Source organism: Dialister hominis (genome assembly GCF_007164725.1).
Lineage (GTDB): Bacteria > Bacillota > Negativicutes > Veillonellales > Dialisteraceae > Dialister > Dialister hominis.
Map to the genome: position 1 here is coordinate 1,566,721 of NZ_AP019697.1, position 57,671 is coordinate 1,624,391.

Here is a 57,671-nt window from a genome sequence, read left to right on the forward strand (position 1 = left end):
CCTGTCAGAACATGCAGTCAGGATAAAACAGATGGAAGCCTCGTTCCCCATTTGTCTTCCCTTAAAAGCATTAATTTCAAGGCAAAATCACATATCAATGATTCATTCCATGAAAACGATCATGAGCCGAATATGGAATATACTGACATACTTCCCATGATACTTGTCCAAAGGATTGAATACTTGCATCATCTCCGAATCCTGCTGCGATGTTCCTGTTCATGCTTTTCCACATCTTCAATGCCAAATCCCCCTTGAAAACCGAATAAGAGACATAGAAAAAGAGCATAAGATGCTCCATTCTTAGAATCACCACAAAACCAGGAAAGGAATGCAATCTACATGCTCTCTTGGTCAACTATATCAAATCTCTACTAAAATATAAAGTACCAATTTGCCTTTCATGAATCTGCCGTTCCTGATGTCCGTGATACGGAATGAATGGGTACGGAAGTGATGAGTACTCCTTGCACTGATCAAGTATTTATCCTCTCCATTAGTACGCGGTAATGGCAGTCGATTCATAAAAGGGGGATGAGTCACAAAAGAGGGGCTGGCATCAAAATGCCATTCCCCAAAAACGTGAAAACCCAAATTAAAATGTCAATGAAACCAGGTAAACACGGGCCTCATCGGCTATAAAACCAACACGAAATGTCCTATAAGCCTATAATCCGCAATTGCGCGCAAAAAAAGAGCAGTGCCGAAGCACTGCCCTTTTAGATTAAGCGATGTTCATTAAGCTAATATTAGCCAACAGTGAACAGCGGATCGCCGCCCTGTACGGACTGGCCTTCCTGAGCCTGCATGGAGGTGATCTTGCCATCGCATGGAGCCATGATCGGGTTGCCCATCTTCATAGCTTCGAGTACGAGGACTTCGTCGCCTGCTGCTACTGCGTCACCAACATGTTTGTTGATGCGGATGACTTTACCAGGCATTGGAGCTTCAACTGCTTCGCCTGCACCTGCAGGAGCTGCTGCCGGAGCCGGAGCTGGAGCTGGAGCTGCTGCTGGAGCCGGAGCTGCTGCCGGAGCTGGAGCTGCTGCCGGAGCCGGAGCTGCTGCCGGAGCTGGAGCTGCTGCCGGAGCCGGAGCTGCTGCTGCAGCGCCGCCGTCTTTAACTACTACATCGTAATCCTGGCCGTTAACTGTTACAGTAAATTTTCTCATTGTCTTTCCTCCTAAATGATTGTACTTTCAACTTTCAATTAGAACTGCTGGTTGCCGGAAACGCCCGCAATGCGAGCTGCGGAAGTCCAGCCAGGTCTAGCTGCCGGGCGGATGGAGACGATTTCGCCGCCACCCATAGCAACGATAGCAGCAGCGATAGCTGCTACGACTGCACCATTGTTAGCTGCTGCAGGAGCTGCTGCTCTTGCTGCTGGAGCTGCTGCCTTTTTAGGAGCTGGTGCCGGTGCTGCGGACTGATTGAGAGATGAACGTACCTGCCAGATCATGATCAGGGCAATTACTGCAACGATAGCAGCAAAAACCGCGATATACATAACTGTACTGTTATCCATCTGTACCCATCCTTTCAATATAGAGATTTAAGCGGCAAATATTAGAGCGGAATGTTTCCGTGTTTCTTTGCCGGATGTACTTCGTGCTTGGAAGCAAGCATCTTCAGTGCATTGATGATTGTCGGGCGGGTATTTCTTGGATCGATTACTGCATCTACATAGCCACGTTCTGCAGCTTTGTAAGGAGTAGCGAATTCCTCGACATATTCCTTTGTGCGTTCTTCTTTGTTCGGGTCTTTCTTGAAGATGATGTTAGCTGCGCCTGCAGGTCCCATAACTGCGATTTCAGCGGTTGGCCAAGCGAATACCTGGTCAGCGCCCTGTTCACGGGAGCACATAGCGATGTAGGAGCCGCCGTAAGCTTTACGCAGAATCATGGTGATCTTCGGAACTGTAGCTTCGCAGTATGCGAACAGCATCTTAGCGCCGTGACGAATTACGCCAGCATATTCCTGCTGTTTGCCAGGCAGGAAGCCAGGAACGTCGACAACGTTCAGAACCGGAATGTTGAAGCAGTCGCAGAAACGAATGAAGCGAGCTGCTTTATCGGATGCGTTGTAGTCAAGGCAGCCTGCCATGAATGCTGGCTGGTTAGCAATGATACCAACAGTCTGTCCGTCCATACGAGCGAAGCAGGTGATGATGTTCTTTGCGAATTCCTTAGCTACATCGTAGTATTCGCCATTATCAACAATGGATTTCAGTACATCATACATATTGTACGGTGCATTGGAGCTTTCCGGCATAATGGTGTCCAGAGCTGGATCAGTTCTGGTCGGATCGTCTCCGGTTTCTACGATCGGAGCGTCTTCCATGTTGTTGCTCGGGAGGAAGCTGAGCAGGTAACGAATCTGTTTAATGCAGTCTTCGTCGTTTTCAGCTGCGAACTGAGCTACGCCGGATGTACGGTTATGGGTCATAGCGCCGCCGAGAGCTTCAGCGGTGATCTTTTCGCCGGTGACGGATTCAACGACAGCCGGGCCGGTCAGGAACATCTGGGATGTTTTCTTAACCATGTAAATGAAGTCGGTCAGAGCCGGGGAGTAAACAGCGCCGCCTGCGGACGGTCCCATGATTGCAGAAATCTGCGGGATTACGCCGGAAGCGATGGTGTTGCACCAGAAAATCTTGCCGTAGCCGGAGAGGGCATCGACAGCTTCCTGAATACGAGCTCCGCCGGAATCGTTCAGGCCTACGCAAGGTGCACCGACTTTGAGAGCCAGTTCATTTACGTGAACGATCTTTGCAGCGTGCATTTCACCAAGGGAGCCGCCTTCAACGGTGAAGTCCTGAGCGAATGCAAATACCAATCTTCCATCAACAGTGCCGTAACCTGTTACAACGCCTTCGCCCGGGAGATCTTTCTTTTCCTGGCCGAAGTTGTGGCAGCGGGATTTTACGAGGGCATTGACTTCAACGAAAGTGCCTTCATCAAACAGAAGAGCGAGTCTTTCACGAGCAGTCAGTTTGCCTTTTGCATGCTGTTTTTCAATATGTTTTTCGCCACCCATAGCCTCAACATGAGCGAGTTTCTTATGGAGAAGTTCAATTCTTTCTTCAACAGTTGCCATTCTTACACCTCCAAAAATATTAGGGTCCCCCGCAAGGGGGATGATCCGCCCAGAATGGGCGAATCATTTGCCATCATTCAACTTATTTATTGAAGGACGGGCCGCCAGGGCGTTCTGTCAGTTCAAGCAGAAGGCCGGTAGCCTTTGGATGCAAGAATGCGATATGACAGCCGCCTGCACCGACACGCCATTTCTTGTCGATGAGCGGAACTTCTTTAGCCTGCAGATCTGCGAGGCATGCTTCGATGTCGTCAACACGAAGAGCAACATGCTGGAAGCCGTTCTTGCCGCCGTTAGATTTTTCAATGAAACGAGCGATCGGGCCATCCGGAGTTGTGGAACCCAAGAATTCGAGTTCGCAAGCTTCGGTCTGCGGGGATGGTTTGAAGAAGCTTGTTGTTACATGCTGATCTTCAACGGTTTCATCCGGCAGGGATGGATCCAGTCCCAGAATGTCTTTCATCTGCTGTTTAATAAGAGCCAGGTCTTTAACAGCTACGCCTACATGATCGACACACAAAACTTTGAATGCCATAATAACTCCTCCTTTATAAATTATTTGAATATTTTGCCCACGATGGAATCGACGACAGTGAATGGATCAGTTTTCCTTTCAAATACGTCTTCCACGTAGCCATTGAATTCACCCGTCTTGGAGAGGTTTTCTTCAATATGACGGGAAATGCGGTCGTGAATCATTTCGAGCATCTCGCTGCGTGCGCGTTCACGTCTGCGTTCTTCCAGCAAGCCGGATTCTTCGAGATACTTTCTATGATCACCCAGAGCTGTTACTACATCTTCTACACCCTGGTCTTTATTCGCGATCGTTCTTTCGATCGGCGGACGCCAGTTCTGAGCTTCGCCCAGATCGAGCATCATTTCGATCTCAACATTCAAACGATCTGCGCCGTCGCGATCACATTTATTGATGACAAATACGTCACCGATTTCAAGGATACCAGCCTTGATTGCCTGAATATCGTCGCCAAGTCCGGGTACGAGCACAACAAGTGTGGTATCCGCATTCTTAACGATATCGACTTCGGACTGTCCTACGCCTACTGTTTCGATGAAAATTACATCGAGACCGAAAGCATCCATCAGTTTAACCGCATCTGCGGTCTTGCGGGACAAACCCCCGAGACTGCCGCGTGTACCCATACTACGGATATAAACACCCTTATCCAACGTCAGGTCGTTCATACGAATACGGTCACCAAGAATGGCGCCGCCGGAGAACGGACTGGTAGGATCGACAGCGACGATGCCTACTGTTTTACCCTGTTTGCGAAACTGCTTTATGAGGGCATCAGACAGTGTGCTCTTACCCGCACCAGGCGCACCAGTGATACCGATGACCTGAGCACGACCGGTATGGTGATAGATATCTTTCATGATATCTTCATAACCATCACGTTCGTTTTCAACGATGGTAATTGCTCTCGCTAAGGCGCGTCTATTTCCATTCCAAAAATCCTTCATAGAAAATTCCATGGATACACCGCCTTTTCGAGGAGTAAATCAAGAGAAATAAATAGTTGTAAAGGGCTGAGAGTGCACCCAGCCCTTTAACAGCTAAATTACACTAATAAACCGCCAAGTGGTAGTCTAAAAGCTAATTATTTTACATTTGCCTGGATGAAGTCAATAACTTCTTTGGTTGGTGTGCCAGGTGTGAAGATAGCCTTTACGCCTGCTTTTTCCAGACCTGGGATATCAGCAGCCGGAATTACGCCGCCGCCGATTACGAGTACATCGCCCATGCCTTTAGCTTCAAGAGCTTTGACAACTTCCGGGAACAGTGTGTTGTGAGCGCCGGACAGCAGGGACAGTGCTACTACATCAACGTCTTCTGCGTCAGCTGCTTCGACGATCTGTTCAACGGTCTGGCGAAGACCTGTGTAAATAACTTCCATGCCTGCATCACGGAGTGCACGGGCAATAACCTTTGCGCCGCGATCATGTCCATCAAGACCCGGTTTAGCTACGAGTACTCTGATACGTTTATCTGCCATTGTTAATTACCTCCAGAACTATTTCCGATTATCGAATTAAAGTGTGTTGTGCGGTTTGTATTCGCCGAATACCTTACGGAGTACTCCGCAGATTTCGCCGAGGGAGCAATAAGCACGTACGCAGTCGAGAATAACTGGCATCAGGTTTACTTCTTCATCAGCAGCTGCAACTTCCAGCTTCTTCAGTTCTTCCTGAACCTTAGCGTTATCACGTTCTGCTTTAACTTTAGCCAGTTTGTTCTTCTGGAATTCACCAGCGGAGGAGTCAACCTTCAGCAGGCCTTCAACCGGTGGTTCTTCCATTGTGAACTTGTTGACGCCAACGATTGTCTTTTCGCCGGATTCAACAGCCATTTGCCAAGCATAAGCGGAGTCCTGAATTTCCTTCTGGATATAGCCTTTATCAATAGCTTCTACAGCGCCGCCCATTTCATCGATCTTTCTGATGTATTCTTTAGCTTCAGCTTCGATAGCGTTGGTCATAGCTTCAACATAGTAGGAGCCGCCGAGCGGATCAACTACGTCAGCCAGGCCGGATTCATAAGCAACGATCTGCTGTGTACGCAGAGCGATGGTTACGGATTCAGTGGTTGGCAGAGCCAGAGCTTCATCGCGGGAGTTGGTGTGCAGGGACTGGGTTCCGCCCATAACAGCTGCTGCTGTCTGCAGAGCAACACGAACGATGTTGTTGTTTGGCTGCTGAGCTGTCAGCATGGAGCCTGCGGTCTGGGTGTGGAAACGCAGTTTCATGGATTTTTCGTCTTCAGCGTGGAATCTTTCTTTCAGAATTGTAGCCCACAGACGACGGGAAGCGCGGAATTTAGCGACTTCTTCGAGTACGTTGTTGTGTGCATTCCAGAAGAAGGACAGACGTGGAGCGAATTCATCGATGTGCATGCCAGCTTTCAGAGCTGCTTCGATGTAAGCGATACCATCAGCAATGGTGAATGCGATTTCCTGAGCAGCGGTGGAACCAGCTTCACGGATGTGGTAACCGGAAATGGAGATGGTGTTCCACTTCGGAACGTTCTTGGAGCAGTATTCGAAAATGTTGGTGATTAAACGCATGGATGGTTTAACCGGGAAAATGTAGGTGCCGCGAGCGGAGTATTCCTTCAGAATATCGTTCTGAATGGTGCCGCGGAGTGCGGAAGCAGGAACGCCCTGTTTTTCAGCAACTGCAATGTACATAGCGAGCAGAACGGATGCCGGTGCGTTGATGGTCATGGATGTGGAAACTTTGCCCAGGTCGATCTGATCGAACAGGATTTCCATATCTTTCAGGGTATCAATAGCAACGCCTACTTTACCAATTTCGCCTTCAGCCATCTTATCATCGGAGTCATAACCGATCTGGGTTGGAAGGTCGAATGCTACGGACAGACCAGATCCGCCGTTAGCAATCAGGTAACGATAACGTTTGTTGGATTCTTCAGCGGTTGCGAAGCCTGCATACATACGCATGGTCCAGAGACGGCCACGATACATGGTCGGCTGTACGCCACGGGTGTATGGATATTCGCCCGGGAAACCGAGGTCTCTTTCATAATCAAAACCTTCGAGATCGAGAGGTGTGTACAGGTTCTTGTATTTAAGACCAACTCTTTCCGGATGTTTTGCCGTCTGTTTTGCATATTCTGCATTGTAGGCATCAAGTTTAGCTTTCAGGGATTCGTTAGACATGAGTTCATCTTCCTCCTAAAAAAGTAAGTAAGTAACTTCTGGGAAAAAACTTCCCATCATTTATCAGCGGCGGCGTCTTTATGCTCTTCTCACTGTTTTCTAAGGGAACTTCTTTCCGGTCCAGGGCCCGCAACGCCTTCCCCGCTGCAGCGCTTTTTCAAGTCTTCTTGCAGCGGTTTCAGGACACTTGCGAAACCCATGTGTATGACACTGTCAATGGGCAGTCATCATCATAGATTATTATACAGTACTGAGTTTATTTGTAAAGCATTAAAAATTTTAATACAGCACTAAATTATTTCTTGAAGTGCATATCGCCGGTTTCTGCCAGGCTTTCATGGAATTTGAAAGCTTCCGGAAGAATGTGCGGGGTCTGGCTGTGGCCGCATGCGGCAACTGCTCTTTCATAGTAGTCCATGAGCTGATCTCTGTAGGACGGATGAGCAACGTTGTTGATGATAACCTTTGCTCTTTCCTTCGGGCTCAGGCCGCGAACATCTGCGACACCCTGTTCAGAGATGAATACATGGGTATCGTGTTCGGTGTGGTCAACATGGGAGCACATCGGAACAACTGCGGAGATCTTGCCGCCCTTAGCGGAGCTGTGGCAGAAGAAGCAGGACAGGAATGCGTTACGAGCGAAGTCGCCGGAACCGCCGATACCGTTCATCAGCTTGGTGCCTGTTACATGTGTGGAGTTTACGTGGCCGTAAATATCCATTTCAAGAGCCGTGTTCATGCCGATAACGCCGATACGACGAACAACTTCACCGTTGTTGGAGATTTCCTGCGGACGCAGAACGATCTTCTTGTTGTATTTTTCGATGTTGTCGTAGAAACGTTTCAGGCCTTCCGGAGATGGAGACAGGGAAGTACCGGAAATCATGTCGATCTTGTCTTTGTCGATCAGCTCGAACATGCCGTCCTGGATAACTTCGGTGTATACGGACAGGTTCTTGAACCGGGATTCAACGAGGCCATGGATAACTGCATTAGCAACGTTGCCTACGCCAGACTGCAGCGGGAGCAGGTTTTCCGGAAGTCTGCCATGTTTAACTTCGTTGGTCAGGAATTCTACAAGGTTGTTGCCCATTGCTTCAGCGTCGTCATCGAGCGGAGCCAGTGCACGGGTTACGTCTGGCATATCGCATGGAACGATAGCTACGATCTTGGACGGATCGCATTTGATGTACGGTTTGCCGATACGGTCGCCAGCGTGGAGAATCGGAATCGGTTCGCAGTGCGGCGGGTTCTTACGCATGTAAATATCAGCCATGCCTACGAGGCCGAGTGGCTGAGTGGTGTTAACTTCGACAATGACTTTCTTAGCGGTGTCTACGTATACCGGAGAGTTGCCGATAGCGGTTGTCGGGTAGATTTCGCCGTTCGGTCCGATCTTGCATGCTTCAACGACTGCGAAGTCCGGGCCGGTTACGCGTTCGCCTTTAACGTTGGTGAAGAAGCCAGCACGAACCTGCTGTGCTACATGAGACAGATGCAGGTCATAGTAGCTTACCTGGCCATTGTTGATGGCTTTCCTCAGGTTAGCGTTTGTCTGGTAAGGCATACGAACTCTGACGCCGTTTACAGCAACCAGTTCGGTATCGATCTGGGAACCGGTGGAAGCGCCTGTCCAGATATCTACCTGGAACGGGGTCTGTTTCATGCGTTCTGCGAGTTCATGCATTGTAATTTTCGGATAGCCGCATGGCGTAAATCCGGAAATACCGATGATGTCCCCTGCATTGATCATAGCTGCAGCTGCTGCGCCTGGCATGACCTTGGAGAGAAGGCTCTTGTCCTCAATCCTGCTAAGGAATTCACTATCATTGGTGTCGATCATTACTATCATCCTCCCAAAAATAAAATAATATATAAAAGTCCACAGCTTGATTTACCTGCTTTTGCTGCAGATCTTTTTACCTCAGTAAAAAACACAGTCTATACGAGACGGGAATGTTTTCTTCTCTTTATCGAAAATGTTCGGTAAACATTTACTTCAAAAAATCCATTTCCTAATCTAATTCATCATACTGACTGCATTTTTATTTACCTTATCACCTTTATCATTATACCACATTTTCTGAGATTGTATCCCCTAAAATAGGTTCTCTGTTTCTTAATTTCTATTATGGGTCATATAAATAATTCCTATTAGACAAATTATGATTTACATGTTGTATAACATGTAATTTACAGAAAACCATAATCATATATTTCTATTTTTCGTTTGCATGACTTATGCATGAAGCCCACAAACCCGCCAGACTCCAGAAACAAAATGATACGGAACGGCTAAAAAGTACATGGTCTCCGAAGCTGATAATGGCAATCAAGATGACGGCAAGCATGCCGCCTAGGCCCATGGCACGGTCAAAGGCAGTCTCTCCCCCTTTGAAAATCCTGTAGGCGATGATACCCTGCGCAAAGAAAGCAGCCAGGAATGCAAGGCCACCCGGGATCCCTACTTCGGCCAGCATGTTCAGGTACATGTTGTGTGCATGGAAAATCAGTACATTGTCATTCTGTATAAAGAAATTGTAATCCGGGTATGCGAGGAGATACGATCCCCAGCCGATGCCCAGAAGAGGATGTTCTTCAATCATGGCTCTCGTGCTTTCCCAGAGAGCGAAGCGAAGATCGACGGACGTGTCATCCCCTCTGAAAAGGGAAAGGAAACGTTCGGCAATCTGTCCGTGATAAAAGAGAAGGCCAATCGGAACGAGCAGGAATAAAAGACCGAATCTCTTATCATGGAAAATGGCAAGGCCTGCCACGATGCCGCCGGCTGCCACCCACGCGCCTCTGGAATAGGTAAGCGCCAGGCAGGTAAGGAGCACCAGCAGGACGATTCCGAAAATGTACTTTCTTCTCCCCTTCTTCTCATAGAGGAAGAAAGAGGAAAGCGCACTGATGATCATCAGAAGGTAAGCGCCCAGAAGGTTCGGATTCTCCAGCGTCGAATACATGCGGCGGCGGAGAAGCGGGAAACGCTCCGGATCGACCCAGCTCTGCGCGGTAAGATCCTTTGCCATGTCATGGGCATCCGCATACTGGAAGAAACCGTAAGCGGCTACACAGAGAGCACCTGCCAGGAAGGCATAGAGCGCCTTTTCCTTTTCCCTGACCGTACGGATCGTGGAAAAGACCATGAGATAGACAGCCGCATAAAGAAGCGGCTGGAGCGACCAGTTGAAAATCGAGAAGAAGCTGTCCTTGGATACGGCCGTGGACAGAAGCGAACACGCTAAAAAGACGGCTCCTGCTCCCCAGTATGGAGGGACGCGGAGGGACACTTCCTTTGATGTACGCCAGTTGACCAGCCACAGGATGAGGGCCGGGATGAGGGGCGCATAGAAAAGGAATGGATTCAGCGGAATCAGGAACAGCGTCAAATATAAAAGATAGAGGACATGCTCGCGCGAGCATGCTTTATGCATCAGGCCAAAAAGACCCATTTCCACCTCCGGCTAATAAATTCTATAAAAGGAACCACTTTGTTCCGTATCTCATTATAATAGACTGATTCTTTTAGGGCAACGGCACGCCCTTTCGTCCTTTTCTTTTTTAAAGCGCTTTTTCTTCACTTTTTCTCTCTTTTACTTTCGTATTCTCAAAATAACAATTTTAAAATTTTCTTGACGCTTTCATGACGAAATGCTATAGTATGTCCAACTTGATACAAGCGATGAAGAGAAGAGTACGCGGAAAGAAAGCCAAAGAGAGTCCCGAATGGTGAGAAGGGACGCCGGACATCCGCCGAACATGGCCTTGGAGCATGCGCCGCCGAATGATGAAGTGGCCCGGGAGTTCCCGTTACAGGACAGGAGTGCCTTGCACTTCACAAGGTCTTTCCGGCGACGGAAAGGCGAACATGGGTGGTACCACGAAACAGAATCCTTCGTCCCGTCGGGAAGAGGGATTTTTTTGTACCCGGAATCGTTATTTCCACGAAATCATAAGGAGGACTTACTATGAACTACCGCAAAACTCTCGCCGTTTCCCTCGCTGCTCTTGCTGCCGCTGGTCTCATCGCCGGCTGCGGCGGAGAAAAACCGGCTGCTTCCAAGGCTGCAGGCTCCGCTTCCAAAACAACGACCATCAAAGTCGGCGTCTCCCCCGTTCCGCATGAACAGATCGTCAATGCAGTGAAGGATCAGCTTGCCAAGAAAGGCATCAATGTAGAAATCGTCGAATTCACTGACTATGTCCAGCCGAACCTGGCCCTGAACGACAAGAGCCTTGACGCAAACTTCTTCCAGCACAAACCATATCTGGATGAATTCTGCAAATCCAGAGGCCTGAAGCTTGCTTCCGTCGGTGCTGTTCATCTTGAACCAATGTCCGTTTTCTCCAATAAGTACAAATCCCTCGCTGAACTGCCGGACGGCGCATCCATTGCCATTCCGAACGATCCGACCAATGGCGGCCGTGCTCTCCTCGTCCTCCAGTCTGCCGGCCTGATCAAACTCCGTGACGGTGCTCCTGTCACTGCTACCCCGCAGGATATTGCTGAAAACCCGCACAACCTGAAGTTCTCCGAACTCGAAGCTCCGCAGCTCCCAAGATCCCTGGCTGACGTCGATGCTGCTGTCATCAACATAAACTTCGCTCTGGAAGCCAAGCTGAATCCGAAGGATGCCATCTACACAGAAAGCAAGGACTCCCCGTACGCTAACATCGTAGCTGTAAGAGCTGGCGATGAAAACCGTCCGGAAATCCAGGAACTGATGAAAGCGCTCACCAGCCCTGAATCCAAGAAATTCATCGAAGACACCTACAAAGGCGCTGTCATTCCTGCATTCTGATCAACTAATTAAGGAAATAGAAAAAGACCGTGGATCTGATTTCCATGGTCTTTTTTACTGGCACTATACTATAGCCGCCCGCAAAAAAGAGGCCCCGGGATTTCCGGAGAGCCTCTTCTTTTATTATATATATACTATATATATGTATTTTTGCTATAAGCCCTTATTTCAGGACTGTTCCGTCCGCGAGGGTAATGGTGTGGCCGTTGAAGTTGATGGTGCCAAGGTTGTTGACGGTGGTTGCCTGGCTGTCAGCGGTGAGGTTCCATACAGAGCCTGCTCCGATGAAGATGTCGGCATTGGTCTTGTACTTTTCGCCGCCCTGTGCGTTCGGGATGATGGTGATGGCGCCTGTCCATACGGAGTTGTTTCTAAGGGTCAGGTTGACGTCGGAAATCGTATCGACGACAATATCGCCATTCAGTGTTTCTTCATCAGCAATCAGTTCGACATGGCCGCCGTTAGCGCCCGGGGTGCCCCAGCCGTAAGCGCCGTCATTGCCAAGGGCTGAGAGGATCGGAAGGCCCGGATCCTGCTGGAGGGTTGTCTTCTTCAGCGTGATGCGGTTATGTGTACCGGTGACAAGGAACATGCCGCCGTGATGGGAAATCAGGGTGGAGCCTGTTGCATTGAACTGCTGTACACCCATGGTTCCGATAGCGGAAGGATCAGCGTAGAGAACGATGTTGTACGGTACGGACCCTGTTTCATTGCCTTCGAGCGTGGAGTTTTCAAGGGAAAGCGTATTGTTGTTGCGGACAACGGCTGCCTTGGTGTTCTGTGCGTTCACGCTGCTGTTTGTCAGTGTGACGTCGCCATTGACGTATACGCCGTGGGAGTCCTTGCCAGTCGTGGTGAAATGGCTGCTTTCAGCAAGAATCATGCCGCCGTTCTGGGATACCTTCATAGCCGGGGATGCATAGCCGGATGTGGAAACGGTCGTGTTAACGACTTTCATCATGGCTCTTTCTGCTGTTTCAAGGGCAGGAGAATTATTTCCTGTCGTTGTAACGGTGGAATCGGTCAGGTTGAGGTAGGTTCCCTTGCCGTATCCGAATGCGCCCGGTGCGCCGAGAGCAGAGGATGTGATGGATGCCTTGGTGAATGCGCCGTGGCCGCCATGGGTGACAAGGAGTGCTGCGTTCATGCCGTACTGATTGGAGCTTTCTGTATTCGTAGCATCGCCGGTCTTTGTGAATGTGTCGCCTGCTGCGCTCATGTAAGCGTAGGAAACGCGAAGTGCATTCTGGTCAGCGGTTGTAGACGTATAAGTCTGAGCATCATAAGTGCCGTCTGTTTCAATCGTTGCTGCGCTTGTTCCCTGATCAGCCGTGTACTTGGCAGTCTGCGCCGGTGTCGGTGCGGGCTCGGGTTCCGGCTCCGGTTCAGGAGCTGGTGTGGGCTCAGGTTCAGGAATGGGTTCCGGGGCAGGAGCCGGTTCTGGTTCAGCCGGTTTCGGCGCTTCCGGAGAAAGGTTCTTGAATGTGCCGGCTTCTACGGCTTTTTCAACATCCGGCAGTGTCAGGGACATGCCTTTCAGAAGTGCTTCAGTGTAGTTGACTTCCGGCTGAGCAGCCTCGGCCGGAGTGCCTGCGGCAGCTGTCGTTTCCTGTGCCTTGGCCGGCTGTGCAGCTGTAGCTGCAGCCGCTGCCGGTGCTGCATCCGCTGCAAAAGCGGACATAGAGCCGGCGCCTGTCATGACCAGGGCGCAGAGTAAAGCGGTCAGTTTGCTGTGTTTCATATATTTCCTCTTTTCTGAATAAAGATGATTCATACTCTGGATTCATTTGCTTGATTTATAGATACTAACACTGTTATTTTACATCAAATCAGCCTCGTTGTCACCCGTTCTGCGTTTTATACCGTTTATCACCCCTCATAAATTTTTTATCCTTGCAAAATGTTCTGTAGTATAGTAAAATTCGTTTGGTTCTAAGTTTTAGCGTTGACTAATCCTCAACATATAGTATAATGAAGATAAAGATAGGACAAATTCTATCTTTGATCACGCTAAAGGAGGACCACATGGAGGAAAAGCAATTTATTCGCCATTTACCCAGAGCATCCGTGCTCACTTTGAAGGATCAGATCTCCTATCAGGAAGGTCAGATCGCAAGCAAGACGCTGGCGCAAAACAAAAACGTCAGCCTAACCCTCTTTGCCTTTGATAAAGACGAAGAGATCAGCTCTCATCAGTCCACGGGCGATGCCATGATCCAGGTACTGGAAGGAAAAGCTCGCATCATGGTCGGCAAGGAATTCTTCGAGGTTTCCGAAGGAGAATCCATACTGATGCCTCATGACGTAGACCATGCAGTCTATGCGCTGGAACCAATGAAAATGTGTTTGACCGTTGTATTCCCTTATGAAAGATGAAGGGATTTAACGGACCGGAACTCCGTCCCCCCGGCGGCTCCGGGTTAAAAAGAGAGACTTCCCCCGAGTCTCTCTTTTCTTTTGCCCGAAATCCTCTCGAGGAGCATAGAGTTGTAAATAAAAAAACGGAACCGCTTTGCGTGGTCCCGTTTTTTATTGTATTACTTGGTTCCGAAGATACGGTCGCCGGCATCGCCGAGACCTGGGAGGATGTAGTTATGATCATCGAGCTGACGATCGAGGGCAGCTGTGTAGATCGGCACATCAGGATGAGCCTGGTTGACGACTTCAACGCCTTCCGGTGCGGATACGAGGCACATGAACTTAATGTTCTTTACGCCTTTTTCCTTCATCATGTTGATGGCTGCGACAGCGCTTCCGCCGGTTGCGAGCATCGGGTCGACGATGATGAAATCGCGGTTGTCCACATCCGGCAGCTTGCAGTAGTATTCGATCGGCTTGGATGTTTCCGGATCGCGGTAGAGGCCGATAACGCCGACTCTTGCAGACGGCATCAGTTCAAGAAGGCCGTCCACCATGCCGAAGCCTGCGCGGAGGATCGGAACGATGCCGACTTTCTTGCCGGCTACGCGGCGGCCGCGCATCTTTTCGAGCGGGGTCTCCACTTCGACGTCTTCGAGCGGAAGATCACGGGTGATTTCATAACCCATGAGGAGTGTAATTTCCTGGAGCAGGCGGCGGAACTCGCTGGAGCTTGTTTCCTTGGACCGCATGATCGTGAGTTTGTGTTGAATGAGCGGGTGATCAATAATATGAATCTGCATGATTGCCTCCCTGTAATTTAGACTATTCTGTAATTCGCCTTAACCATTTTAGCACAATAAGTGAAAAAGTGTAGGAAAATTTCAAAAGAATCAGCCCATTTCACCCACCACGCGGTCAGCCCATGCGCGGTCGATGACAAAAATGCCTCTGGAATAGAAGTCAAGCCTGGATTCAGCCGCATTCTTCACTACCTTGTACAGGTCCATGTCAAATTCCATGGATGCGATCATCTTGTCCTTGCTTCTGAAAAGGAATCCATGCTCGCCGTCGTCATTCATAGCAAAGAGGATTTCATCGATGCCCTTGTCGGCATACGTTTCCTCGACATTGTGCCAGACGCTGCTCTTGATGATTTCCACGACGCGGTCGTCAAGGCCTGCATCAAGGATCATCAGCTTTTCACGGAAATCGTTGTAGGAGCGGACGATTCTCATCGTGTAGTCTGGAAGATCCTTCTGCCGGGCAGAGAGGATGGACATCATCTGGTTCCATGCATCGCCTTCGACGGATACGAAGACCATGTACTTGTCTTCCATCTGATGATACAGGAAATTGTAATTCAAGAGAGCAGTCGCGCCGCAGTCGGGGCAGGTATAGCGGAAAGCATCCCCCGTCCTGACGGCTTCCTTCAATTCCGGATCCTGCTTCGTATTGATGCTATCCCAGACTTTGAATTCATGCTTGCTGCCGCAGGCCGGGCAGGTGATTTCAGACATTGAGCTTTGTGACATTAGAACCTCCGTGATTCATTAAATGATATGCTTTCCTTCTATTATACCGTACAAGGAGCGGAAATAAATTCCATACGGCAGACTTTCCCATATTTTTACAAATGGGCCGGATCGGTGATGACGCCTTTGACGGCTGTCGCCGCGGCCACGGCAGGAGAAGCAAGGTAGGCTTTTGCTTTCGCAGAGCCGAAGCGCCCCAGGAAATTCCTGTTGTTCGTGCCGAGCATCACTTCCCCGTCCCCCATGAGGGCCATCGTGCGTCCTTCGCAGAAGGAGCAGTACGGAGGCGTCACAAGAGCGCCTGCCTCGACGAAGGTCTGGATCCAGCCGCGCTTTACGGCTTCTTCCATAATGGAGGCGGAAGCCGGCGCCACGATGAATTTAAGGTCTTCTGCTATATGGCGTCCCTTCAGGATCTTTGCCGCTTCTTCGAGGTCCTCCAGCCTTCCGTTCGTACAGGAACCGAGGCAAACCTGATCGACCTTCACCCCTTCGACTTCAGAAAGCGGACGGATGTTGTCGACATGGGGCGGACAGGCAACGACGGGCACAAGGTCTTCTGCCTGGTAGAAGAGTTCCCTTTCATAGACGGCATCCTCGTCTGCCTTGACCCATGAAATGGATTCATAGGGCATTTTGCAGTAAGCTGCCGTCTTTTCATCGGCGGCAAAAAGGCCTGCCTTGGCGCCGCATTCGACGACCATGTTGGATATCGTCAGGCGGCTGTCGACAGAAAGGCTCTCCACGGCGCTTCCCGTAAATTCAAGGGAGCGGTACGTCCCTCCTGCCGCGCGGAGATCGCCCAGCACGCGAAGAATGATGTCCTTGGAATAAACATTGGACGGGATTTTCCCTTCAATGCGTACCTTGATCGAGGACGGCACGCGGAGCCACAATTTCCCTGTCCCCCATAAGTATGCCATTTCCGTATATCCAATGCCCGTACCGAAGCAGCCGACACCGCCGGCCGTCGTCGTGTGGGAGTCGGTGCCGAGGAGGATTTCTCCCGGCTTCCCGTAGCCCAGCTCGGGGATGAGCTGATGGCAGATGCCGCCAGAAGCATGGAAATGACCGACATGGTACTTGTCACGCAGCTTGTACCCGTAAGAAAGGCTGTCCGGATCGGTTGGAAGGCAGGCCGGATTCAGATGGTCATGGAAAATGATGAGACGCTCCGGATACATGGCCTTTTCAAATCCCATTTCCATAAGCTTCTCATAAAGGCTCTTCGTATAAATATCATGGACGACCGCCCGATCCGGCGTGACCGTCACAAGATCGCCCGGATGAAGATCGGCAAGGCCCGTATTCTTCATGATGATCTTTTCAGCAAGAGTATGTCCCATCATTACCTCCCCCTTTCCTTCTGTACATGCTTCACAAGCCCGCCGTCCATGATGAGCGAAAGAAGGTCGCCCCTCACTTTGGGAATCGGATACTTTTTTCCTTTGCATAGGATGTATTCATTCGGGACGACGATGACCGTATCGCCCTCTTCCACATCATCAAAGAGCGCGGCGCATTCAATCGGAAGGATGCCGTTATTGACAGCATTCCGGAAAAATATGCGCGCAAAGGACTTGGCGATGATGCAGCGGATGCCGCTTTCAGAAAGGACCTCGGCGGCCTGTTCCCTAGAAGAACCGCATCCGAAATTGTTTCCCGCGACAAGGACGTCTCCTTCCCTGACTTCTTCTGCAAGCTCAGGCCGGAGCAGCTCGAACATGTGCTTTTTGATTTCATCCCAGGACGGATAGGAAAGATGCTGCGTCGGGATGATGATGTCCGTATCAATATCGTCTCCGAACTTCCACACGCGGCCGGAGAAGGCGAGGATCGGATCAGCACTCAGGCTCTTTGTTCCCAAAGCAGGCTTTTCGGATTCTTCCGCCTTTTCCTCAAAAAGCACCGGTGCTTCAGCCTCTTCCTGTCTCTTTCTTTTCAGGAATTCGGCTCCGATATACCCTCTCACGGCAGCATTGGCCGCTCTTTCCGTGCTGACATGGAAGACGGCCGCCTCGATTTCATCCCCGTAATCCTTATTGTCATTCGTAAGGAGTATTTCGCCCTTTCCTGCCTTTGCCTCATAAGATGGATCGGCGCACTGATTGAGGAAAATACCGCCTGCATCCATGATGTCCTTGATATATCCAAGGTCAGCGGCCTTTTTGTATACCTCCGCTGTGGCAGGAGCCACGGAAAGACGGACACCGTCAGATACATGCTCCCCGCGGATGATGTCAGCGGCATGCTTGATATCTTCCAGAAAACCGCCCTGCGCGCCGCCTATGAAGACAGCGGAAATCGGGATCCGTCCCTTCTGGCTGATTTCCTTTCCCTCATGGATGACGACAGAGGGAACGTACTGGATCCGGATATGGGATCCCTGCACGTTTTCTTTCACAAAAGCCGTGCATCCGGAGGCTCTTCCTGCGGCCATGCACATGACAGCAAGCTCTTCCTTCCTGAATTCTTGAAGCTCTCCTGAAATACACACGGGCATCCCTTGGGGAATCTTTTTGGAAAGCGCATAGGCCTTATCGTAATTGCAGGGGCGGTATCCTTCCCTGAAAAACCGGTCATACCTCGTTTCCTTTGTGCTTAGAAAAACATTGAATACGCCGCCTTCCTGGATGGAGAAGGATCCCGTAAGAAGCACTTCTTCAAGGCCTTCCTCATCAAGGCAGTAACCCTTCCCGCCAAAGGCGCCCATCACATAGACGTCAGGATCTCCGGATACGGCAATAAAGCCCTCGGGGAGGGACTCTTCCACCAGCAGATGGAAAGCCATTCCTCTCCCGTACGCATGAGGAATATCAAGCTTCCTTGCAAGCGCAAGCACCTCCTGCTGCCTTTTGGATTCTTCCGGTGAATTCGGCGGCACCTTCTTGTCGATCACGACCCTGATCTTCTCAGTATCCCAGAGCTTCCTTCCGCTCTCGGCCGCTTTTTTCAGCGCAGCAAAGCCTTTCTCTTCATTGAGGACAACTACATCAGCCTCATATGTTTTTATTTTCATTCCATAAGTCCCTCCCACCCTTCTTTTCTTCTCATTATACAGATAAAAGGAAAGCACAAACAGGGAGAACCCAATAAAAAATCCCGCTTTCGCGGGCAAAAAAAAATAGATCCCCATAGGAAGATGAAAGGAGGGGATCAATGGCGCAAAGGCCCATATAAAATTTTGCAGCTTACGGGGCTGCTTTCTCCCATGTTTCCACGGGGCGCTGTCTACTGAAATTTCTTCAATGAATATTCATTGGCAGGTATAAGAAAAGCCAGTGCAGCTTTGCCTCCGGATGTCCCTAAGAACCGCGTTCCGGTTGGTTAAGTACAATTCTATCCATGACACCCCGTTTCGTCTAATACCGGTCAAGGATTATTTCTATTCCTGCCATGCATAAAGAAAACGGAAAATCCTCAAATTCATCCAAAAATCGCGATTTTACCGTATTATTACATTGTTAATTTTCTATATCATTTATTTATCATGCATGTCATGCATTGAAATCCTTCCTATCTTTCATAAATATTGCCTCTTTTTATTGAAACGCCCCTCTTCCTAAAGGTATAATTGAACTAACGATTATGTGTCCGGCTTATACAAAGAATGAATCCCGTATTTTATAAAGGAGTCCCCCATGGATCTCAGCCAACTGGAATATTTCCGCGCGCTTGCGCATATCCGCCACTTCACAAAAGCGGCGGCTTCCATTTCCATCTCGCAGTCCGCCCTGTCCCGCTCCATCACGAAACTGGAAAACGAGCTCGGCCATCCCCTCTTCGACCGCACGGGCCATGAAATCTCCCTCACTCCGGATGGGCAGCGTTTCCTCATCCACGTAGAGCGCGCCCTTTCTGAAATCGAGGAAGGCAGGCGGGAGCTCGACCATGAAAATGATCCGCAGGGCGGCATCATCAATCTTTCCTTCATCCATTCCCTCGGCACCTACATGCTTCCTGTCCTTCTCTCCGAATTCAAGGTGCAGAATCCTTCGACCAGGTTCAACCTGCAGCAGAACGATTCCACGCTGCTCGCGCAGGGACTGATCGACGGGACGAGCGACCTGTGCCTGGGATCCACGATGATCACGATGAAGCACATCGCCTGGTCCTACCTCTATTCCGAGGAAATTTACATCACCGTCCCTCTCCATCACCGCCTGGCCGACTGGGAGCAGGCAACGCTGAAGGATATTGAAAATGAGCCCTTCATCACGATGAAGCCGAGCTACAGCCTCAGGATCCTCACCAACCGCGTCTGCGCGCTCGCCAATGTCCATCCGAAAATCATTTTCGAAGGCGATGATACAAATACGATTGCAAGCCTTGTCGCTTCCAATCTGGGCGTTTCTCTCCTCCCGAAGATTCCAGGAAGCGATGCGATCGGCATCCGCCAGATCCACGTTTCCTTCCCGTCATGCAAGAGAGAAATCGGCATCGCATGGAACATGACGCGGCCCCTGTCTCCGGCAGCGCTTCGTTTCCATCAGTTCATCGTGAAAAGATTTGCGGACAAACGGTCCTCCACCGTCCGCTGAATTCTGATATTTCACTCATTGACAGCGCCTTTTTACCATGCTATCATGAGGTCAGTTTTATATAGGCAATGAGAAGAAGAGTAGGAAATCCGGAATGGCAAAGAGAGCTGCGGAGTGTGAGAAGCAGACCGGGAACGATTTCTGAAGATGGACTTTGAGCCTGCTTGGCTGAATCATGAAGCCGGCCGGGACTGCCCGATACAGCAGCAGGGTATTTATGGCATTGTCCGGCGTACCCGCAGAGTCTTTGCCGGTGACGGCAGGGAGAAACAGAGTGGTAACACGGCTAAGCACCGTCTCTCGTAAGAGGGGCGGTTTTTTGTTTGCCAAATCTGCCCCATTTCACGGCATTTTATAAGGAGGATTTCATTATGGACATCAAGACTATCTGCATTCATGGCGGCGATTGGAAGGATCCGACCGGCTGCATTTCCGTTCCGGTTTTCCAGAGCGCCACCTTCGGCCATCCGGAGCTTGGCCAGTCAACCGGCTATGATTACACGCGCGTACAGAACCCGACCCGCGAAAGCACGGAAAAACTCGTAGCCACTCTTGAGCACTGCTGCGACTGTACCAGCTATTCATCCGGCATGGCTGCCATTTCCATGGTCATGGAACTTTTCAAACCGGGCGATACGATCATTTCCAGTGACGACCTCTACGGCGGCTCCATCCGCCTTTTCCGCTTCGTCAATGAAAAGAACGGCCTGAACTTCCGCTATGTCAATACATCCCATCTGGATGATGTGGAAAAAGCCTTCGATGAAACGGTCAAGGCTGTCTATATCGAAACCCCGACCAACCCGATGATGCAGATCACCGATATCAAAGCCATCGCTGACATCGCTCATGCCCACGGCGCTCTCCTCATCGCAGACAATACATTCATGAGCCCGTACTTCTGCAACCCGGCTGACCTTGGCGCAGACATCATCCTCCACAGCGGCACGAAGTACCTTGCCGGCCACAACGATACCCTGGCAGGCTTCGTCGCATGCAAGGACAAGGAAATCGCTGAAAAGCTCCGCTTCCTCTATAAGACCGTCGGCGGCTGCCTCGCCCCGTGGGACAGCTGGCTCGTCACCCGCGGCATCAAGACACTGGCTCTCCGCATGGAAGCAGCCCAGAAGAACGCTCAGATTCTCGCTGAATGGCTCTCTTCCCAGAAAAAGATCACCAAAGTCCTCTACCCTGGACTTCCCGGTTTCGAAAACAAGGATATCCATGACAAGCAATCCAGAGGCGCCGGCGCTATGCTTTCCTTCTACACCGACACCCATGAGACAGCGCTGGAGATCCTCAAGAACGTCAAGCTCATCCGCTTTGCTGAAAGCCTTGGCGGCGTGGAAAGCCTCATTACCTATCCGGCTACCCAGACGCACAGCGACCTCACCGAAGAAGAAAGACAGTCCCGCGGCATCACAGAATGCCTGCTCCGCCTTTCCGTCGGCATCGAAGATGCAGGCGACCTCATCGATGACCTTGCCCAGGCTATCGGCTGATACACTATTGTCCATAAGGAGGCTTACCATGAAATTATCTGATCTTGATACCGTCATCGACCGCCGCGGAACCGGCTGCCTGAAATATGATTTCGCTGTTCAGCGCGGCAAACCTGCCGATGTTCTTCCCTTCTGGGTCGCTGACATGAACTTCAAAGTGGCTGAACCCATCCTTGACGCCTTGAGGAAACGCGTCGACCATGGCATCTTCGGCTACTCGGAATCCGGCGAATCCTACTTCGAAGCGCTGAAGAACTGGCAGAAGGAAAACTACGGCTGGGATATCGAGCCCGAATGGCTCATCAAGACCCCGGGCGTCGTTCCTGCCATCAACCTTGCCGTCAAAGCACTGACAAAGGAAGGCGACGGCATCCTCATCAACCGCCCTGTCTACTACCCCTTCCTCGAAGCCATCAGGAAGAACGGAAGGAAACTGGTGAACAGCCCGCTCATCCTCAAGAACGATCATTATGAACTTGACTTCGACGACCTCGAAGCAAAGATCAAAGCAGAAAACGTGAAGCTTGCCCTCCTCTGCTCCCCGCACAACCCTGTCGGCCGCGTGTGGACGAAGGAAGAACTTTCCCGCTACGCTGACATCTGCATCAGAAACGGCGTCAAGATCGTCGCTGATGAAATCCACGAAGACTTCACCTATCCTGGATTCACCCACACGACATTTGCCACCATCAGCAAGGAAGCTGCCCAGAATGCCATCATCTGCACAGCCCCCTCCAAGACATTCAACATCGCAGGCCTACAGACATCCAATATCCTGATCCCGAATCCGGAAATCCGGAAAGCCTTCCAGGATGCCCTTGATTCCTTCGGCTATGACCAGCTGAACACGATGGGCCTTGTTGCCTGCGAAGCTGCTTACAGCTATGGCCGCGAATGGCTCGACACCGTCAAGGAATACATCCGCCTGAACGTCGACTTCACGAGAGATTACCTCAAGGAAAACCTGCCGAAGATGAAACTCATCGAACCGGAAGGCACCTACCTCCTCTGGATCGACGCTTCCGCCTACGGCCTTTCCGACGAAGACCTCGAGCACAAAGTCGTCTATGACTGCCACCTCTGGCTCGACATGGGATACATCTTCGGACCGGAAGGAAACGGCTTCCTCCGCTTCAATCCCGCCTGCCCGAGAGAGACCCTCATCAAAGGCCTCACCCTTTTGAAAGAAGGCTTTGAAGGGAAATAAAAGCAAGCAAAAAGACCATGCACAAAATCCATGCATGGTCTTTTTTATTGCTATATTTAATTTCAGGCTTCCACGGCTGCGCGTTTCATGACTCTTTTTCCGGAGGTCTTTCTCCAGAAGAAGTAGTAAGCAAGGCCTGCCAGAGCGGAAGCTAAGCAGACGACGCCGTACATGAAGGGGTAGCCTTCGGAGCCTGCGACGGCGCCTAAGATGGCTGCGGCAAGTCCTACGCTGATATCAAGGGACCAGAAGTAGGTGGATGTGGCAACGCCTGCGCGGGCAGCCGGTGCGCTCTGCACGGCCAGTGTCTGGAAGGCAGGGGCGAGTGCTCCAAAGCCTACGCCTAAAATGGTGCCGGAGAAAAGAAGGGTGAAAGGGCTGTGTGCCTGGCTGAAGAGGATGAATCCCAGAGCGAAGAGGCCAAAGCCCGGATAGACTGTATAGTCCGGTCCATGGTAATCGAAGAGGTAGCCGACAAAAGGTCTAGTTACGACGATGACGATGGCAAAGACGACGAAGAAGAGGCTCGTCCAGTAAGCCAGGCCCATCGATCTTGTGTACATCGGGATGAAGGTAAGGACACCGCCGTAAGCAAAGAAGACAAGTCCGCCCAGGATAACGAAGGGAAGTGCTTTCTTTTCAAAGAAGTCGCTCACATGAATGCCCTTCTTCTTTTCGCCGGAAGGTTTGACGACGTCGTCCGGGAGGCGTTTCCTGTTTCCTGCAATGACTGCGGCAATCGCAAGAAGGCAGAGGAAGCCGAAGAGCATTTTCGAGCCGAACCAGCCGATGATCAGAAGACCCACGAGAGGCCCGATGACCATGGCCATATTTCCGGATACGGCAAAGTAGCCGATACCTTCGCCCTTTCTTTTGGCAGGAAGGACGAGAGCCGCCATGGCTGCCGATGCGGTCGTGCCGATGGCAAAGACGATGCCATGGACAAGACGAAGCCCGTAAACCATGTGGAGGTTTGATGCCAGAAGGAAGCCTCCCATGATGAGAACGAAGAAGACGGTCGAAATGAGAAGAAGCTTCTGCTTGTTCACGCCGTCAATGATGCGTCCCGCGATCGGCCTCGTGCAGACGGTCCCGATCTGAAAACAGGTCATCGCCATCCCCGCTGCAAGCTGTCCGTCGCCCAGGTCATCCATGATGAAGACTGGCAAAGCGGCTATCAAAATATACTGTGACATGAAATAAAAGAAATTCGTAAGACCCATCCCGATAAATTCAGGAGTCCAAAGCTTTTGCTGCGGCATACTATCACCTATTTCCTTTCACCGGCGCAACGGTAATTTATTTTTACCTATTAATAGAAAACATCTATAATGGAGACGTTTCTCTATTATAGCACAGGATTTAGAAAATGGTAAAAATTTTTGGAAACTCCCCCGCCCTTTCTTTTTCATGTCATAACCTGTCCTCCTTTCTGCTATAATAAAAGTGTCATAGTATAATAGAAACAAATAAAGGAATGCTTGGCGGGTCTGCCGCCAGAAAGGACATCCCATGAGCTTACATTTCATATTCGGCCGCGCGGGTACAGGAAAGACGACCCGCTGCTGCCGGGAAATCCAGGATTATGTACGCGGGGAAACGGGAAGGAAGGCTTTCCTTCTCGTGCCGGATCAGGGAACGTACACGGCTGAGTACCTGCTCGCGAAATCATTTCCGGGCGAAGGCTTCACAGACGTCACCGTCTGCGGATTCTCGCGCCTTGCCTACCGCGTCTTTCAGGAACTGCACTCGCCGGTCGCAGAAGCCCTCTCGCCGCTTGGGCAGCAGATCATCGTAAGAAGGATCCTTGATGAAAAGAAGGATGAGCTCCAGATGATCGTCAAGGCTGCGTCCCACCCGCATTTTTCGGAAGAAGTGCGCCTCCTTCTCCACCAGCTCGACCTTTTCTGCGTAACGGAAAATGATCTTGCTGCTGCCGCAGAAGAGGAAGGGGACACGCCACTCGGACGTAAGATGAAGGATCTCTCCATCATCTATACGGCTTACAATGAATACCTCCGCAGCCATTTCAATTATGAAGGCAGCCTTTTCGACCTTCTGGCGCACGAAATCCCCAAGTCCGACATGATCCGCCATTCACGCATCTGGATCGACGGCTTCAACGGCATGGCGCCGCAGAAAATCAATATCGTTTCCGCCCTCATCCATACGGCAGAAGAAGTCACGATGACGCTGCAGATGGACAGGCCGGAAGATGCCGCAGAGAATACGACCTTCCTTCGTCCTTACAAGCTGTACGAGGACCTGTCCCTTCGTGAGCGCCATTCGGACTTCACGACGCTTACGGAAAAAGTCCGCTTCCATTCTCCCCGCCTTTCTTCGATGGATGAATCCTTCTTTGCCAGACGCGCTCTTTCCTGCCCGCTTCCCAAGGAGAAAAACGTGCGCCCTGAAGAAGGGCTCCACATCCTCCGCGCCGCAAGGAAAGAAGAAGAAGTGGATGCGATTTCCCGTGCCATCTTGACACTCGTCCGTGACAAGGGCTTCCGCTGGAGGGACATCCTTGTCCTTCTAAGGACACCTGACGATTACACGGATATTTTCGAGCGCTCTTTTGAGAAATACAAGATCGCCGCCTTCATTGACAAGAAGCATCCGATGAACAACCATCCGCTCGTCATGATGACGGACGGCCTTCTCCGCTTCCTGACAGCCGAGACGACGAGAAAGAATTCGGGCTGGCAGAAGGAAACGATTTTCCGCCTCTTGAAGACCTTCCTCCTGCGCGATTTCACGCCCGAGGAAACAGACCGTCTTGAAAACTACGTCCTCTCCCACGGCATCCGCGCCTGGCAGTGGCATAAAGCATGGAAATTCCGTGAATACTGGGATATCGACGCAGAAGCGCAGCCGCCTTCCGAAAAGGAGCTTGCTGCCCTCCGGGAAGCCAATGACTGGAGAGTCCGTCTCACAAGCCTCCTCGATCCCCTTGCCTCCGCATGGAAGAAGGCTAAGACGGTCCGCGAAAAGTGCGCACTTTTATATCAGTTCTACCTCGACGAAAAGGTACCGGATACACTTGCCGGGCTCGATGATGTCGAATCTCTTCATACGAATATCCGCACGCACCTTCAGGTGTGGAAGAAGATGCTCTCGCTTCTGGACGAAATCGTCCATGCTGCCGGCGATGAAATCATGAGCGGAAAGGATTTCCTCTCCCTTCTCGAAGACGGGCTTTCCTCGCTCACGTACTCGACCATTCCGCCGTCCCTTGACCATGTGACGGTCACAGGCATGGACCGCGGGTATGCCATGGAAGCGCGCGCCGTCTTCATCCCGGGCATCTGCGAAGGGGATTTCCCGAAGAATATCGGGGAATCCGGCTTCTTCACAGAATCGGAAAGGCAGAAGATTTTCGCAGAAAGCCGCCTCCGCTTCGGCGCCGATCTCATGCAGGTCGTCCATCAGGAGCAGTTCTACTGCTACCTGGCCCTGACGCGCGCCTCGGACGTCCTCTACCTCTCCCTTCCCGCTGTCAGGGAAGACGGCACGGAAACCGAGCCTTCGCTCCTTCTGACGCAGCTCTCCGGCCTCGGTTATCCGTCGGAAGACATCCACGTCCTTCCGCCGTCCCCGGCCAATGATGATGCGTCCTTCTTCTGCAATCCCGATCAGGCGCTTTCCCTTCTCCCTTCCATCCTGCGCGAAAGCATCCCGGAGAAGGATTCCCGCTGGGCAGGCCTTGCCGCATGGGCAAAAAACAATTCTTCTTATGGCACTACTCTTTGGTTAAAGATGCAAAGCCTCCACTATTCCAATGAGGCAGAGCCGCTCCCGCTGGACATTGCCGCGCGCCTCTTCAAGCCGGGCGGAAGGTTCTTAAGCTCCGTCACCCGCCTTGAAAATTACCGCGGCTGCGCATACCGCTATTTCCTGCAGTACGGCCTTGGCATCAAGGAAAGGGATACAGGAGACCTCCAGTCGCTCGACTTCGGCAACTACCTCCATGCATCGCTCCACCGTTTCGGAAGCGTCCTGGGGAAGGAGAACAAGCAGTGGAGAGATGCGACGGATGAGGACATCGAGAACCTTTCGAGCAAGATTGCCTCCTCCATCGCGCCCCGCGTCCGCTACGGCGCCCTTCATTCCGATGCGGCCTCCCGCTATACGGAAAATGCGCTCAATAAGACATTCAAGAATACACTTTCTTCCTTAAGGGAATGGAGTAAGTCGAGCTCCTTTGACACGAAAGCCCTGGAGCACAAGTTCTTCCTGCACCTTCGGGCAGAAAACGGGGAGACCTTCACGCTGAACGGCAAAATCGACCGCGTCGATATGCTTGGCGAGAACGTCGCTGTCTACGACTACAAGACGGGCCATACGACGGCAAGCCTTGTGGAAATCGTCAGCGGCCTCAAGCTCCAGCTTCTCACCTACCTTCTGGGCCTCATGGAAGAGGCAGATGGAAATCCGCTCCTTCCTGCCGCCCTCATGTATATTTACCTTTCAGGCGATGTCAAGATCGTCTCGTCCGTGCCGCGTAATGGTATTCCGGATCTTCCGGCCAAGGACGGTGCATCCGGCTTTATCACTTCATCGGGTGCAACCGTTTACGATCTCGACAGCCGCGCAGGCAGTAATGACTCGATCCTTCCTGTCCGCATGAAGAATGACGGAGATCCGTATAATACAGGAAATGTGCTCTCCAAGGAAGATTTCGATCATCTTCTGCGGATCGTGAAGAAGAGGATCATCATGCTCTATGAAGAGATGATTTCCGGCAGGATCGATATCCGTCCCGTCCGCTTCAAGGGAAGCTCGCCCTGCAAGTACTGCCCATACCACTCCATCTGCCGCTTCGACCCGAGCCGCAGGGAAGAAAATTACGATTACATCCATGCTGTCAGCGACAAAGATATGAAGCGTGAGCTTCCAGGGATAGCATTCGATATGACAAAACCAAGAAAGGAGGATGACAATGGCTAACCGCTGGACCCCGGCGCAGCAGGAAGCGCTGGATACAAGAAACAAGAATCTCCTGCTCTCAGCTGCTGCAGGAAGCGGCAAGACCGCAGTCCTCACCGAACGCATCACGCGCATCGCAGGCGACATGGAAAGCGGCATCGATATCAACGAGCTTCTCGTCCTCACTTTCACAAAGGCAGCCGCTGCTGAAATGAAGAGCCGCGTCTCGGCGTCTTTGACAAACAAGCTCCGCGAAGCGGATGCGGAGAACAATCTGCCCCTCATCCATCACTTAGAGCGCCAGCTCTCTCTCATGGGAAGCGCGCAGATTTCCACGCTCGACTCCTTCTTCCAGTCGCTTCTCCGCCAGTACTTCTACCTCCTCGATCTGGATCCCAAGACACAGATCATGGCAGATGAAAACGAAGGATACCTGCTGAAGGAAGCCGTCCTTGCCGAAGTGCTGGAAAGATGGTACGAAGAAGCGGACCCGGATTTCCTCAAAACGGCCGACCTCTTTGCCAGCCGCTACCAGGACCGCGACCTGAAGGATACGATCCTGCGCATCCACAACTTCTCCTGCTCGATGCCATTCCCGATCGACTGGCTCAAGCATCTGCCCGATCCTTACAACATCCCCGATGGTACGAAGCTGGACGACATTCCCTGGAGCTATGATTTCCTTGCCTCGATCATTTCTACTTCGGAGAAGATCAGCGAATACTACCGGCGCGCTTTTGAAATCATGGATCAGAATGATGCAGCGCGTGCCGTCTACAGTGACCAGCTTTCGAATGAATACAGCTTCATTTCCTCTCTCGCCGAAGTTTCTTCCTGGAAAGACCTCTATGATCTTCCCTCCTTTACCTTCGCCCGTCTCACAATCGCAACCGCCAAGGTGCTGAAGCCCTATAAAATGCTTGTCAAAGAGTTCAATGCCACTCCGGATGCCGAGACCATCAAGGCTCTCCGGAAGCAGGCTGCGGCTACGTATAATAAGTCGATAGCTCCCCTGATCGGGATTTCCGAAGACCAGTGGATCGGAGAGACGCGCAATATGGCTCCGATCGTGAAGGTGCTCTCTGACATTACCATCGACTTCACGCATTCTCTTTCGGAGAGGAAACGCCAGGAAGGCGTCATGGACTTCAATGATCTGGAGCACTATGTCTTAGACGTCCTCGTCGACAAGGATGATCCGGCATTCACGCCTGAGACGGCCGCTGATTTCCCGTCGGAAGCCGCTCTTGCCATACGCTCACGTTACAAGGAAGTCATGATCGATGAGTACCAGGACACGAACGGCGTGCAGGAACTCATCACCTCCCTTCTCTCCAGCGGAGACAACCGCTTCATGGTCGGCGACATCAAGCAGAGCATTTACCGCTTCCGTCAGGCGGACCCGACGATATTCCTCGGAAAGTACAATGACTTCAGCACGAATGAGGCTGCTACAGACCACAGGATCGACCTCAATAAGAATTTCCGAAGCGATGCGGCCATCCTTTCTTCCATCAATTTCATCTTCCGCCAGATCATGACGGAAAGAAATCTGGAGCTGAACTACGGGGCGGCGGAAGCGCTCTACCCGGGACGCCACGAGGAAGAGAGGCCTTCCGATTACTGCGGCGGCTCTGTCTCCATCGGCCTCATCGACAAGGATATCGAAGAGGCGCAGAATGATAATCCCAAGATCAAGGATATGGAAAACATACGCCTCGAAGGCAGGCTGATTGCGGCGAAAATCCGCAGCCTCATCGACAGCAAGGCCAAGGTCATGAACGGCGACGGCACCTTCCGCCCCATCACTTACAGTGATATCGTCATTCTTCTCCGCTCCGTGGCAGGAAAAGCCCCCATCCTTTTGAAGGTCATGGGAGAATACGGCATTCCTGCGATTTCCGACAGGGAAGACGATTACATCCAGAATCCGGAAGTCGAGACGCTCCTTGCGCTCCTCAAGATCATCGACAATCCGCTGCAGGACCTGGCGCTGACGGCTGTCCTGCGCTCTGTCTTCGTAGGCCTTGATGAAGAGGATCTTTCGCGCCTGCGACTTGCCCAGAAGGCTGCCGGTGCTGAGCATATCTGGCCTGTCCTTGGAAATGCGGATCATATCCTCAAACCGGGAGGAGCCGGCCTTGTTTCTTCCTTCCTTTCCCTCTACAAGGAATGGCGCCTGCAGGCTGTCAAGGACGGCGCAGCACCGCTCATCAGGAAGATCATCGCGGATACCGATTACCTCACTTACGTCTCCGGACTTTCCGGCGGCGAATTCAGGAAAGCACATGTCCTTGCCTTCTATCAGCTGGCTCTTTCGAGAGACAGCGGCGCCAGGAGCGGCCTCTACTCTTTCCTCACTGAGCTTTCGCGCCTGACGAAGGACGGACGTAATTTCCGCGCCAAGACGCCTTCTGTCTCTGCCGCCGATGCTGTCCGCATCATGACGATCCACAGGAGCAAGGGGCTTGAATTCCCTGTCGTCTTCCTGGTCGATGCGGCAAAAGAATTCAACCTCCGCGACACGAAGGCAACGGCCATCTGCCACAAGGACAGGGGAATCGGCATCCAGTACTATGACGAAGAGACCCATGCACGCTGGCCCAGCCTCTACTGGTATTCCGTCCGCTCCGCTTCCGAAAGGGAAAGCAAAGCCGAAGAAGCGCGCCTCCTCTACGTCGCCATGACGCGCGCAAGAGACAAGCTCTTCATTACAGCTACTTTGAAGGATACCATAAGATCCCTTGACCTCTGGATGGCCTCCCTGGCTGGCACGGAAACTGGCGAAGTCCGCCCGCTCCCGTCCTATATCACATCCGGTGCCGCTTCCTACCTTGACTGGATCATGCCGGCGGCGCTCCGTCATCGCTCATCCAAAGATGTATGGGACCGTCTCATGCGCATCCCCTCCTATGCTGACGATGCAGAAGGAGACCACTCTCTTTTCGATATTTCCATCACTCCGGAAACTTCGCTCCTCAGAGCGGATGAAACCGCGGATGCTGCAGAAACGGAAAAGCAGCTGATCGAGGTGGAAGAAACACCGGAGACGAATGCTGACCGCTTCCTTGCTTCCCTTCCTTCTGAGGTACCTGAAGATCTTTCCCGCCGCCTCACATGGAGCTACGACTTCCCGGGCGCTGCCAATACGCCGGGAAAACTGACAGCCACAGCCGCGGTCAAGCTTCGTGAAACGCTCGAAGCTTCGGAAAGCGATGAACCGCCGTATGCCTCTGAAGTCCTGGCACCGGACCTTCCTTCCCTTCCTGAAACGGAAGAGGGCGAAGAAAATGAGGAAACAGAAGGAATGAAGGAAACGCTTCCTGCCGATTATGCAGAGCCGCCTTCTTTCCTCTCCGGAGGAAAACCAGGCTTTACAGGGACTTCCTTTGGTACACTCATGCATAAGGCGATGGAAATGATAGATTTCAAGACCGTCCCGGCAACAAGGGAAGCTTTAAGAAATGAAATCATGCGCCTTACGGAATCGGGCATCTTCACGAAGGATGAAGAGGAAGTCCTCCTTTCAGAAAGAAAGTACACAAATCCTGTCGCTTCTCTCATCACCTTCGCAGAAAGCCCTCTGGGCACTCTCATGAAAGAAGCAGAGACAGTCGGGAAGGAAATGCCTTTCTCGATCCTCCTTCCTGCGGATTCCTTCTATCCCGACTGCGAAAAGGGCGAGAAGATATTCCTGCAGGGGATCATGGACTGCCTCCTTGAAACGAAGGACGGCCTTACCGTCATCGATTACAAGACGGACCGCGTCATGACCGAAGAGGAACTTCGAGAGCATTACAAGATCCAGCTTCAGGTCTACGGAGAAGCCGCTGAAAAGCTCCTCGGAAAACCCGTCGTACGCCTTTCCCTCTGGGCCTTCCGCTTAGGAAAAGCCATCGACATACCGCTTCACAGGAATTAAAGCAATCAAAAAGGATGTGAACCATTTGGAACACATCCTTTTTTGTTGGCTTGTTTTAATATTACTTGATTCCCAGTGCTTCTTCTGCTGTGGAAGGCATATCCGGAGCCGGTGTATTGAACCATTTTTCATGGAGCTTGTTCAGCGTGCCGTCTTTCTTGAGCTTGGCGATGGCAGCATTGACTTCCTGCTGCAGTTCCTTATTGTCCTTGTTGAAGCCGAAGGCAAAGTACTGGACTTTGGAATCCGGAACATCGACGACGCGGAATGCGCCCTTGCCATCGGTAGCTACGAAGTAATCGGCAGCCGGTTTATCCAGGATGCCTGCATTAGCGCCGCCGGCCTTGAGTTCCATGACGATATCGCTGGAATGATCGAAGTTTCTTGTATTCATGCCTTTTTCAGCCGCATAGTAAGCAGCGGTCGTTCCGACCTGGACAGCAACTTCCTTTTCCTTCAGGAGGTCTTCGACACTGTGGATGTCACTATCTGCCTTGGTTACGATAGCAAGTTTTGTCGCATAGAAAGGAGCGGCGAAGAGGATCTTGTCTGCTCTTTCCTTCGTTGCTGTCATGCCGGATGCCGTCATGTCCACTTCCTTGGACTGCAGAGCCGGGATCAGGCCGTCAAATGCCACGTTCTTGAATTCGACTTTCCTGTTCATGTCCTGAGCAACAGCACGGACGACGTCGATTTCATATCCTGTATAATCCTTGCCGTCCTTGGATTTGAATTCAAACGGCACGTATGTTGCGTTCGTTGCTACCTTCAGCGGTTTCAGACCTTCCGATGATGCCGCTTTCTTTTCACCGCCGCATCCGGCCATGATGCCGGCTGCCATAGCGAGAGAAGCTGCGAGAATGATACCCTTTTTCCAGTTTTTCATATTTTGCACCCCATTGCATACTACATAAATTTAATACCTATTATACAGTCATATACTGCATATGTCCATAGTTTTATTAATATATATGCATAAATATTATAAATTTTCATCTTTGCACTAAAAAAGACTGCGGAAGATGAATGATCATTTCCACAGTCCTTTTTAAAATTAACGGATGATGGTGCCTTTGGTGTCCTTGACGAAGAAGAGGACATTGACAGCAGCCGCAAGATATACGGCGGAGAGCAGGACGAAAGCGGTATTGAAGCCGTTTGTCTGTGCAATCGTACCGATGATGACCGGAGCGAAGCCGCCTACGGCGCGTCCGGTATTGAAGATGAAGTTCTGCGCAGTGGATCTGGCGTCGGTCGTGTAGTTCTCAGAGAGAAGCGTGCCGTAGCCTGCCATCATGCCGTTGCAGAAGAAGCCGAGGAATGCGCCGCCGAAGAGGAGCGCAATCGGCGTGCCGAGATTGACGTAGATATACACCATGGCAGCAGCGCATACGTAGAAAAGAAGGTACGGCTTCTTGCGTCCGAGACGGTCGCAGAGCCAGCCGAATACGAAGATGCCTGCAATCATGCCGATGACAGTGACGATCATCCAGCCGGACATGGACTTGGTGGTCAGGCCGTGTTCCTTCAGAAGGATCATCGGGAGCCATACCATGATGCCGTAGTAGCCGAAGTTCTGTACGCTTGTCATGATGGTGAGCGCTATTGTCGTGATGGTCGTCTTCTTGTCAGCGAAGAGGTGCGCAAGCGGGAATTTCTTTGCTTCTGTCAGCTGTTCTTCTTCTTCAGCCGTCAGCTTCTCGCCTGCATCTTTTCTTGCCTGAAGCGCTTTCTTCATTTCCTTGCGCTTGACCCACATCGGCGGTTCTTTGATGCCGTGACGGGCCCATGCGGCAAGGAGTGCCGGAAGGACGCCTACGAGGAAGAGTCCTCTCCAGCCGTAGTCAGGAAGGACGACAGCAGCAAGGATAGCCGCAAGAACGGCGCCTGCCTGCCAGCCCATCGCTACGCCGGCTGTGGCTCTGGCGCGCTTGGCGCCCGGCCATGTTTCTGATACGAGGGTCATGCCAATGCCATATTCACCGCCAAGGCCGAGCCCTGCCAGGAAACGCAGGATGTCCAGATGGACTGCATTGTCCGCAAAGGCGCATGCGCCCGTGAATATGGAGAAAATAATGATGGTGAGGGAGAAGGTGTGCACCCTGCCCCACCAGTCGGCAAAAATGCCGAAGATGTATCCGCCGAGGACCGTGCCTATCAGCGTATACGTGGCAATCATGCCGCCTTCGCCAAGCGTCAGGCCGAATTCACTGACGATAGCCGCCATCGCAAAAGAAAGAATCAGAACGTCGAGCCCGTCCATGGCGTAACCGATGATCGAGGCCCACATGATTTTCCAACGCTCTTTGCGAGTGACTCCTGTTTCCTCAAATTCCAATTCTTCAATTGTTTTCTGCGACATAGTACCCCCCCTGGTGTACAACTAAGAATCCGTAAGCCGAATTCTGCACAAATTGTCTTATTTTACAACAACTTTACTGATTTGCAAAGGGGAAAAATAAAAAAGGCCGAAGATTTTTCCCGGCCTTAATTTTCTTTATTTCTTGTTCATTTTTGTACTTTCTTGCCGACAAGCCCGCCTTCGACTTCCTGCACGTCGAATACGGTGATGAAAGCGGAGGGATCGATGTCGCGGACGACCTGCTTGAGTTTCGTGACTTCCAGTCTGGAAATGACGCAGTAGAGGACATCCTTGTCATCTTTCAGGAATCCGCCCTGCCCGTGGAGGCGTGTCACGGCGCGGTGCATGTCATGGACGATGGCATCGCTGACGTCGTCATAGCATGTCGTGATGATGAAGATGCCCTTGGAGGAATCAAGCCCTGTCGAGACGGCATCAATCATGCGCGAGCAGATGAAGTACGCGATGAGGGAATACATGGCGCTGTTCCAGCTGAAGACGAAGCCCGCGGCGCCCAGGATGAAGAAGTTGAAAAACATGACGATTTCGCCGACAGAAAACGACGACCGGCTGCCCATCCAGATCGCCACGATTTCCGTGCCATCCGTCGACCCCCCGTTCTTGATGACGATGCCTACGCCGAGTCCTATGATAATCCCGCCAAAAATTGTCGACAGGAAGGGATCGTTTGTCGCCGGCATCATTTTCTCAAGCCTGGACGAGCAGAGGGAAAGGACGATGATGGCAAACATGGATGATGCCGCCAGTCTCGGCCCTAAGCTCTTATAGCCCATGTAGAAGAAGGGAACATTCAAAAGGACAATGAGCACGCTGAAAGGGATCCCCGTCAGCGCCTGGATCAGAAGAGAAATACCTGTCACGCCGCCGTCGATGACGTGGTTCGGGATCAGGAACAGGTTCAGCCCTGCAGAATAAATCGCAGCGCCGATTGTAAGACCTATGGCACGCCGGATCTGGCGTACTTTATCTATTCTTCTAAGTGCGTCTGTCATGCTTCCTCCTGAAAATAAAAAACCGCGGCTTGGCCGCGGGTCATATGCTGTGGCGGAAGGGATGGGATTCGAACCCATGAACCTCTCACGAAGTTAACGGTTTTCAAGACCGCCTCCTTCAACCGCTCGGACACCCTTCCATATCTTACTATTATATTTTACATTCCTGAATCTGTCAAATGATTCAGGGAAATCCCCTCTTTTGTCAGCGAGATGACATAAAGAGTATAATAAATAAAATAGCATAATAATCAATATTATACTAAAAAAATACAGTGAGGTTCTTATGGATACAAAACAGAAGATTGATGAAATCCTTTCCGAGACGGGGAAGGCTGTCCTGGGCAAACAGGAAGTCCTATCCCGCATTTTGACTGCCATCCTGGCAGGGGGCCATATCCTGATCGATGACATTCCGGGCGTCGGCAAGACGACGATCGCTGTCGCCTTCACGCACGCCCTGGGGCTCGATTACAAAAGGATGCAGTTCACCCCGGACGTCCTTCCTTCGGATATCACGGGCTTTTCCATGTACGACAAGAATTCCGGCGAGTTCCGCTACATGCCGGGCAGCGCCATGACGAATCTTTTCCTTGCCGATGAAATCAACCGTGCATCGCCGAAGACGCAGTCCGCGCTCTTGGAAGTCATGCAGGAAGGAAAGCTTTCCGTCGACGGCAAGACCTACCCCGTCCCGCAGCCCTTCATCGTCATGGCAACGCAGAACCCCTACGGCTCTTCTGGCACGCAGGAGCTCCCTGATTCCCAGACAGACCGCTTCATGATCCGCATCACGGTCGGCTATCTGTCTGCGAAGGATGAAATCGCCATCCTGAAGCATGAGAACATGGTCGCCGCTTCTGAAGTGGAAGCCATCGTTTCTGCAAAAGAGCTGATGGAAATGAGAAAAGAAGCAGCCGCTATCCACGTCGAAGACTCGATTTACGGCTACATGGTCAATATCGCAAACGCCTCCCGCACACATGCCGACGTCAGCCTTGGCATTTCGCCCCGCGGCACGATGGCGCTTTCTTCCATGTCCAAGGCGCACGCGCTGATGGAAGGAAGAGACTACGTCATTCCTGACGACGTCCTCTCGGTCGCTCCCTACACGCTGACGCACCGCCTGACGCTGACGGGCGACGCCCGCTTTGCCGGAAAGACGCCTGGCTCGGTCCTGGCTTCCATCCTTTCCTCCGTGCCGCGCCCCTCTCTGAAGGAGGACTAAATGAGGCGCTTCCTTTATATTTTCATCTGCATCGCGGCGATCTTTGTCATGACGATCTATGACCTGTATGCAGCCTTTCTCATGGCCGTCATGCTCATCCTTGCGCCCCTGCTTTCAATCCTTCCGATGTACTGGATCAGGAAACGGCTGAGACTTTCTATCAAAGTACCGGCCCGGCTCCTTCGCGGCCACCTGGCCGAAGCACAGCTGACACTTGAAGGCCCGTTCCTTTCCCTCCTTTCATCGCCGGAAGCACTCCTTGGTGCGGAAACGTCCGATGAGACAGTCTCCTTTGACGGCGGCATCCGTTTCATCTTCCGCCGCACGGCTTCCCACTGCGGACGCTTCGACATGGGCGAGGCGCATATCCGCTGGACCGATCCCTTCGGTTTCCATACATTTACCCTCAATGCGGGAAATGTATCCATCATCGTCCTTCCGCTCAAGATGGGTGAATACAAGGCAACGATGAAGACGCTCCGCCTCATTGCAGGAAGCGATGAACCGGAACGTTTCGGTGCCACGCTGTACAAGCCGGGCGACAATCCGCACCTGATCAACTGGAAGGTGACCGCCAGAACAGACGATGTCTATGTGCGTGACATGTATCCCGCCGAAGGCACGAACCTGGTCCTTGCCGCTGACTATGCCAGAAAACCGGATGAACGCGACCTCCTGTGCGACGCACTCTATTCCGCCGGCCTTGCCCTCTGCGCATCCCGCATGAATTTCCTCTTCGCATGGAATGCAGGCACAGGCTCGGTCATCACACAGATGATCAGAAATCAGGAAGACTGGTCCGATGCCATCGCCTCCTTCCTGGCAGGCGCCAGGAAAGACGCTCTGAAAGCAGGCGGCCTTTCTCCTTACGTCCCGATTCTCTATATGACAGATAATCCGGCGCCTTCCGTTTCCCCGTCCCTCCACCCGGTCATCTGGTGCACCAGGGATTCCAGGGAAGCGCAGCTTTCCGGAAAAGACGCGATCATGCGCGCGATGGGAGGCGGAACATGACAAGGAAGTACGTTACCATCTCCTTCATCTCCGCGCTCGGCGCCTTCGGCCTGATCCATCTGGTCTTTTCCCTCATCGGATCCTACGGCTACCTCATGGGAATCAGCGGCGCCTTCATCGTCTTTGCGCTTTCCGTCCTGACGATGGCGGCCGGCTTTCGAAGAAGGACCGCTGTCCTCCTCATTTTCTTCATGACATTCCCGACAGCGCTCCTCCTCTCCTACGGGACGCTGTACCAGAGTGCCCTTTCGGCTTCGATTCCCTTCATCCAGAATCTGAACGAAGCCTACAACCTTGATATGGAAGTACCAAAGCTCCTCATCCGGTTCAGTCCGCTGCCGGCTAGGACCTTCCTCCTCATGGCGATTTCCTGGATCTTCTTTTACGGTTCGACCGCAAGGCTCGGACGCGTCATCGCGACGCTCCTATCCCTGGCCGCCATTCTTTTCTCCTTCTACTTCGGCTTCGAACCGCCGACGCTTTCCATCATCCTTTTGGGCGCTTATGCACTGACGACGCCTGCGATGCTTGGAAACAAGGGCCAGGGCGATCCGGAAGTCGGCGCATTCATTGCCGCTGTCATCCTGGGCGCTGCCCTCTCCCTCGTCATCCCGCCTTCCCGCTATGAGCAGCCCCGTCTCCTCGCCCGCGCGCAGGACACGATCCTCTCCATGACGGATCCCTATGATCCGATCTTCTACGCAGGCAATGCCTACACGGGCATGATGAAGGGAGCCGGCACCGGGAAACTGGGCGATACACAGGGCGTGCGCTACACGGGCCGCATCATTGCCGATATCGAATCGGCCGGCGCGACGAAGCGCATGTACCTCAGGAGCTGGCATGGAAGCGTCTATAAGGACAACCAGTGGAAGGAACTTCCGGCCGGTGATTATGACGACGTCCTTACCCTTTTCAAGGGAAATCAGGGAGAATGGTACGACCAGGGCGCATGGCTCATGGAAGTCGTTTCCAGAAGCCCTGCCCTTTCGCAAAGCCTTGAAAACTACCTGCCTGAAAGAGTGAAGGTGCCGCTCCTCAAGAAGGACTTCGCCGTCGATGCCGTCTACGACAAGAGCCGCTACTTCCTGCTCCCGTATGATGCCAGCTTCGGCGCTCCTCTCTTTGATTACGACCGCGCGCCAGTCAGCCGCGAAGGAAAAGCATACAGCACCTATGTCTGGGACTATCCGGAAGGCGCCGTCCTTTCCTTCTATGACAATGAACGGACAGGCGATGCCTACTTCAGGACATATGAAAACGGCGAAGCGCTTTACCGCAATTTCGTCTATGCCCACTACCTGACTGTGCCGGATGAAGTAAAACCCGCCCTGAAACAGGTGGAAGGACTGACGAAGGTCACAACGATGGCTGAGAAACGCGCCCGCGTCGAACAGATCCAGCGCTTCTTTGCCAAGAACTACAAGTACACGACGCACCCGGGAAAGACACCGGAAGGCAAGGATTTCATTTCCTACTTCCTGACGGAGAGCCGCGAAGGCTACTGTACTTACTTTGCTTCCGCCGCTGTCATGATGCTCCGCGAGTCAGGCATTCCTGCCCGCTACGTGTCCGGCCTTTCCGTCGATAAGAATGAAATCAACGGTGCTTCGCTTTCGCCGCAGGGCCTTCACAAGCTTGGCGTCAATGACCGCCATGCCCACGCATGGGCAGAAGTCTACGTCGATGGCATCGGCTGGCGCCCCTGCGAAGTGACACCTGGCATCGAAGGCGCAGAAAACCCGTTCCCGAATCAGGAAGACAAGAAGAGGAACAACACAGGTGCCCCTGATGCACCGTCGGATCCGAAGGATTCCAAAGGAACGATGCCTGATAATAACGGACAGAAGGACCAGCAGCAACAGCAGCAGAGCCAGTCTCAGCCCCAGCCCAAAGAGCAGCCGGCTCCCAAACAGGCCCAGCAGGTTTCTCCTCGTTCTTCCCTCCTTCCCGTCATCATCCCGGTCATCATTTTCTTCTTTCTCCTTTCCCTCTATCCGATCATGAAGATGAGAAGGGTACCGAAGATCCTTGACCGCGCCGTGAAGGACAAGAAAGGCTTCAACGACCTTCTCGACTACATTTCCCGCCTCTCCCTCTGGGCAGGTATCCCGGAAAACGCATCGTATGAAGAAATGAAGAAACTTTCCCTCGACCCGAGATTTGAAAACTTCGACAGGATGCTGGACATCCTCATCCATGCCCGCTTCTCCGGAAGACCTCTTTCCGAAGAAGAACGGATGGAAGTCACGGACATCGTCCGCGCCGCCAGAATCCGTTGCCTTGAAAAGCTTTCTTTCTTCGAGAGAATCAAACTTCGCGTGAAAGGGATACTGTAAGCAATAAAGCAACAAAAAAGATGTGCCACCGCAATGGGTGCACATCTTTTTTTAATGCTTATTCATTGAATCCCTATCCTCAGATCGGGAAGAGAAGTCTTGCTACGAAGATGGTTCCTGTCATGGTAATGCAGGAGAGGAACGTACTCATCATGACGAGCTCGGTCGCAAAGTCTTCGCAGTTCTGGAATTCGACAGCGTACAGGACGGAATTGACGGCGGCTGGAACGGACGACATGATCAGAATCGTCTGATTGACGGCCTGCGAAAATTCGATGCCGAAGAAGCCCCATACGTGAATCAGGATGTACGCGGAAATCGGAGCAAAGATCAGGCGGATGCCGCTTCCGAGCCATGCGTCGATATCCCCGAAGGAGACCTTGCTCCTGTGGATCTGCATGCCAAGGGCAATCATGACGATGGCGACAAGAGCCGAGGCGCAGTTCTGAAGTACTGGCCAGAGGAAGGCCGCGCGCATATCAAAGCCGATGTACTTGATGAAGAAGACAAGAGCCAGCGTATAGACGACCGGCATGTGGAAGACGACGGAAAGGGCGTCTCTCGGTGTCAGTCTCCCTTTGCCTGCCTGATACAGGCCGATCGTGTTGAGCGTCATGTTCATTTCGACGAGCATCAGTGTGGCTGCTGCCAGTGCTTCCGCAAGGTAGGGCGTCTTGCCGTCAATGACGTAGGGCGCATTCGTGAAGACAAGAGCAATCAGCGCAATGCCGATATTTCCGCTGTTGGAAAACATAGTGCCGTTCTTGAAAGCTTCTATTTTTGACGGTGAGAAGCCGCGCAGCGTTCCGACGAACCAGGCAAAAATGGCAATGACCGCCATCTGGGCGCATGCCAGAAGGAATACGTTGAACATCGCCATATTGAATTTGGCGACATAAATGCTGTAGAAAATGAAGCATGGAAGGACGACGTAGAAGGTCAGCTTGGTGAGCGATGCGACGTTCATATTGAATTTCCTGTCCATGAGGTATCCGATTGCCACGAATACGAGAAGCGGAAGGATGTTGTCTGTAATGATCTGTAAGAATGCCATATCGTTCCCTCCTCAGCCTGCCAGCGGGAAAAGAACCCGCGCGAGGTAAATCATGCACGTCAGCGTCAGAGCGCCGGCAACCGTGCTGAAGAGAACGGACTGCGTCACAAGGCCTGCATCCTCACCGTATTCGACGCCGTAAATGATGAGCGCCATAGAAGACGGGACGGCTGCGCAGATGAAGAATACCTGCGAAGCAATCGGGCTGAAGGCGCCGCCAAAGAGAGTCAGGACGCCCCATGCAATGGCCGGACAGAGGATGAGCTTATTGAAAGACGTGGCAAGGATGAAACGGTCCGGCTTCCTGAGCTTGCTCCTGTGAAGCTGAAGACCGATCGTGACGGTGACAAGGACGATAAAAGCGCCATTGAAATGCGTGAGGACCGGCCAGAGGAAGGTATGCTCGAGATGGATGCCTGCGCTCCTGACAAGGATGGCAAGGATGGCCGCATAGAGGGCCGGCATCTTCACCATGAAGGAGAGGACTTCCTTGACCGTCGACCCGCGGCTTCTGATGAGCGCTGCGCCGAATGTATTGACGACAATATTCATGACAATCATGATGATAACCATCGTCCCCATGGCTTCAGCAAGATGCGGCGCGCTGCCAGCTTCCGTAGCAAAGGGCGGATGCGTGAAGATCATGACAGCCAGAGCTGCTCCGATATGGCCGGCATTCGAGAAGGAGGAAACGGCTTCAAAAGCGCCCTTTTCCGCCCCTCCCAGATGAAACATATGCGCCATTCCCATCGAGAGGAAATACATGACCGCCAGAAGGATGAGCACCGCAGGAATCATCAGAAGATCATCCGATTCGAAGTGGTACCGGTACATCGTGTAAAAAATGAAACAGGGCAGCACGACCCAGATCGTCAGGCGGCTGTACGTCGATATGTCGATCTTGAACTTGCTGTCCAGAAACACCCCAGCCCCGATGAAGGCAAAGAGCGGCAGGATATCATCCCACAGAATCTGAAGTAGTATCATAATAACCTTTCTTTCCAGAATGTAAAGAGTGCTTTCATGCACTCGAAAAGCACGGGCAGAGCCTGACAAATTTAGGCCGGCTGGTCCCGCGTCCTTTCCCAGGAATGAAACCTGAATCAACTATCACTGTACCATTTAGTATACAACGATTTTACTTTCGAGAAAAGAATTCACATAGAAATTTCGATACTTCTCCCCCTGTTTCTTTTCAGGAAGCCGAAAATGTAAAAGGCTGTAACGAAATGATTGTACATTTCGTCACAGCCCTCTGATTAATGTCTTTTACGGTTTGAATTTATATCCTACGCCCCAGATGGTGATGATGTGACGTGGATTGGCCGGATCTTTTTCCACGGTTTCACGAAGCCTGTTGATATGGACCGGCACGGTGGACGTATTTCCCAGGGAATCAAGGCCCCAGATGCGCGTATAAAGGGATTCCCTGCTGAATACGACATCCGGATGTTCCATCAGGAATTCAAGGAGCTGGAATTCCTTGTTCGGAAGTTCCTTTTCCTTGCCGTCGACCCAGACTCTTCTCGTATCCGGTTCCAGCATGATGTCGCCGAGCGTGATGCGCTTTGTTTCCTTCTTCGTCCCCCTGAGACGGTCATACTGCGCCAGCTGCGCCTTGACCTTTGCGACAAGGACGCCCGGGGAAAACGGCTTTGCGATGTAGTCGTCCGCCCCATAGCCAAGGCCGCGGATCTTGTCGATGTCTTCCCTCTTTGCCGTGACGAGCATGATCGGCTTGTCTGTCTTGTCGCGAAGCTTCCTGCAGATTTCAAAGCCGTCCATGTTAGGAAGCATGACGTCTAAGAGGAAAAGGTCATAAATGCCCGTCAGCGCTTCGGAAAGCCCCTTTGCGCCGTCTTCCTCGACATGCACCTCGTAGCCACTGACTTCAAGGTAATCCTTCTCAATGGAAGCAATATCATCATCATCTTCAACGATCAGTATTCTCTTTGTCATGGTCCCCCTCCAATGGATATGAAATCGTGAATGAAAGCCCGTGCGGCTTTCTGTTTTCTACTTTTATCTCGCCATGCATGAGGCTCGCAGCACGGTTTACGATGGCCAGGCCAAGCCCGCTGCCATTTTCCGTCCTGCTCCTTGCCTTATCGGTCCGGTAGAAGGCTTCCAGAAGACGCCCAAGCGCCTCTTCCGGAACTCCCGGCCCGTCATCCGCCAGATTGAATATGGCTCTGCCTTTTTCCTTCCTGACGGTCACAAATATTTTGACCTTCTCTTCTGTCTTGTACTTCAGACTGTTCGTCACAAGGTTTTCCATAATGCGTTCCAGGAGTAGATGGCTTCCCTTGATCGGAACATTGTCTTCCAGGAACGTTTCAAATTCAGCCCCGCTCTTCTCCCAACTGATCTTGTTCTCATCGATGATTTCCTTCGTGAGATGCGACAGATTGATGGATTCCTGCGGAAGGACTTTCTCTCCGACGTCCATCTTCGTCAGAAGCATCAGCTGCTCGATCATGCGCTCCAGGACGTCTGCCTTCTTCTGGATGACAAGGAGGTACTTCTTCCTTCTTTCAGGCGTATCGGCCACATTGTCCAGAAGCCCTTCGACGTAGGCGCGGATCGATGTCAGAGGCGTCCTTATATCATGGGAAATACTTGCGATGAGTTCTTTTCTCTTCTCCTCGTCCTTCTCCCTTTCTTCAAGGGACTCCTTCAGCTTCTCGCTCATCAGGTTGAACGCCACCATGACGGGCGTGAATTCATCGAACCTGTCGTAATGGAGATGAATATCCAGATTTCCTTCCTGGATTTCCTCAGACCCTCTCTTTAATTCCTTCAGCGGATTGACAATCCTTCTGATAAGGAAGCGGGACAGGAACCAGCTCGTGCCGAGGATGAAAATCACAAGGCAGATGCCGACGAATTTATTCGCTTCCTGGAAAGCCTTTTCAATGGCATTGTCATTCCTGCCGACAGGCTGGCGCGCAGCGACATAGAGGTCATACTCATGACCTCGGATCAGCTGCCGCTCCATATAGTCATAATTGCCGTTTTCCGTCAGGCTGAAAATGCTGTTGGACTTATCGATTCCAATATTATCCCTGATTCCCAGACGCATGCGGATGATGTCGCCCCTGAGCGCTTCATTGCCGTATCCGTAAATCACTTCCCCGTCACGGGTCAGGATCACGTACGTCTGCACCGGGTCCACAATATCCACGAGCCACTGGAAATCCTGCGGATCCCCTCCATGGCGCATCGTATGGAAAATATCCATGCTGAGCGCCCTTGTGATCGTATCAAACTGATAATCGCTTTCCGGCATGACATGGTTGCCTGCCTTCGCATACAGGATCAATCCCGCGAGGGATGAAGCAAGCACGAAAAGCGTCATGATGATAGGAAGCACGCATACCAGTATGTGGGAAAGAATCATCCTCATTCGTATTGTCATGTCCATCCCTCTTTCCAGAAGTCCAACATTTTCATGGACTTTCTTATCTTAATGATACGCATGGAAAAAACTTCATGCAAGTTCCATTTTATCCTATTTATTTTTTGTTTAAGATTTTTTGTCATTTCCTTGAAGACCGCCATGTATGCTTGGTATAGAAAAATTTGGGAAAGAGTGCGGAAAGACCTTTCCCATGGCGATGATTATTTTTTCTTTCCGTGTGACCGGCCGTATGATACGCTCCTGACCGGCCCGCAATTGTATCCTTTGGAGGCGCTTCATGTCCAAATTCATTCGCAGTCATCCCTATGCGGTGCTGCTCATCCTGTCGCTTGTCCTGTATCTGGCAGGAAACAACCTTCTGTCCGTCACGGATACGGCAGAAGCCAATTATGCGGAAACAGCCCGCGAGATGGTCCTGTCCGGCGACTGGATTTCCCCTCAGATTTACGGCCGTTTCTGGTATGACAAGCCAATTTTCTACTACTGGGAACTGGCAGCGTCCTTTGCCGTCTTCGGATTCAACGAAGCAGCTGCGCGCCTCCCGGCTGCCATCATGGGCACGGCGTCCCTTCTCTTTACTTACTGGTTCTCCAGAAAAGTATACGGAGAAAAGATCGGCTGGCTCTCCGCCCTGATCTTCGGTGTTTCCGTAGAAACATGGATCCTTTCCAAATCCGTCATCACGGATACCACGCTCTACCTCTTCATGAGCGCTGCTGTCGCCTTCTTCTATCTGGGATATGCAGAAAACAGGAAGTACTACTACCTCTGCTATGTGGCAGCCGCTTTTGCGACACTGACAAAGGGACCGATTGGAATCCTTCTCCCGGGTCTTGGATGCGTCCTCTTCCTTCTCTATAAGAAGGACATCCGTGAAATGCTCCATGTCCACCTGATTTCCGGCCTCATCCTCTTTGCTCTCATCGGAGCTCCCTGGTACGGCATCATGTGGCATATCCACGGGAATGATTTCATCCTGAATTTCCTCGGTGTCCACAATTTCCTCCGCGCTACGGTTTCCGAGCACCCGTCCCATAATACATGGTACTTCTACATCATCGTCTACCTCGTAGGCTTCCTTCCCTGGAGCATCTTCATTCCTTATTCCCTCTACAAAAGATGGAAGGAAAGAAAACTGGACTTCAGGAGCGCCAAAGACGCTACCCAGCTCCTTGCCTTTTATGCGCTCGGCGTCTTCGTCTTCTTTGAACTGATTGCCACCAAGTACACGACATATACCTTCCCCGCCCTCTTCTCCATGGCGATTCTGACAGCCATCCTTTACCAGAATATTTCCCTTCGCATCGAGAAAGCAGCGCTTGGCACATTCGTCGTACTCATCGCCCTCACCTTCCTGGCAGCGCCTTCCATCATGCTGAAGCACTCCGGCAAGGAAGTCGGACTCGCTTTAAAACACATGAATACAGGCGAAGCCCCCATTGCCTTCGTCGGTGACTACCGTACGTCTTCCGTCTTCTACAGCGGAAAGGATATTTACAGAGCAGTCCCGAGAGATGAGATCGACGACCTCGAACCGGGCGGCCTTTCCTGGCATGCCAAGAACGTCATGCCGTTCATGTCCTACGAAACACTCCTGGTCAGCCCTGACAGCGTCATGATCGTACAGAAGAAAGAGGACGATCCGTTCGTTAAGGAATACACAGACCGCGAGAATGCCTACAGCATCCAGGTCCCTGGCGCCTATACCATCTGGGTCTCTGATGAGCATAAAACCATCCAGCCTGTCAATTACAAATAGTGATTTATGTATATCAAAAGGGGGCTGTGACAAAATGGTTAATCATTTTGTTGCAGCCTCTTTTTTGCGTCTTTATTTCATCATTTTTAGCTCTGCTGTAAGCCTTTTACGTAAAAATATGCGTAAGCCCCCTTACCCCCATAAGACTTTTAATTATATTGTCTTAGGCGGCAATCCTTATACGCATTATTTTTGTGATGTATTTCCTTAAATTATAGCCAAGTGCTACCAGGTATAACTCGACTTTTACAGAATCTATCCTTTTTCTGACGATTCTTTTGTACCATCTGTCATGTTTCATGATTCCAAAAGTTCCTTCAGCCTGGATTGACCGGTTCATTCTTAGCGGGGCTCCATGGATGCTTTCCAGATTATCCTGAACCTCCTGGTACATGTTATTCCGTTCTCTGCTCAATGAGATTCTTTTGTTCTTCGGGGTCTTTTTACATTGCTCTGCCAGCGGGCATCCTTGGCAGTCTTCGCATTCAAATACTTCCTCCTGCCTGCCGTATAAGTTCCCTCTGACCAGATGTCTATAGATAAATTTGAAAGCCCTGTCATTTGGACAACGGATGGTTCCATTCTCATCAACTCTAAAGTTTATTGGCCGAAACGGATTGGTATGGTATTTCTTGTCTTTCGTTTCTTTCTTGTACATGGGGAATTTCATATACTTTTCCATACCGTGCTGCTCGCAATAGATGTAATTGTTGAAAGATCCATATCCTGCATCTGCCACAGGATACTTAGGATAAGCCCCATAGACTTCGTGGAATTCCTCCATCAGCGGTACGAAGCAATCCATATCTGAACGATACTGGTTAACATCAATTACGGCAATAAATTCATCGGCAACACCTATTTGGACATTGTATGCAGGCAGAAGCTGATCATTTCCCTTGTAGTCCGACTTGATTCGCATGAATGTTGCATCCGTATCGGTCTTCGAGTAACTGTTTCTGGAAGTACCGCATATCTGTATCTTCTCAACATATTCTTCAAGTTTTGATGTATATGCCTTAAGCTGCTCATACTTGCGTTGATGATCGGACTTGCGATGCCCGCTTCCATGAACAAAGGCCGTCTCATCAATCTGCCAGATTTCTTTTAATTTATCCAATACCAGACGCAGATAGTCCGGAGCGTATTCTGTATTGATGTTTACACTCATATGGTCATACTTAAGATCATCATTGAGTAACTCAAAAAGGCTGGTAATCTTGGCAAAATGCTTGTAGCGAGATTTTTCAGCGGATTTCTTCCATACCCAGCTATATTTATTTGCGTTCGCTTCAAACTTGGAACCGTCAATATATATATGCTGCAAATCCACGTTGAGTTTGCCGCAGAGTTCTTTCGTAATTGAATAAAAGATATCCTTGAGAGAATACTTAAGAAAGCCCTTCACGAAATGACAGAATGTCCGATAGGATGGGGCTTCATAATTCATCAGGTACATATATCTGATGTTAACCCTGCAATTATCTTCAAGTTTTCTAAAAGAGCAATATCCTTCTTCTGCGAAACCATAGATGATCGTTTTCAGCATGTTGACGGGATTATACCTGGGTCTGCCAGCGCCACGCGTCGGTATGTAACGAAGGTACTTTTTAAGATCGATTTCCTCCATAAATCTGTCATACATTAAAACAGGATCATCGACATTGAGAATCTCAGAGGGAAACATTGGCAAAATGCCTCGTTCTGCGGTAAAATGATTGCTAGTGTTGTTATTTTTCATTGCAAAAAAATTATAACACGAAAGGCTCTGCCCCGGACCAAATGATCCGGGGCAGAGCCCTTTTTGTTGGGATGAATTTTGTCACATCCCCTTTACTTTTTCGAAAAAGCGCGATATACTTAGAACAGTTTCTTATGGCGGTGTAGCCAAGCGCTAAGGCGTGGGCCCCGCAAGGCCCTTATCCCCGTGTTCAACTCCGGGCACCGCCTCCACCAAAAACAAAGCTCCGCAATCGCGGAGCTCTTCTTTTATGCATGAATGAAGCAGCAGTGGAAATGCGGCAAATGCGCCCACTGGGAAGGGCGTATGGTATAGAATTGGATTCAAAAGGTCCGAAACAAATAAGAGCTTAGCTCTTTCTTTTATTCCTTGCGAAGCTGTCCCCGTCAGGGGAAAGTGGCGCGCATGCGCCGAAAGGGGTTAATTACCTCGAGCGAAGCGAGGTTGTATGGTTCTTTGTTGTACTGTTTCTGTAGTATGATCCGCTTCCTATTTTCATCTAAAAGCCAACGTTTATGTCAGGTCATCGTCTGTCTGCATATTCCAAAAAAACGTCTATGGAAATGAGCTATCATTTCCACAGACGTTTTTGGTTTATATGATTATTCTTTCGGTACAGGACCGTACTTGTTTCTCTTGGGATCGCCCGGTATGAATGCCAGAAGGATGACGACGAGCATGAAGATGACAGCAATGAGGCGCGTCGCATTGAGCTGGGATCCTAAGAATTCTTCCCCTGCCTGATGAATGACGAAGAGAAGAGCAAAGAATGCCCAGTAATACAGATGGGATTTGCCGATATCCGACAGTCTTCTCATGCCAAGGCTGATGAGAGAAATGAAGCAGAGTGTCCCCAATATCAGGAAGGCTGCAATGAAGAAGTTTGTTTCCCCTACGAAGAGCTCCGGCTTGAAGCAGGTAAGCGCAAAGAGGAAGGCTGCCGGTGCTCCTACCATGAGCATCTTTGGCAGGTATGCTTTTCTGCTGATGCGTCCGACAGGATCGAAGTATGTCTTCCAGATGCGGTGGCGGAGGCCGCCCTTCTTGGCTTCTTCTTCTGCCTTGATGGCTTCGTTGTCAGAAAGGGCTTTCACTTCCGCGCTGTCCATGAGGGCTGTCGTGAAGGAGGAATCTCCTTTGGCAGGGATGGTGATGAAAATGGAAGTGACTGTATCAGCAAAGATGTCCATGTTGTTGGCATGTTCTGCGCTGCCTTCTGCTTCTTCCAATTTCTTTATGAAATCATCGCGGTCCTTTGTCGGCATTTCAACGTAAATGGCAGCGACCTTCTTCTTTCTGATGCAGATGCCGGTGACGGATACGTCCATCCCGTAGAAGGATGCTTTTTCTTCTCCTTCTGACAGGGAATAGAATTCTGCTTCCTTATCTTCGTCCTTGTTCTCCAGTGTCGCTGTATAATGGCGGGAAACGGCTCTCAGCGTGTCTCCAAGGCGAAGAGCCCCTATTCTTCTGGGTTTCCTTCTCTGTCCGCCTGCGGCCGCTTTTTCGCCGTTTTCAGTGATGTCAGGGATATCAAAATTCATTGCCATGGTTGTGCTCCTTTAAAAGCGGATTTCTCCGCCAGTCTTCGATATACGTACACTGCTATTGTACCATTTTCAGAGTGATTTGACATTCCTATTTTCCCAATAAAAAAAGGGGATGTGACAAAATTCATCCCAACAAAAAGGGCTCTGCCCCGGATCATTTGGTCCGGGGCAGAGCCTTTCGTGTTATAATTTTTTACAATGAAAAATAACAACACTAGCAATCATTTTACCGCAGAACAAGGCATTTTGCCAATGTTTCCCTCTGAGATTCTCAATGTCGATGATCCTGTTTTAATGTATGACAGATTTATGGAGGAAATCGATCTTAAAAAGTACCTTCGTTACATACCGACGCGTGGCGCTGGCAGACCCAGGTATAATCCCGTCAACATGCTGAAAACGATCATCTATGGTTTCGCAGAAGAAGGATATTGCTCTTTTAGAAAACTTGAAGATAATTGCAGGGTTAATATCAGATATATGTACCTGATGAATTATGAAGCCCCATCCTATCGGACATTCTGTCATTTCGTGAAGGGCTTTCTTAAGTATTCTCTCAAGGATATCTTTTATTCAATTACGAAAGAACTCTGCGGCAAACTCAACGTGGATTTGCAGCATATATATATTGACGGTTCCAAGTTTGAAGCGAACGCAAATAAATACAGCTGGGTATGGAAGAAATCCGCTGAAAAATCCCGCTACAAGCTTTTTGCCAAGATTACCAGCCTTTTTGAGTTACTCAATGATGATCTTAAGTATGACCATATGAGTGTAAACATCAATACAGAATACGCTCCGGACTATCTGCGTCTGGTATTGGATAAATTAAAAGAAATCTGGCAGATTGATGAGACGGCCTTTGTTCATGGAAGCGGGCATCGCAAGTCCGATCATCAACGCAAGTATGAGCAGCTTAAGGCATATACATCAAAACTTGAAGAATATGTTGAGAAGATACAGATATGCGGTACTTCCAGAAACAGTTATTCGAAGACCGATACGGATGCAACATTCATGCGAATCAAGTCGGACTACATGGGAAATGATCAGCTTCTGCCTGCATACAATGTCCAAATAGGTGTTGCCGATGAATTTATTGCCGTAATTGATGTTAACCAGTATCGTTCAGATATGGATTGCTTCGTACCGCTGATGGAGGAATTCCACGAAGTCTATGGGGCTTATCCTAAGTATCCTGTGGCAGATGCAGGATATGGATCTTTCAACAATTACATCTATTGCGAGCAGCACGGTATGGAAAAGTATATGAAATTCCCCATGTACAAGAAAGAAACGAAAGACAAGAAATACCATACCAATCCGTTTCGGCCAATAAACTTTAGAGTTGATGAGAATGGAACCATCCGTTGTCCAAATGACAGGGCTTTCAAATTTATCTATAGACATCTGGTCAGAGGGAACTTATACGGCAGGCAGGAGGAAGTATTTGAATGCGAAGACTGCCAAGGATGCCCGCTGGCAGAGCAATGTAAAAAGACCCCGAAGAACAAAAGAATCTCATTGAGCAGAGAACGGAATAACATGTACCAGGAGGTTCAGGATAATCTGGAAAGCATCCATGGAGCCCTGCTAAGAATGAACCGGTCAATCCAGGCTGAAGGAACTTTTGGAATCATGAAACATGACAGATGGTACAAAAGAATCGTCAGAAAAGGGATAGATTCTGTAAAAGCCGAGTTATACCTGGTAGCACTTGGCTATAATTTAAGGAAATACATCACAAAAATAATGCGTATAAGGATTGCCGCCTAAGACAATATAATTAAAAGTCTTATGGGGGTAAGGGGGCTTACGCGCATTTTTACGTAAAAGGCTTACAGCAGAGCTAAAAATGATGAAATAAAGACGCAAAAAAGAGGCTGCAACAAAATGATTAACCATTTTGTCACAGCCCCTTTTCTTGAACCGAATTAGTCGACAAGTGCAATCAGAACCTGGGGAGCGTTGTCGCCCTGGCGAGCTTCGAGTTTTGCCATGGTGGTGTAACCACCGTTGCGTTCGGTATATTTCTTTGCAATTTCATCAAACAGTTTCTTTGTAACGTCTTTGTCCATTACGAAAGCTTCAGCCTGACGACGAGCGTGGAGATCGCCTCTCTTAGCGAGGGAGATCATCTTGTCTGCTACGTGGCGAAGTTCCTTGGCTTTAGCTTCGGTTGTAACGATGCTGCCATGCTGGAAAAGAGCGGTTACAAGACTGCGCAGCAGTGCCTTACGAGCGCCGCTGACTCTTCTCAATCTACTACGAGCCATTTCTTTCCTCCTATAACTATATCAATCCTTGGAATCTTTCAGGTGAAGTCCGTGTTCTCTGAAGTTGGAGAGTTTCTCCTTGATTTCATCGACGGATTTCTTCCCAAGGTTGCGTACACGGGTCAATTCATCCTCTGTCTTGTCTGTAAGTTCGCCGATCGTGTTGATCTCTGCTCTCTTCAGGCAGTTAAATGCACGGACGGACAGTTCGAGTTCGTCAATCGGGAGATCCCTTACGGCATCTTCGTTGACTTTATCCTGATCAGGTTCTGCTTCTGCTTCAGCAGCATCGTCTTTGACGATATCGGTGCCAGCCTGGCTGATGCCGATCTTGCTGAAGTTTTCAAAGCAGCTGATGAGGATCTTGGCAGCCGTTGCTACTGCATCGTCTGCCTGGACAGAACCATCGGTGTCCAGTTCCAGTGTCAGCTTGTCGTAGTCCATTTCATTGCCTACGCGGGTATCGCTGACGAGGTAGTTGCATTTAATGACAGGAGAATAAATGGAGTCGATCGGGATTACGCCGATAACGACGTCATCCCTTTTGTTCTTCGAAAATGGAACATACCCATGCCCACGGTTGATGGTCATTTCCATTCCGAGATGAGCATCTGCGTCAAGTGTGCAAATCGGGAGTTCCGTATTGAGAACATCTATTTCAGCCGGTAATTCCATATCGCCGGCATGGAAAATACCTTCTTTAGTAATATCGATTCTGACTGTGATTGGGAAAGTCGCTTCATCATGAGCGATGAAACGGATTTTCTTCAGATTCAGAATCATATCTGTTACATCTTCTCTGACGCCGTTTATAGTGGAAAATTCATGAAGCACGCCGTCGATTTTGATAGACGTAATAGCCACACCGTCTAAAGATGAAAGCAACACGCGTCTGAGGCTGTTTCCCAGAGTGATACCATACCCTCTTTCGAGAGGTTCGCATTCGAACACGCCATGACGTTTGTCATCACTGAGTTCAACAGTCTTAATTGTGAAGCTTGTATTTTCGATCATCCGAAAGTCCTCCTTCTGCGCCTTGCAGCGCCAAAATGATACGCAAAGGGATTATCCTTATACTCTTCTGCGTTTTGGAGGACGGCAGCCATTATGCGGAATCGGTGTAACGTCCTTAATGCTGCTGACTTCGATTCCTGCAACCTGCAGTGCACGAATGGCCGCTTCACGGCCAGCGCCCGGACCCTTGACGAATACGTCTGCCGAACGCATACCCTGATCAATTGCAACTTTGGCTGCCTGTTCAGCTGCCATCTGAGCTGCAAATGGTGTGCTCTTACGAGATCCTTTGAATCCAAGTCCGCCAGCGGATGCCCAGGCAATGGTATTGCCGTTGGAATCAGTAATCGTTACGATCGTGTTGTTGAAAGTAGAACGAATATGAGCTGCACCGGATTCTACATGTTTTCTTTCTTTTCTTTTTGCTTTGCTTTTTACCGTAGCCATGTTATCCCTCCTTCAACATTATTTCTTGGTCGCAGTCTTCTTGCCTGCGATCGTCTTCTTCGGGCCCTTGCGTGTGCGGGCATTGGTCTTTGTGCGCTGTCCACGAGTCGGGAGTCCTGCACGATGACGTCTTCCTCTATAGGAACCGATTTCAACCAAACGTTTAATGTTGAGAGATTCTTCTCTACGGAGATCCCCTTCTACTTTGTAATCTGCGAGTACGTTGCGGATCTTAGCAACTTCATCTTCTGTCAGATCTCTTACACGGGTATCAGGATTGATTTCTGCCTTGCTAAGAATGTCTTTGGAAAGAGTGGGGCCAATTCCATAAATATAAGTTAAGCCGATCTCAACGCGCTTATCTCTTGGTAAGTCTACACCAGCTATACGTGCCATCTACTCTTTAACCTCCTTTTAATTAACCTTGTCTCTGCTTATGTTTCGGATTTTCACAAATAACCATTACGCGGCCTTTGCGTTTGATGATCTTGCATTTGTCGCACATCTTTTTAACGGACGGTCTGACCTTCATCTTGGTTCCTCCTTACTTACTTGTAACGATAGGTAATCCTGCCGTGCTCTAAATCATAGGGCGTCAATTCCACTGTTACCTTGTCTCCGGGCAGTATACGGATGAAATTCATACGCATCTTTCCGGAAATAGTAGCCAGTACAATATGGCCGCCGTTTTCCAGTTTAACACGGAACATGGCGTTTGGAAGTTTTTCTACTACTCTGCCTTCTACTTCAATAACGTCTGCCTTGCTCATGCGAGCCTCCTTTGGCTTATCATATGCTGTCCGCCGGTAATAATGATGGAATCAATTACGCAGCGTAAGAATTCTCGGACCATCTTTGGTAATGGTAATGGTGTGTTCGATGTGTGCGGACGGAAGTCCGTCTGCGGTCACTACGCCCCATCCGTCACGCAGTGTGATGATGTCTGGGCTGCCCATGGTGATCATAGGCTCGATACAGATACACATACCTTCTTCGAGACGCGGTCCGTGTCCCGGGGTGCCGTAGTTCGGTACTTCCGGGTCCTCATGCATGCCGATGCCGATGCCGTGGCCCACGTATTCACGCAGGACGCCGTATCCGTATGGCTTGACATAGCTTTCCACCGCATGTCCGATGTCGCCTACAGTATTCCCTATAACTGCCTGTTTGATGCCTGCGAAAAGCGCACCTTCCGTGGCCTTAATGAGCTGGAGGTTTTTCTTGTTTGTGTGTCCTACTGGAACGGTGATACAGGAATCACCCATGTAACCATTCAATTCTACCACAAGATCGAGAGAAATAATATCACCTTTTTTTAAAATTTTTCTCGCAGATGGTATTCCATGGACAACAGTATCGTTAACAGAGGTGCAAAGTGTTGCCGGGTATCCTTCATAGCCTTTGCAGCTCGGGATGCCGCCTCTGTCTCTGATAAATTTTTCAGCCATTTCATCAAGCTCCAACGTGCTGATTCCCGGCTTAACCTCTTTCTCAAGCATAGAGAGTGTATCCGCAGTCAGTCTCCCGGCTGCGGCAATCTTCTCTACTTCTTCCGGCGTATAAATCGTAATCATTCGGATGCCTTCTTAAGCGCAGCCTGGACGTCGGCGAATACCTTGTCCATGGACTGATCTCCGTTGATTTCGTAATAACGGCCGCTTACTTTGTAGTAATCGATCAGAGGTTTTGTGGATGTATCATAGACTGCCAGACGTTCTCTGACGGTCACTTCATTATCATCAGTGCGCTGATACAGTTCGCCGCCGCAGTTATCGCAGACGCCTTCCTGTTTCGGCGGGCGGAATTCCTTGTGGAAGGAAGCGCCGCACTGACGGCAAACAAGACGGCCGCTGACTCTCTTCACCAGGTCGTCCCTGTTGACGTTGAAGTCGAGCACTGCCGTCAGCTGAATGCCAAGGTCATGAAGGATCGCATCCAGAGCGGAAGCCTGGGCAGTGGTTCTCGGGAAGCCGTCCAGGATCCAGCCTTTTTTGCAGTCATCCTGAGCGAGTCTTTCTTTGACGATACCCACTGTTACGCTGTCCGGTACAAGGGCTCCCTTGTCCATATAGCTTTTAGCTTCTTTGCCAAGAGCCGTTCCAGATTTCACAGCAGCACGGAACATGTCGCCGGTGGAAATCTGGGGGATGCCGTATTCACGAATGAGCTTTTCCGCCTGGGTGCCTTTGCCGGCGCCTGGAGGTCCCATTAATAAGATATACATATCCCTACTCCTTATTTAATAAAGCCTTGATAGTTTCTTGTCACCATATAGGACTGTGCCTGTCTCATGGTATCCAGTGCGACGCCGACGATAATCAGGAGTGACGTACCACCGAAGTAGACGCCCTGAATGCCGGTGATGTTTCCGATGAAGTTCGGAAGGATAGCAATGAATGCCAGGAATACCGCACCAGTCAAGGTGATTCTGGATAATACTCTGTCAATGTACATCATGGTCGGTTCGCCAGGACGGATGCCCGGGATGAAACCGCCATACTTCTTCATGTTATCTGCCAGTTCCTTGATATTGACCGAGATGGCCGTATAGAAGTACGTGAAGATAAAAATCAGAATGCCATAGCAGATGGTATTTGGCCAGGTGCCCCATCCGAAGAAGTTTCCTACTGCCTGCACCCATCCGATATGGACGAACTGTGCAAGAGTTACGGGAAGCATGAGAATCGAGGAAGCAAAGATGATCGGGATAACGCCAGCCTGATTGACCTTGAGAGGTAAATAGGTGGAGTGACCGCCGTACATTCTGCGGCCGATGACACGCTTAGCGTACTGGATGGAGATTCTGCGCTGTCCTTCGTTGATTTCAATGACCATGAGGATCATAGCCAGTGCAATGACGAAAAACAGGAGCAGCTGGAACGGGGAAATGGTGCCGACCTGCAGATAATCAATAACGGTGGAGATAGCCTGCGGGAAGCGGGCTACGATACCGCAGAAGATGATCAGCGAGATGCCATTGCCGATTCCGTATTCCGTAATTTTTTCGCCGATCCACATCAGGAGGCAGGTGCCAGCGATGAGGACGACTACAACGAATGTAAAGTACAGCCAGCTGTTGTCAACAAGTGCATTGTTGATACGGAGGGCGTACGTCATGCCGAATGCCTGAACGGCTGCAAGGAATACAGTGAAGTATCTTGTGACCTTCTGTATTCTCTTGTAACCTTCCTGTCCGTCTTTTCTCCACTCTTCGAGAGTAGGAATGACGGCAGTCAGGAGCTGCATGATAATGGATGAGTTGATGTACGGCGTGATACTCATGGCAAATATGGAGAATTTGCTGAGCGCGCCGCCCGAGAACAAATCCAGGAAGCCGAAGAGGTTTCCAGATGTAAACAGGCTTTCAATGACGGAAGCGTCAACTCCCGGTACCGGGATATGAACCCCGAGACGGAAGATGACGAACATCAAGAATGTGAACAGTATGCGATCTTTGAGTTCTTTGTTAGCAAAAATATTTGCGATCACAGATCCCATATCAGATCACCTCTACTTTTCCACCTGCTGCTTCGATTTTCTGCTGAGCGCCCTTAGTAAATCCCTGAGCTCTAACGGTCAGAGCTTTTGTGAGTTCACCGTTTCCCAGAATACGTACACCATCGAGAACGTTTTTCAGAATACCTGCTTCAACGAGAGCAGCCGGATCAACAACAGCGTTGTCATCGAAACGATTGAGCGTTTCTACATTGACTACAGCATATTCTTTTGCAAGGACATTTTTAAAGCCGCGTTTCGGGAGACGGCGATACAGTGGAAGCTGGCCGCCTTCAAATCCCGGATGTGTGCCGCCGCCGGTTCTAGCGTGCTGACCCTTGGTACCACGGGTAGCTGTTTTACCCATTCCGCTTCCCAGGCCACGGCCTACGCGGCGGCGAGCAGAAGTAGAACCTTCTGCAGGTTTCAGTTCATGCAGTTTCATTAGCGCACCTCCTTCTCAATTATTCTGCAATTTCTTTGCAGTCTACAAGATGACGGACAGAGTGAATCATGCCCTTAATCTGCGGGGTAAGTTCTTTTTCTACAGAGGAGTGGGTCTTATGAAGTCCCAGCGCCTTAATAGTAGCGATATGTTCCGGTCTGGAGCCAATCACGCTTTTCTTCAGAGTAACAATAACTTTCATGAGGGGCCCCCTTAGTTATAAATTTCGTCCAGGCTCTTGCCGCGGAGGGCTGCAACAGTCTCTGCATTTTCGAGCTTGGAGAGACCGTCCAGGGTTGCTCTTACCATGTTGATCGGGTTAGAGGAACCGAGAGACTTGGTCAGAATGTTTCTGATGCCTGCCATAGCGAGGACGGCACGAACCGGGCCGCCTGCCTTGACGCCGGTACCTTCAGCAGCCGGTTTCATGACAACTTTGCCAGCGCCATAAACGCCGAGCATCGGATGGGGGATTGTGCCGTTCTTCAGAGCGACAGTGATCATGTTCTTTTTGGCATCTTCGACGCCTTTACGAATCGCTTCAGGAACTTCAGCTGCTTTGCCGAGGCCTGCACCGACCTTACCTTTGCCATCGCCGACTACGACAACAGCTGCAAAGGAAAAACGACGGCCGCCTTTAACGACTTTAGCAACGCGGTTGATGAAAACAACGTTTTCCTGTAAGTCGGATTCCTGTTTTTCAAATCTTGGCATGTGTCTTCTCCTTCTACCTTAAAATTTCAATCCGGCTTCACGAGCGCCTTCAGCCAAAGCCTGGACTCTTCCGTGATAGATATAACCGCCGCGGTCGAACACGACTGTTTCAATTCCTTTTTCAAGAGCTCTCTTGCCGACGAGAACGCCTACAGCCTTAGCTGCATCAACGTTGCCGCCGTATGGGAATTCAGCCTTGATTTCCT

At 50.7% G+C, this 57,671-nt stretch carries 49 protein-coding genes, 2 tRNA genes and 1 other annotated feature (1 of these 52 running past the window's edge); of the genes, 13 read left to right on the forward strand and 38 right to left on the reverse strand.

All coding sequences use genetic code 11. The annotated features are described in order from the left end of the window. Positions 1-749 precede the first annotated feature (749 nt). The 9 genes from Dia5BBH33_RS07265 to Dia5BBH33_RS07305 all read right to left on the reverse strand — a co-directional run bounded on the left by Dia5BBH33_RS07265 (position 750) and on the right by Dia5BBH33_RS07305 (position 10,252). On the reverse strand, positions 750-1,172 hold the full coding sequence (locus tag Dia5BBH33_RS07265) for an acetyl-CoA carboxylase biotin carboxyl carrier protein subunit (RefSeq protein ID WP_108850735.1): 423 nt from the start codon (positions 1,170-1,172) through the stop codon (positions 750-752). A gap of 38 nt (positions 1,173-1,210) precedes the next feature. Continuing rightward, positions 1,211-1,525 (reverse strand): hypothetical protein, encoded by a 315-nt coding sequence (locus tag Dia5BBH33_RS07270; RefSeq protein WP_022382347.1) that lies wholly within the window; start codon positions 1,523-1,525, stop codon positions 1,211-1,213. A gap of 41 nt (positions 1,526-1,566) precedes the next feature. After that, a complete protein-coding gene (gene mmdA, locus Dia5BBH33_RS07275; protein ID WP_108850734.1) occupies positions 1,567-3,096 on the reverse strand; it encodes a methylmalonyl-CoA decarboxylase subunit alpha in 1,530 nt (509 codons plus the stop codon). 82 nt (positions 3,097-3,178) lie between these two features. Beyond that, positions 3,179-3,631: a VOC family protein gene (locus Dia5BBH33_RS07280; protein ID WP_022382349.1), complete on the reverse strand. Its 453-nt coding sequence runs from the start codon at positions 3,629-3,631 to the stop codon at positions 3,179-3,181. 20 nt (positions 3,632-3,651) lie between these two features. Then, a complete protein-coding gene (gene meaB, locus Dia5BBH33_RS07285; protein WP_108850733.1) occupies positions 3,652-4,590 on the reverse strand; it encodes a methylmalonyl Co-A mutase-associated GTPase MeaB in 939 nt (312 codons plus the stop codon). Between the two features lie 125 nt (positions 4,591-4,715). Beyond that, the gene (locus Dia5BBH33_RS07290; RefSeq protein WP_108850732.1) at positions 4,716-5,111 is read right to left on the reverse strand and encodes a cobalamin B12-binding domain-containing protein; all 396 of its coding nucleotides are present in this window, start codon (positions 5,109-5,111) and stop codon (positions 4,716-4,718) included. Between the two features lie 36 nt (positions 5,112-5,147). Continuing rightward, positions 5,148-6,794, reverse strand: a complete 1,647-nt coding sequence (locus tag Dia5BBH33_RS07295) for an acyl-CoA mutase large subunit family protein (RefSeq protein WP_143332647.1) — start codon at positions 6,792-6,794, stop codon at positions 5,148-5,150. A gap of 295 nt (positions 6,795-7,089) precedes the next feature. Continuing rightward, positions 7,090-8,637, reverse strand: a complete 1,548-nt coding sequence (locus Dia5BBH33_RS07300) for a succinate CoA transferase (RefSeq protein WP_143332648.1) — start codon at positions 8,635-8,637, stop codon at positions 7,090-7,092. Between the two features lie 376 nt (positions 8,638-9,013). After that, entirely contained in the window at positions 9,014-10,252 is a 1,239-nt protein-coding gene (locus Dia5BBH33_RS07305; protein ID WP_232518028.1) for an O-antigen ligase family protein, read from the reverse strand. Positions 10,253-10,473: 221 nt separating this feature from the next. Then, positions 10,474-10,706, forward strand: a binding site (T-box leader). A 62-nt stretch (positions 10,707-10,768) separates the two neighbouring features. On the opposite strand from Dia5BBH33_RS07305, the gene Dia5BBH33_RS07310 reads away from it, so the two are divergent. Then, positions 10,769-11,602, forward strand: coding sequence for a MetQ/NlpA family ABC transporter substrate-binding protein (locus Dia5BBH33_RS07310; RefSeq protein WP_022382355.1), 834 nt, complete (start codon positions 10,769-10,771; stop codon positions 11,600-11,602). A 163-nt stretch (positions 11,603-11,765) separates the two neighbouring features. On the opposite strand, the gene Dia5BBH33_RS07315 is transcribed toward Dia5BBH33_RS07310, so the two are convergent. After that, the gene (locus Dia5BBH33_RS07315) at positions 11,766-13,343 is read right to left on the reverse strand and encodes a hypothetical protein (RefSeq protein WP_162501775.1); all 1,578 of its coding nucleotides are present in this window, start codon (positions 13,341-13,343) and stop codon (positions 11,766-11,768) included. Positions 13,344-13,627: 284 nt separating this feature from the next. Here Dia5BBH33_RS07315 and Dia5BBH33_RS07325 point away from each other — a divergent pair, with 284 nt between their 5' ends. Beyond that, positions 13,628-13,978, forward strand: coding sequence for a cupin domain-containing protein (locus Dia5BBH33_RS07325; protein ID WP_022382357.1), 351 nt, complete (start codon positions 13,628-13,630; stop codon positions 13,976-13,978). A gap of 161 nt (positions 13,979-14,139) precedes the next feature. On the opposite strand, the gene upp is transcribed toward Dia5BBH33_RS07325, so the two are convergent. The 4 genes from upp to Dia5BBH33_RS11380 form a co-directional block, all read right to left on the reverse strand. Further along, positions 14,140-14,763, reverse strand: a complete 624-nt coding sequence (upp, locus tag Dia5BBH33_RS07330; protein ID WP_022381822.1) for a uracil phosphoribosyltransferase — start codon at positions 14,761-14,763, stop codon at positions 14,140-14,142. A gap of 90 nt (positions 14,764-14,853) precedes the next feature. Next, positions 14,854-15,495, reverse strand: coding sequence for a CpXC domain-containing protein (locus Dia5BBH33_RS07335; protein WP_108850726.1), 642 nt, complete (start codon positions 15,493-15,495; stop codon positions 14,854-14,856). A 95-nt stretch (positions 15,496-15,590) separates the two neighbouring features. Beyond that, entirely contained in the window at positions 15,591-16,844 is a 1,254-nt protein-coding gene (locus tag Dia5BBH33_RS07340; RefSeq protein WP_198419599.1) for a 3-isopropylmalate dehydratase large subunit, read from the reverse strand. After that, positions 16,844-18,514, reverse strand: coding sequence for a LeuD/DmdB family oxidoreductase small subunit (locus Dia5BBH33_RS11380; protein WP_198419600.1), 1,671 nt, complete (start codon positions 18,512-18,514; stop codon positions 16,844-16,846). The genes Dia5BBH33_RS07340 and Dia5BBH33_RS11380 overlap by 1 nt, the downstream gene beginning before the upstream one ends. Positions 18,515-19,136: 622 nt before the next feature. Here Dia5BBH33_RS11380 and Dia5BBH33_RS07350 point away from each other — a divergent pair. The 3 genes from Dia5BBH33_RS07350 to Dia5BBH33_RS07360 all read left to right on the forward strand — a co-directional run bounded on the left by Dia5BBH33_RS07350 (position 19,137) and on the right by Dia5BBH33_RS07360 (position 22,745). Continuing rightward, complete coding sequence (locus Dia5BBH33_RS07350; RefSeq protein ID WP_022381826.1) at positions 19,137-20,036, forward strand: LysR family transcriptional regulator; 900 nt, start codon at positions 19,137-19,139, stop codon at positions 20,034-20,036. A gap of 371 nt (positions 20,037-20,407) precedes the next feature. Further along, positions 20,408-21,538 carry a trans-sulfuration enzyme family protein gene (locus Dia5BBH33_RS07355; RefSeq protein ID WP_143332651.1) on the forward strand — a complete coding sequence of 377 codons (1,131 nt, stop codon included), beginning with the start codon at positions 20,408-20,410 and terminating at the stop codon, positions 21,536-21,538. A gap of 28 nt (positions 21,539-21,566) precedes the next feature. Further along, positions 21,567-22,745, forward strand: a complete 1,179-nt coding sequence (locus Dia5BBH33_RS07360) for a MalY/PatB family protein (protein WP_143332652.1) — start codon at positions 21,567-21,569, stop codon at positions 22,743-22,745. A gap of 62 nt (positions 22,746-22,807) precedes the next feature. Here the strand turns inward: Dia5BBH33_RS07360 and Dia5BBH33_RS07365 are convergent, their stop codons facing one another. Further along, positions 22,808-23,968 carry an MFS transporter gene (locus Dia5BBH33_RS07365; protein WP_232518029.1) on the reverse strand — a complete coding sequence of 387 codons (1,161 nt, stop codon included), beginning with the start codon at positions 23,966-23,968 and terminating at the stop codon, positions 22,808-22,810. A gap of 289 nt (positions 23,969-24,257) precedes the next feature. On the opposite strand from Dia5BBH33_RS07365, the gene Dia5BBH33_RS07370 reads away from it, so the two are divergent. Continuing rightward, positions 24,258-27,692, forward strand: a complete 3,435-nt coding sequence (locus tag Dia5BBH33_RS07370) for a PD-(D/E)XK nuclease family protein (protein WP_143332654.1) — start codon at positions 24,258-24,260, stop codon at positions 27,690-27,692. Continuing rightward, positions 27,685-31,593, forward strand: a complete 3,909-nt coding sequence (gene addA, locus Dia5BBH33_RS07375; RefSeq protein ID WP_162501776.1) for a helicase-exonuclease AddAB subunit AddA — start codon at positions 27,685-27,687, stop codon at positions 31,591-31,593. Before Dia5BBH33_RS07370 ends, addA begins: the two co-directional genes overlap by 8 nt. Before the next feature lie 61 nt (positions 31,594-31,654). Here addA and Dia5BBH33_RS07380 read toward each other — a convergent pair whose 3' ends face one another. The 4 genes from Dia5BBH33_RS07380 to Dia5BBH33_RS07395 all read right to left on the reverse strand — a co-directional run bounded on the left by Dia5BBH33_RS07380 (position 31,655) and on the right by Dia5BBH33_RS07395 (position 35,108). Beyond that, the gene (locus tag Dia5BBH33_RS07380; protein WP_143332656.1) at positions 31,655-32,479 is read right to left on the reverse strand and encodes a basic amino acid ABC transporter substrate-binding protein; all 825 of its coding nucleotides are present in this window, start codon (positions 32,477-32,479) and stop codon (positions 31,655-31,657) included. Between the two features lie 168 nt (positions 32,480-32,647). After that, positions 32,648-33,955: an MFS transporter gene (locus tag Dia5BBH33_RS07385; RefSeq protein WP_143332657.1), complete on the reverse strand. Its 1,308-nt coding sequence runs from the start codon at positions 33,953-33,955 to the stop codon at positions 32,648-32,650. Between the two features lie 146 nt (positions 33,956-34,101). Further along, positions 34,102-34,968: a YitT family protein gene (locus tag Dia5BBH33_RS07390; protein WP_143332658.1), complete on the reverse strand. Its 867-nt coding sequence runs from the start codon at positions 34,966-34,968 to the stop codon at positions 34,102-34,104. A 50-nt stretch (positions 34,969-35,018) separates the two neighbouring features. Then, a tRNA-Ser gene (locus Dia5BBH33_RS07395) sits at positions 35,019-35,108 on the reverse strand. Between the two features lie 146 nt (positions 35,109-35,254). Between Dia5BBH33_RS07395 and Dia5BBH33_RS07400 the strand changes: the two genes are divergently transcribed. The 3 genes from Dia5BBH33_RS07400 to Dia5BBH33_RS07410 are packed head-to-tail and all read left to right on the forward strand — an operon-like array spanning position 35,255 to position 39,549. After that, positions 35,255-36,196 carry an AAA family ATPase gene (locus tag Dia5BBH33_RS07400; RefSeq protein ID WP_143332659.1) on the forward strand — a complete coding sequence of 314 codons (942 nt, stop codon included), beginning with the start codon at positions 35,255-35,257 and terminating at the stop codon, positions 36,194-36,196. Continuing rightward, positions 36,197-37,210, forward strand: coding sequence for a DUF58 domain-containing protein (locus Dia5BBH33_RS07405; protein WP_143332660.1), 1,014 nt, complete (start codon positions 36,197-36,199; stop codon positions 37,208-37,210). Next, positions 37,207-39,549: a transglutaminase domain-containing protein gene (locus Dia5BBH33_RS07410; RefSeq protein ID WP_022382920.1), complete on the forward strand. Its 2,343-nt coding sequence runs from the start codon at positions 37,207-37,209 to the stop codon at positions 39,547-39,549. The genes Dia5BBH33_RS07405 and Dia5BBH33_RS07410 overlap by 4 nt, the downstream gene beginning before the upstream one ends. Positions 39,550-39,628: 79 nt before the next feature. Here the strand turns inward: Dia5BBH33_RS07410 and Dia5BBH33_RS07415 are convergent, their stop codons facing one another. The 4 genes from Dia5BBH33_RS07415 to Dia5BBH33_RS07430 form a co-directional block, all read right to left on the reverse strand. Further along, positions 39,629-40,603, reverse strand: a complete 975-nt coding sequence (locus Dia5BBH33_RS07415) for an AEC family transporter (protein ID WP_108850713.1) — start codon at positions 40,601-40,603, stop codon at positions 39,629-39,631. A 12-nt stretch (positions 40,604-40,615) separates the two neighbouring features. Then, on the reverse strand, positions 40,616-41,590 hold the full coding sequence (locus Dia5BBH33_RS07420) for an AEC family transporter (RefSeq protein WP_022382922.1): 975 nt from the start codon (positions 41,588-41,590) through the stop codon (positions 40,616-40,618). A 282-nt stretch (positions 41,591-41,872) separates the two neighbouring features. Further along, positions 41,873-42,562: a response regulator transcription factor gene (locus Dia5BBH33_RS07425; protein ID WP_143332661.1), complete on the reverse strand. Its 690-nt coding sequence runs from the start codon at positions 42,560-42,562 to the stop codon at positions 41,873-41,875. After that, on the reverse strand, positions 42,537-44,021 hold the full coding sequence (locus Dia5BBH33_RS07430) for a sensor histidine kinase (RefSeq protein WP_022382924.1): 1,485 nt from the start codon (positions 44,019-44,021) through the stop codon (positions 42,537-42,539). Before Dia5BBH33_RS07430 ends, Dia5BBH33_RS07425 begins: the two co-directional genes overlap by 26 nt. A gap of 280 nt (positions 44,022-44,301) precedes the next feature. Between Dia5BBH33_RS07430 and Dia5BBH33_RS07435 the strand changes: the two genes are divergently transcribed. Next, positions 44,302-45,783 (forward strand): ArnT family glycosyltransferase, encoded by a 1,482-nt coding sequence (locus Dia5BBH33_RS07435; RefSeq protein WP_022382925.1) that lies wholly within the window; start codon positions 44,302-44,304, stop codon positions 45,781-45,783. Between the two features lie 163 nt (positions 45,784-45,946). Here the strand turns inward: Dia5BBH33_RS07435 and Dia5BBH33_RS07440 are convergent, their stop codons facing one another. Further along, the gene (locus tag Dia5BBH33_RS07440; RefSeq protein WP_143332493.1) at positions 45,947-47,524 is read right to left on the reverse strand and encodes an IS1182 family transposase; all 1,578 of its coding nucleotides are present in this window, start codon (positions 47,522-47,524) and stop codon (positions 45,947-45,949) included. Positions 47,525-47,660: 136 nt separating this feature from the next. On the opposite strand from Dia5BBH33_RS07440, the gene Dia5BBH33_RS07445 reads away from it, so the two are divergent. Next, a tRNA-Ala gene (locus Dia5BBH33_RS07445) sits at positions 47,661-47,736 on the forward strand. 390 nt (positions 47,737-48,126) lie between these two features. Here Dia5BBH33_RS07445 and Dia5BBH33_RS07450 read toward each other — a convergent pair. Further along, positions 48,127-49,074, reverse strand: a complete 948-nt coding sequence (locus Dia5BBH33_RS07450; protein WP_022382705.1) for a DUF805 domain-containing protein — start codon at positions 49,072-49,074, stop codon at positions 48,127-48,129. 198 nt (positions 49,075-49,272) lie between these two features. Here Dia5BBH33_RS07450 and Dia5BBH33_RS07455 point away from each other — a divergent pair, with 198 nt between their 5' ends. Then, complete coding sequence (locus Dia5BBH33_RS07455) at positions 49,273-50,850, forward strand: IS1182 family transposase (RefSeq protein ID WP_143332102.1); 1,578 nt, start codon at positions 49,273-49,275, stop codon at positions 50,848-50,850. 158 nt (positions 50,851-51,008) lie between these two features. Here Dia5BBH33_RS07455 and rplQ read toward each other — a convergent pair whose 3' ends face one another. The 13 genes in view from rplQ to rplR are tightly spaced (at most 57 nt apart) and all read right to left on the reverse strand, a layout consistent with a single transcriptional unit that may run on beyond the window. Next, positions 51,009-51,350: a 50S ribosomal protein L17 gene (gene rplQ / locus Dia5BBH33_RS07460; protein ID WP_022382704.1), complete on the reverse strand. Its 342-nt coding sequence runs from the start codon at positions 51,348-51,350 to the stop codon at positions 51,009-51,011. Between the two features lie 21 nt (positions 51,351-51,371). Further along, complete coding sequence (locus tag Dia5BBH33_RS07465; RefSeq protein WP_022382703.1) at positions 51,372-52,364, reverse strand: DNA-directed RNA polymerase subunit alpha; 993 nt, start codon at positions 52,362-52,364, stop codon at positions 51,372-51,374. Positions 52,365-52,421: 57 nt separating this feature from the next. Next, positions 52,422-52,811 (reverse strand): 30S ribosomal protein S11, encoded by a 390-nt coding sequence (rpsK, locus tag Dia5BBH33_RS07470; RefSeq protein WP_108850708.1) that lies wholly within the window; start codon positions 52,809-52,811, stop codon positions 52,422-52,424. Between the two features lie 18 nt (positions 52,812-52,829). Beyond that, the gene (rpsM, locus tag Dia5BBH33_RS07475; RefSeq protein WP_108850707.1) at positions 52,830-53,207 is read right to left on the reverse strand and encodes a 30S ribosomal protein S13; all 378 of its coding nucleotides are present in this window, start codon (positions 53,205-53,207) and stop codon (positions 52,830-52,832) included. 22 nt (positions 53,208-53,229) lie between these two features. Next, positions 53,230-53,343 (reverse strand): 50S ribosomal protein L36, encoded by a 114-nt coding sequence (gene rpmJ, locus Dia5BBH33_RS07480; RefSeq protein WP_008859825.1) that lies wholly within the window; start codon positions 53,341-53,343, stop codon positions 53,230-53,232. Between the two features lie 16 nt (positions 53,344-53,359). Beyond that, on the reverse strand, positions 53,360-53,581 hold the full coding sequence (gene infA / locus Dia5BBH33_RS07485) for a translation initiation factor IF-1 (protein WP_022382702.1): 222 nt from the start codon (positions 53,579-53,581) through the stop codon (positions 53,360-53,362). Positions 53,582-53,632: 51 nt separating this feature from the next. Further along, positions 53,633-54,385 carry a type I methionyl aminopeptidase gene (map, locus tag Dia5BBH33_RS07490; protein WP_108850706.1) on the reverse strand — a complete coding sequence of 251 codons (753 nt, stop codon included), beginning with the start codon at positions 54,383-54,385 and terminating at the stop codon, positions 53,633-53,635. Continuing rightward, a complete protein-coding gene (locus tag Dia5BBH33_RS07495; RefSeq protein WP_108850705.1) occupies positions 54,382-55,035 on the reverse strand; it encodes an adenylate kinase in 654 nt (217 codons plus the stop codon). Before Dia5BBH33_RS07495 ends, map begins: the two co-directional genes overlap by 4 nt. An 11-nt stretch (positions 55,036-55,046) precedes the next feature. Beyond that, positions 55,047-56,309, reverse strand: coding sequence for a preprotein translocase subunit SecY (gene secY / locus Dia5BBH33_RS07500; RefSeq protein WP_108850704.1), 1,263 nt, complete (start codon positions 56,307-56,309; stop codon positions 55,047-55,049). A 1-nt stretch (position 56,310) separates the two neighbouring features. After that, a complete protein-coding gene (rplO, locus tag Dia5BBH33_RS07505; RefSeq protein ID WP_022382698.1) occupies positions 56,311-56,751 on the reverse strand; it encodes a 50S ribosomal protein L15 in 441 nt (146 codons plus the stop codon). A 19-nt stretch (positions 56,752-56,770) separates the two neighbouring features. After that, positions 56,771-56,953 (reverse strand): 50S ribosomal protein L30, encoded by a 183-nt coding sequence (gene rpmD / locus Dia5BBH33_RS07510; RefSeq protein ID WP_022382697.1) that lies wholly within the window; start codon positions 56,951-56,953, stop codon positions 56,771-56,773. Positions 56,954-56,964: 11 nt separating this feature from the next. Then, positions 56,965-57,465, reverse strand: a complete 501-nt coding sequence (gene rpsE, locus Dia5BBH33_RS07515; RefSeq protein ID WP_022382696.1) for a 30S ribosomal protein S5 — start codon at positions 57,463-57,465, stop codon at positions 56,965-56,967. 18 nt (positions 57,466-57,483) lie between these two features. Next, positions 57,484-57,671: the 3' portion of a 50S ribosomal protein L18 gene (gene rplR, locus Dia5BBH33_RS07520; RefSeq protein WP_022382695.1), read on the reverse strand. The gene runs 178 nt beyond the window's last position; the window shows 188 of its 366 coding nt (coding positions 179-366); the start codon falls outside the window, past its right edge — the gene reads right to left on this strand; its stop codon occupies positions 57,484-57,486.

Bases quoted from the DNA above. Each gene is read 5' to 3' on its own strand.
- Dia5BBH33_RS07415 (WP_108850713.1), bottom strand. From the start codon at position 40,603: ATGGCATTCTTACAGATCATTACAGACAACATCCTTCCGCTTCTCGTA.
- Dia5BBH33_RS07270 (WP_022382347.1), bottom strand. From the start codon at position 1,525: ATGGATAACAGTACAGTTATGTATATCGCGGTTTTTGCTGCTATCGTT.
- Dia5BBH33_RS07300 (WP_143332648.1), bottom strand. From the start codon at position 8,637: ATGATCGACACCAATGATAGTGAATTCCTTAGCAGGATTGAGGACAAG.
- Dia5BBH33_RS07420 (WP_022382922.1), bottom strand. From the start codon at position 41,590: ATGATACTACTTCAGATTCTGTGGGATGATATCCTGCCGCTCTTTGCC.
- Dia5BBH33_RS07385 (WP_143332657.1), bottom strand. From the start codon at position 33,955: ATGTCGCAGAAAACAATTGAAGAATTGGAATTTGAGGAAACAGGAGTC.
- Dia5BBH33_RS07435 (WP_022382925.1), top strand. From the start codon at position 44,302: ATGTCCAAATTCATTCGCAGTCATCCCTATGCGGTGCTGCTCATCCTG.
- map (WP_108850706.1), bottom strand. From the start codon at position 54,385: ATGATTACGATTTATACGCCGGAAGAAGTAGAGAAGATTGCCGCAGCC.
- Dia5BBH33_RS07315 (WP_162501775.1), bottom strand. From the start codon at position 13,343: ATGAAACACAGCAAACTGACCGCTTTACTCTGCGCCCTGGTCATGACA.
- Dia5BBH33_RS07400 (WP_143332659.1), top strand. From the start codon at position 35,255: ATGGATACAAAACAGAAGATTGATGAAATCCTTTCCGAGACGGGGAAG.
- Dia5BBH33_RS07280 (WP_022382349.1), bottom strand. From the start codon at position 3,631: ATGGCATTCAAAGTTTTGTGTGTCGATCATGTAGGCGTAGCTGTTAAA.
- Dia5BBH33_RS07325 (WP_022382357.1), top strand. From the start codon at position 13,628: ATGGAGGAAAAGCAATTTATTCGCCATTTACCCAGAGCATCCGTGCTC.
- mmdA (WP_108850734.1), bottom strand. From the start codon at position 3,096: ATGGCAACTGTTGAAGAAAGAATTGAACTTCTCCATAAGAAACTCGCT.
- Dia5BBH33_RS07310 (WP_022382355.1), top strand. From the start codon at position 10,769: ATGAACTACCGCAAAACTCTCGCCGTTTCCCTCGCTGCTCTTGCTGCC.
- rplO (WP_022382698.1), bottom strand. From the start codon at position 56,751: ATGAAACTGCATGAACTGAAACCTGCAGAAGGTTCTACTTCTGCTCGC.
- Dia5BBH33_RS07365 (WP_232518029.1), bottom strand. From the start codon at position 23,968: ATGGGTCTTACGAATTTCTTTTATTTCATGTCACAGTATATTTTGATA.
- Dia5BBH33_RS07355 (WP_143332651.1), top strand. From the start codon at position 20,408: ATGGACATCAAGACTATCTGCATTCATGGCGGCGATTGGAAGGATCCG.
- Dia5BBH33_RS07495 (WP_108850705.1), bottom strand. From the start codon at position 55,035: ATGTATATCTTATTAATGGGACCTCCAGGCGCCGGCAAAGGCACCCAG.
- Dia5BBH33_RS07265 (WP_108850735.1), bottom strand. From the start codon at position 1,172: ATGAGAAAATTTACTGTAACAGTTAACGGCCAGGATTACGATGTAGTA.
- meaB (WP_108850733.1), bottom strand. From the start codon at position 4,590: ATGGAATTTTCTATGAAGGATTTTTGGAATGGAAATAGACGCGCCTTA.
- Dia5BBH33_RS07455 (WP_143332102.1), top strand. From the start codon at position 49,273: ATGAAAAATAACAACACTAGCAATCATTTTACCGCAGAACAAGGCATT.
- secY (WP_108850704.1), bottom strand. From the start codon at position 56,309: ATGGGATCTGTGATCGCAAATATTTTTGCTAACAAAGAACTCAAAGAT.
- Dia5BBH33_RS07305 (WP_232518028.1), bottom strand. From the start codon at position 10,252: ATGGGTCTTTTTGGCCTGATGCATAAAGCATGCTCGCGCGAGCATGTC.
- rplQ (WP_022382704.1), bottom strand. From the start codon at position 51,350: ATGGCTCGTAGTAGATTGAGAAGAGTCAGCGGCGCTCGTAAGGCACTG.
- rpsE (WP_022382696.1), bottom strand. From the start codon at position 57,465: ATGCCAAGATTTGAAAAACAGGAATCCGACTTACAGGAAAACGTTGTT.
- Dia5BBH33_RS07405 (WP_143332660.1), top strand. From the start codon at position 36,197: ATGAGGCGCTTCCTTTATATTTTCATCTGCATCGCGGCGATCTTTGTC.
- infA (WP_022382702.1), bottom strand. From the start codon at position 53,581: ATGAGCAAGGCAGACGTTATTGAAGTAGAAGGCAGAGTAGTAGAAAAA.
- addA (WP_162501776.1), top strand. From the start codon at position 27,685: ATGGCTAACCGCTGGACCCCGGCGCAGCAGGAAGCGCTGGATACAAGA.
- Dia5BBH33_RS11380 (WP_198419600.1), bottom strand. From the start codon at position 18,514: ATGAAAATAAAAACATATGAGGCTGATGTAGTTGTCCTCAATGAAGAG.
- Dia5BBH33_RS07465 (WP_022382703.1), bottom strand. From the start codon at position 52,364: ATGATCGAAAATACAAGCTTCACAATTAAGACTGTTGAACTCAGTGAT.
- Dia5BBH33_RS07425 (WP_143332661.1), bottom strand. From the start codon at position 42,562: ATGACAAAGAGAATACTGATCGTTGAAGATGATGATGATATTGCTTCC.
- Dia5BBH33_RS07335 (WP_108850726.1), bottom strand. From the start codon at position 15,495: ATGTCACAAAGCTCAATGTCTGAAATCACCTGCCCGGCCTGCGGCAGC.
- Dia5BBH33_RS07390 (WP_143332658.1), bottom strand. From the start codon at position 34,968: ATGACAGACGCACTTAGAAGAATAGATAAAGTACGCCAGATCCGGCGT.
- Dia5BBH33_RS07340 (WP_198419599.1), bottom strand. From the start codon at position 16,844: ATGATGGGACATACTCTTGCTGAAAAGATCATCATGAAGAATACGGGC.
- Dia5BBH33_RS07380 (WP_143332656.1), bottom strand. From the start codon at position 32,479: ATGAAAAACTGGAAAAAGGGTATCATTCTCGCAGCTTCTCTCGCTATG.
- Dia5BBH33_RS07360 (WP_143332652.1), top strand. From the start codon at position 21,567: ATGAAATTATCTGATCTTGATACCGTCATCGACCGCCGCGGAACCGGC.
- Dia5BBH33_RS07410 (WP_022382920.1), top strand. From the start codon at position 37,207: ATGACAAGGAAGTACGTTACCATCTCCTTCATCTCCGCGCTCGGCGCC.
- Dia5BBH33_RS07370 (WP_143332654.1), top strand. From the start codon at position 24,258: ATGAGCTTACATTTCATATTCGGCCGCGCGGGTACAGGAAAGACGACC.
- upp (WP_022381822.1), bottom strand. From the start codon at position 14,763: ATGCAGATTCATATTATTGATCACCCGCTCATTCAACACAAACTCACG.
- Dia5BBH33_RS07430 (WP_022382924.1), bottom strand. From the start codon at position 44,021: ATGACAATACGAATGAGGATGATTCTTTCCCACATACTGGTATGCGTG.
- Dia5BBH33_RS07450 (WP_022382705.1), bottom strand. From the start codon at position 49,074: ATGGCAATGAATTTTGATATCCCTGACATCACTGAAAACGGCGAAAAA.
- Dia5BBH33_RS07295 (WP_143332647.1), bottom strand. From the start codon at position 6,794: ATGTCTAACGAATCCCTGAAAGCTAAACTTGATGCCTACAATGCAGAA.
- Dia5BBH33_RS07290 (WP_108850732.1), bottom strand. From the start codon at position 5,111: ATGGCAGATAAACGTATCAGAGTACTCGTAGCTAAACCGGGTCTTGAT.
- rpmJ (WP_008859825.1), bottom strand. From the start codon at position 53,343: ATGAAGGTCAGACCGTCCGTTAAAAAGATGTGCGACAAATGCAAGATC.
- rpmD (WP_022382697.1), bottom strand. From the start codon at position 56,953: ATGAAAGTTATTGTTACTCTGAAGAAAAGCGTGATTGGCTCCAGACCG.
- rpsK (WP_108850708.1), bottom strand. From the start codon at position 52,811: ATGGCTACGGTAAAAAGCAAAGCAAAAAGAAAAGAAAGAAAACATGTA.
- Dia5BBH33_RS07440 (WP_143332493.1), bottom strand. From the start codon at position 47,524: ATGAAAAATAACAACACTAGCAATCATTTTACCGCAGAACGAGGCATT.
- Dia5BBH33_RS07350 (WP_022381826.1), top strand. From the start codon at position 19,137: ATGGATCTCAGCCAACTGGAATATTTCCGCGCGCTTGCGCATATCCGC.
- rpsM (WP_108850707.1), bottom strand. From the start codon at position 53,207: ATGGCACGTATAGCTGGTGTAGACTTACCAAGAGATAAGCGCGTTGAG.